The organism is Myxococcus guangdongensis (genome assembly GCF_024198255.1).
Classification (GTDB): domain Bacteria; phylum Myxococcota; class Myxococcia; order Myxococcales; family Myxococcaceae; genus Myxococcus; species Myxococcus guangdongensis.
On sequence record NZ_JAJVKW010000001.1, the window covers coordinates 685,057 to 742,727 of the forward strand.

General features: G+C 69.0%; 41 protein-coding genes (2 of these 41 only partly in view). 19 read left to right on the forward strand and 22 right to left on the reverse strand.

Annotation, left to right across the window (positions count from 1 at the left end; translation table 11 throughout):
- Positions 1-1,040: the 3' portion of a tetratricopeptide repeat protein gene (locus tag LXT21_RS02810; RefSeq protein WP_254036522.1), read on the forward strand. It extends 835 nt beyond the left edge of the window; 1,040 of the gene's 1,875 nt are visible here — the last part of the coding sequence; the start codon falls outside the window, past its left edge; the stop codon is at positions 1,038-1,040.
- A gap of 95 nt (positions 1,041-1,135) precedes the next feature.
- Complete coding sequence (locus LXT21_RS02815; protein ID WP_254036523.1) at positions 1,136-1,990, forward strand: RCC1 domain-containing protein; 855 nt, start codon at positions 1,136-1,138, stop codon at positions 1,988-1,990.
- Positions 1,991-2,071: 81 nt separating this feature from the next.
- On the opposite strand, the gene LXT21_RS02820 is transcribed toward LXT21_RS02815, so the two are convergent.
- Genes LXT21_RS02820 through LXT21_RS02830 form a run of 3 tightly spaced genes read right to left on the reverse strand, consistent with a single transcriptional unit; the run spans position 2,072 to position 5,459 of the window.
- Positions 2,072-3,916 (reverse strand): Ig-like domain repeat protein, encoded by a 1,845-nt coding sequence (locus tag LXT21_RS02820; protein WP_254036524.1) that lies wholly within the window; start codon positions 3,914-3,916, stop codon positions 2,072-2,074.
- Positions 3,917-3,924: 8 nt separating this feature from the next.
- Positions 3,925-4,854, reverse strand: a complete 930-nt coding sequence (locus LXT21_RS02825; protein WP_254036525.1) for a right-handed parallel beta-helix repeat-containing protein — start codon at positions 4,852-4,854, stop codon at positions 3,925-3,927.
- 53 nt (positions 4,855-4,907) lie between these two features.
- Positions 4,908-5,459 carry a hypothetical protein gene (locus LXT21_RS02830; RefSeq protein WP_254036526.1) on the reverse strand — a complete coding sequence of 184 codons (552 nt, stop codon included), beginning with the start codon at positions 5,457-5,459 and terminating at the stop codon, positions 4,908-4,910.
- Between the two features lie 140 nt (positions 5,460-5,599).
- On the opposite strand from LXT21_RS02830, the gene LXT21_RS02835 reads away from it, so the two are divergent.
- From LXT21_RS02835 to LXT21_RS02855, 5 genes are all read left to right on the forward strand, one after another.
- A complete protein-coding gene (locus LXT21_RS02835; protein WP_254036527.1) occupies positions 5,600-6,226 on the forward strand; it encodes a hypothetical protein in 627 nt (208 codons plus the stop codon).
- Positions 6,223-7,734: an ankyrin repeat domain-containing protein gene (locus LXT21_RS02840; protein ID WP_254036528.1), complete on the forward strand. Its 1,512-nt coding sequence runs from the start codon at positions 6,223-6,225 to the stop codon at positions 7,732-7,734. The genes LXT21_RS02835 and LXT21_RS02840 overlap by 4 nt, the downstream gene beginning before the upstream one ends.
- A 50-nt stretch (positions 7,735-7,784) precedes the next feature.
- Positions 7,785-11,714: a G8 domain-containing protein gene (locus LXT21_RS02845; protein WP_254036529.1), complete on the forward strand. Its 3,930-nt coding sequence runs from the start codon at positions 7,785-7,787 to the stop codon at positions 11,712-11,714.
- Positions 11,715-12,100: 386 nt separating this feature from the next.
- Positions 12,101-12,760 (forward strand): pentapeptide repeat-containing protein, encoded by a 660-nt coding sequence (locus LXT21_RS02850; RefSeq protein ID WP_254036530.1) that lies wholly within the window; start codon positions 12,101-12,103, stop codon positions 12,758-12,760.
- A 58-nt stretch (positions 12,761-12,818) separates the two neighbouring features.
- Complete coding sequence (locus LXT21_RS02855; RefSeq protein WP_254036531.1) at positions 12,819-13,463, forward strand: hypothetical protein; 645 nt, start codon at positions 12,819-12,821, stop codon at positions 13,461-13,463.
- Between the two features lie 70 nt (positions 13,464-13,533).
- Here LXT21_RS02855 and LXT21_RS02860 read toward each other — a convergent pair whose 3' ends face one another.
- A complete protein-coding gene (locus LXT21_RS02860) occupies positions 13,534-15,099 on the reverse strand; it encodes a DUF5722 domain-containing protein (RefSeq protein WP_254036532.1) in 1,566 nt (521 codons plus the stop codon).
- A 260-nt stretch (positions 15,100-15,359) separates the two neighbouring features.
- Positions 15,360-16,271: a nucleoside hydrolase gene (locus LXT21_RS02865; protein ID WP_254036533.1), complete on the reverse strand. Its 912-nt coding sequence runs from the start codon at positions 16,269-16,271 to the stop codon at positions 15,360-15,362.
- Positions 16,272-16,739: 468 nt separating this feature from the next.
- Between LXT21_RS02865 and LXT21_RS02870 the strand changes: the two genes are divergently transcribed.
- Complete coding sequence (locus tag LXT21_RS02870) at positions 16,740-17,069, forward strand: hypothetical protein (protein WP_254036534.1); 330 nt, start codon at positions 16,740-16,742, stop codon at positions 17,067-17,069.
- A gap of 168 nt (positions 17,070-17,237) precedes the next feature.
- On the opposite strand, the gene LXT21_RS02875 is transcribed toward LXT21_RS02870, so the two are convergent.
- Complete coding sequence (locus LXT21_RS02875) at positions 17,238-18,434, reverse strand: serine hydrolase domain-containing protein (protein ID WP_254036535.1); 1,197 nt, start codon at positions 18,432-18,434, stop codon at positions 17,238-17,240.
- A gap of 202 nt (positions 18,435-18,636) precedes the next feature.
- Between LXT21_RS02875 and LXT21_RS02880 the strand changes: the two genes are divergently transcribed.
- Positions 18,637-20,103, forward strand: a complete 1,467-nt coding sequence (locus LXT21_RS02880; protein WP_254036536.1) for an FG-GAP repeat domain-containing protein — start codon at positions 18,637-18,639, stop codon at positions 20,101-20,103.
- A gap of 148 nt (positions 20,104-20,251) precedes the next feature.
- On the forward strand, positions 20,252-21,835 hold the full coding sequence (locus tag LXT21_RS02885) for a hypothetical protein (RefSeq protein ID WP_254036537.1): 1,584 nt from the start codon (positions 20,252-20,254) through the stop codon (positions 21,833-21,835).
- Positions 21,836-21,911: 76 nt separating this feature from the next.
- Here the strand turns inward: LXT21_RS02885 and LXT21_RS02890 are convergent, their stop codons facing one another.
- Positions 21,912-22,985, reverse strand: coding sequence for a type IV pilus twitching motility protein PilT (locus tag LXT21_RS02890; protein WP_254036924.1), 1,074 nt, complete (start codon positions 22,983-22,985; stop codon positions 21,912-21,914).
- Positions 22,986-23,112: 127 nt separating this feature from the next.
- Complete coding sequence (locus LXT21_RS02895; RefSeq protein ID WP_254036538.1) at positions 23,113-23,745, reverse strand: hypothetical protein; 633 nt, start codon at positions 23,743-23,745, stop codon at positions 23,113-23,115.
- 123 nt (positions 23,746-23,868) lie between these two features.
- Between LXT21_RS02895 and LXT21_RS02900 the strand changes: the two genes are divergently transcribed.
- Positions 23,869-25,620, forward strand: coding sequence for an NBR1-Ig-like domain-containing protein (locus LXT21_RS02900; protein WP_254036539.1), 1,752 nt, complete (start codon positions 23,869-23,871; stop codon positions 25,618-25,620).
- Positions 25,621-25,639: 19 nt separating this feature from the next.
- Here LXT21_RS02900 and LXT21_RS02905 read toward each other — a convergent pair whose 3' ends face one another.
- Entirely contained in the window at positions 25,640-26,374 is a 735-nt protein-coding gene (locus LXT21_RS02905) for a PaxA (protein WP_254036540.1), read from the reverse strand.
- A 200-nt stretch (positions 26,375-26,574) separates the two neighbouring features.
- On the opposite strand from LXT21_RS02905, the gene LXT21_RS02910 reads away from it, so the two are divergent.
- The 3 genes from LXT21_RS02910 to LXT21_RS02920 all read left to right on the forward strand — a co-directional run bounded on the left by LXT21_RS02910 (position 26,575) and on the right by LXT21_RS02920 (position 32,260).
- Positions 26,575-27,516 (forward strand): hypothetical protein, encoded by a 942-nt coding sequence (locus LXT21_RS02910; RefSeq protein WP_254036541.1) that lies wholly within the window; start codon positions 26,575-26,577, stop codon positions 27,514-27,516.
- Positions 27,517-27,545: 29 nt separating this feature from the next.
- A complete protein-coding gene (locus LXT21_RS02915) occupies positions 27,546-30,350 on the forward strand; it encodes a TonB-dependent receptor (RefSeq protein WP_254036542.1) in 2,805 nt (934 codons plus the stop codon).
- A gap of 86 nt (positions 30,351-30,436) precedes the next feature.
- A complete protein-coding gene (locus tag LXT21_RS02920) occupies positions 30,437-32,260 on the forward strand; it encodes a bifunctional metallophosphatase/5'-nucleotidase (RefSeq protein ID WP_254036543.1) in 1,824 nt (607 codons plus the stop codon).
- A 124-nt stretch (positions 32,261-32,384) separates the two neighbouring features.
- Here the strand turns inward: LXT21_RS02920 and LXT21_RS02925 are convergent, their stop codons facing one another.
- From LXT21_RS02925 to LXT21_RS02935, 3 genes are all read right to left on the reverse strand, one after another.
- Complete coding sequence (locus LXT21_RS02925; RefSeq protein ID WP_254036544.1) at positions 32,385-33,566, reverse strand: type III secretion system effector protein; 1,182 nt, start codon at positions 33,564-33,566, stop codon at positions 32,385-32,387.
- Positions 33,567-33,884: 318 nt separating this feature from the next.
- Entirely contained in the window at positions 33,885-34,685 is an 801-nt protein-coding gene (locus LXT21_RS02930) for a hypothetical protein (protein WP_254036545.1), read from the reverse strand.
- Between the two features lie 332 nt (positions 34,686-35,017).
- On the reverse strand, positions 35,018-35,383 hold the full coding sequence (locus LXT21_RS02935) for a hypothetical protein (protein ID WP_254036546.1): 366 nt from the start codon (positions 35,381-35,383) through the stop codon (positions 35,018-35,020).
- 269 nt (positions 35,384-35,652) lie between these two features.
- Here LXT21_RS02935 and LXT21_RS02940 point away from each other — a divergent pair, with 269 nt between their 5' ends.
- Positions 35,653-36,777: a hypothetical protein gene (locus LXT21_RS02940; RefSeq protein WP_254036547.1), complete on the forward strand. Its 1,125-nt coding sequence runs from the start codon at positions 35,653-35,655 to the stop codon at positions 36,775-36,777.
- A 63-nt stretch (positions 36,778-36,840) separates the two neighbouring features.
- On the opposite strand, the gene LXT21_RS02945 is transcribed toward LXT21_RS02940, so the two are convergent.
- The 5 genes from LXT21_RS02945 to LXT21_RS02965 all read right to left on the reverse strand — a co-directional run bounded on the left by LXT21_RS02945 (position 36,841) and on the right by LXT21_RS02965 (position 42,940).
- Positions 36,841-38,418, reverse strand: coding sequence for a DUF1501 domain-containing protein (locus tag LXT21_RS02945; protein ID WP_254036548.1), 1,578 nt, complete (start codon positions 38,416-38,418; stop codon positions 36,841-36,843).
- A 12-nt stretch (positions 38,419-38,430) separates the two neighbouring features.
- Positions 38,431-39,477 carry a hypothetical protein gene (locus LXT21_RS02950; protein ID WP_254036549.1) on the reverse strand — a complete coding sequence of 349 codons (1,047 nt, stop codon included), beginning with the start codon at positions 39,475-39,477 and terminating at the stop codon, positions 38,431-38,433.
- On the reverse strand, positions 39,477-41,315 hold the full coding sequence (locus LXT21_RS02955) for a DUF1549 domain-containing protein (RefSeq protein WP_254036550.1): 1,839 nt from the start codon (positions 41,313-41,315) through the stop codon (positions 39,477-39,479). Before LXT21_RS02955 ends, LXT21_RS02950 begins: the two co-directional genes overlap by 1 nt.
- A gap of 290 nt (positions 41,316-41,605) precedes the next feature.
- The gene (locus LXT21_RS02960) at positions 41,606-42,100 is read right to left on the reverse strand and encodes a hypothetical protein (protein ID WP_254036551.1); all 495 of its coding nucleotides are present in this window, start codon (positions 42,098-42,100) and stop codon (positions 41,606-41,608) included.
- Positions 42,101-42,268: 168 nt separating this feature from the next.
- Positions 42,269-42,940: a hypothetical protein gene (locus tag LXT21_RS02965; protein ID WP_254036552.1), complete on the reverse strand. Its 672-nt coding sequence runs from the start codon at positions 42,938-42,940 to the stop codon at positions 42,269-42,271.
- A 281-nt stretch (positions 42,941-43,221) separates the two neighbouring features.
- Between LXT21_RS02965 and LXT21_RS02970 the strand changes: the two genes are divergently transcribed.
- Positions 43,222-44,019, forward strand: coding sequence for a helix-turn-helix transcriptional regulator (locus LXT21_RS02970; RefSeq protein ID WP_254036553.1), 798 nt, complete (start codon positions 43,222-43,224; stop codon positions 44,017-44,019).
- Between the two features lie 15 nt (positions 44,020-44,034).
- On the opposite strand, the gene LXT21_RS02975 is transcribed toward LXT21_RS02970, so the two are convergent.
- The gene (locus tag LXT21_RS02975) at positions 44,035-44,367 is read right to left on the reverse strand and encodes a hypothetical protein (RefSeq protein ID WP_254036554.1); all 333 of its coding nucleotides are present in this window, start codon (positions 44,365-44,367) and stop codon (positions 44,035-44,037) included.
- 74 nt (positions 44,368-44,441) lie between these two features.
- Positions 44,442-44,789, reverse strand: coding sequence for a hypothetical protein (locus tag LXT21_RS02980; RefSeq protein ID WP_254036555.1), 348 nt, complete (start codon positions 44,787-44,789; stop codon positions 44,442-44,444).
- Positions 44,790-45,007: 218 nt separating this feature from the next.
- Here LXT21_RS02980 and LXT21_RS02985 point away from each other — a divergent pair, with 218 nt between their 5' ends.
- The gene (locus LXT21_RS02985; protein ID WP_254036556.1) at positions 45,008-46,681 is read left to right on the forward strand and encodes a serine hydrolase domain-containing protein; all 1,674 of its coding nucleotides are present in this window, start codon (positions 45,008-45,010) and stop codon (positions 46,679-46,681) included.
- Between the two features lie 18 nt (positions 46,682-46,699).
- Here LXT21_RS02985 and LXT21_RS02990 read toward each other — a convergent pair whose 3' ends face one another.
- Positions 46,700-46,981 (reverse strand): hypothetical protein, encoded by a 282-nt coding sequence (locus tag LXT21_RS02990; protein WP_254036557.1) that lies wholly within the window; start codon positions 46,979-46,981, stop codon positions 46,700-46,702.
- Between the two features lie 183 nt (positions 46,982-47,164).
- On the opposite strand from LXT21_RS02990, the gene LXT21_RS02995 reads away from it, so the two are divergent.
- The gene (locus tag LXT21_RS02995) at positions 47,165-48,706 is read left to right on the forward strand and encodes a gliding motility protein (protein WP_254036558.1); all 1,542 of its coding nucleotides are present in this window, start codon (positions 47,165-47,167) and stop codon (positions 48,704-48,706) included.
- A gap of 127 nt (positions 48,707-48,833) precedes the next feature.
- Entirely contained in the window at positions 48,834-53,930 is a 5,097-nt protein-coding gene (locus tag LXT21_RS03000) for a CARDB domain-containing protein (protein WP_254036559.1), read from the forward strand.
- Between the two features lie 62 nt (positions 53,931-53,992).
- On the opposite strand, the gene LXT21_RS03005 is transcribed toward LXT21_RS03000, so the two are convergent.
- Positions 53,993-56,563: an RCC1 domain-containing protein gene (locus LXT21_RS03005; protein WP_254036560.1), complete on the reverse strand. Its 2,571-nt coding sequence runs from the start codon at positions 56,561-56,563 to the stop codon at positions 53,993-53,995.
- Between the two features lie 328 nt (positions 56,564-56,891).
- On the reverse strand, positions 56,892-57,671 hold the 3' portion of the coding sequence (locus LXT21_RS03010; RefSeq protein ID WP_254036561.1) for a hypothetical protein. Its footprint extends 129 nt past the window's final position; only the last 780 of its 909 coding nucleotides appear in the window; the start codon falls outside the window, past its right edge; it ends in the stop codon at positions 56,892-56,894.

The following is a 57,671-nucleotide window of genomic DNA, read 5'->3' on the forward strand; positions in this document are numbered from 1 at the left end:
GGGAGGGCCCCCAGAAGGAGGCCATCGTCGACTGGCTCGCGAAGGTCCGCGAGGGCACCGCGCCACTCCTCCAACAGCCCCCCAAGGCGAGCGCCCTGAGCGCCGATGACCGACGCCGGCTCGACACCATCCTCGCCCTGGAAAGAGAGGGGCGCGTCGAGGTCGCGGCGCAGCAGATGGAGTCCCTGGCGCCCTTCCATCCGGAGCACGCCCACATCCAATCACTGGCCTGCTACCTGGGCACCCGGGCCGCGCCCACGCTGCCCGCGACGCGGGCGCAGTGCACGGCCGCCGCGGAGAAGTTCTCCAAGGACCCCTCCGCCCTGCTCCAGCTCGCCGCCCTGGACGTCCAGCAAGGCCGGCACCTGGAGGCGCAGGGACACCTGGTGCGGGCTCGGCAGCGGATGGAGGCGGCCCCCGGGACATCATCGGAGGTCTGGGGAGACCTGGCGGCGCTCTTCAAGCAGACCTCCTCGCTCACCTGGACCGAGCAGGCCCTCCAGAAGACGGGCGACGGACAACGAACCCGGGCCGTGCGGACCTGGACCGTGCAGACCCGGAGGTGGATGGCCCTGCCGGTGGAGCCCGCCGCGAGCGGCGTCGCGGTGGAGCGGGAGGGCGAGCTCATCCGCGCGGCGAAGGACGTGGAGGCGGCCCTGGACAAGGGCCCCGCGGCGAAGGCGCAGACGCGACTGGCGTGGCTGAAGCGGGAGTTCCCACGCGCGGCCGTGCAGCACGTGCTCGACTGCGAGCTCCACCTGCGCTCCGGCAGGCTGGGGCCCGCGAAGACGGCGTGTCGGAAGGCGGTGGCCGCGTCCGACGAGGCGGTGCAGGCGCACTTCATCCTGGGCTGGATGGCCTCCACGTCCGGCACGCGCGCGGAGGCGCGAACCCACCTGGAGCGCGTGGTGACGCTGGAGCCCCTGCACACCGAGGCGTGGCGGCTGCTGGCGGAGCAGTACCGCGCCGCCGGCATGCAGGAGGAATTGAAGACGCTCCAGGGCCGCTATCGCGAGCAGTTCGCCCAGGAGCTGCGCTGAGCGGCACGCCGTTCTGACAGACACGGGGTCCCCTCTTGCTCCCGAGCCCCCGACGGTGCTTCGGTTGAAGGGCCGCACCCAGAGGGGGAGCCCCCATGAATCGAGTGTCACGACGTCTGACTGGCGCCGTCCGTGGATTGTCTCTGCTGTGTCTTTGCCTGACAGGACTGGGAGGCACGGCGCTGGCCGCACGGCCCCTCGCGAAGCAGGCGCGGCTGGCCGAGGGCGGCTCGCGTCAGGGCTGGGTCCTGGCCGGACGCAATCACAGCCTGGCCCTCCGGCCGGATGGCACGGTGTGGGCCTGGGGAGACAACACCCACGGCCAGCTGGGCCACGGCGCCCCTTGGGACAGCCCGCGTCCCGTCCGCGTGTGGAAGCTGTCGAGCATCGGCGCGCTGGGCGTGGGTGAGAACCACTCGCTGGCGCTGAAGGCGGACGGGACGGTGTGGACCTGGGGCCAGAACAACCAGGGACAGCTGGGGGACGGGAGCGTGACGACACGCCCGGTGCCTCTCGTGGTGCCGGAGCTGACGAACGTCGTGGCCATCGCGGCCGGCTTCTCCCACTCACTGGCGCTGAAGGCGGATGGGACGGTGTGGGCCTGGGGCCTCAACGCCGCGGGCCAGCTGGGTGATGGGACGAACACGCGACGGCTCGTCCCCGTCCAGGTCCAGGGCCTGTCGGGCGTGGTGGCCATCGCCGCGGGCAACGTGCACTCGCTGGCGCTCACGGCCGATGGCCGGCTGGGCAATGGCGCGGAGGCCATGAGCCTCGTGCCGGTGGCCTGGAGTGCTCCCACGGGAAGTCCCGTCGTCTCCATCTCCGCCGGCACGGACCACTCCGTCGCCACGCGCGCGGACGGCTCCGTGCTGAGCTGGGGCAGCTCCGCCCTGGGCCAGCTGTGTCAGGGCGGCTCGGCCCATCGGGCGCCACCGGCGCCCATCTGGTAGGCGGCGCCTGTCACGCAGTGCCCTCGTGACGACACGGGAGAGCGCCTCCACCCGCCTCGTGCACGAGGGCACGCGCCGACGTCAGCCGGGCCTCGGCGCGCTCCTGCGTCGAAGGCCCAGCCCCAACACCAGCAACATCAACAGCGCGCTCCCGGGACCACCGGACTGCCCGCAGCCGCAGCCCTCGCCGTCGTCCGAGCTGCCTGGGGACTTCGCCGGCAGCACCTCCAGCGTCACCGGCGCCGCGTCGACTCCGCCGAAGCGCGCGTCACCGCTGTAGGCCGCGCTCAGGGTGTACGTGCCCGGAGCGAGCTTCGACAGCGAGAGCGTCGCCTCGCGCGACTTCACCGTGACGACCTCCAGCACCTGGGTGCCGCTGTAGAAGGTCACCGTCCCCGAGGGCTCGCCCTGCCCGCCCACCACGCGCGCGGTGAGTGACACCGCGTCCCCCGCATGCATGGGGTTGGCCGAGGCCCCGAGCTGGAGCGAGGCCTGCTGGAAGTCGGCGGCGCGCGCGATGTCCAGGGTGTAGCTCCGGCTCGCCGAGCAGCGCCCTCCATCCGTCGCCGTCAGCGTGAAGGCGAAGGCACCGGGTTGGGTGGGCATGCCCACGAGGACGCCGTCACGAAGCTCGAGTCCGCGCGGCAGCTTTCCCGCGATGGCGAAGGTGGACACCCCCGTCCCGCCCTCGTGCACGAACGGCGTCTGGGAATAGGCCTGCCCCGTGGTGCCCGCCGCCAGGGTCGTGGGCCCCAACGACATCGCCGGACACGCCACGGACAGCGTGAGCTCGCGTGACGCCGTACAGCCATTGCCGTCCGTCGCCGTCACCGTGAACGAATACTCACCCCCCTCCTCGGGAGTGCCGGAGAGGACCCCGCCCTCCAGGCGGAAGCCTCGAGGCAGCGCGCTCGACACCGACGTCGTGACAGTGCCCAGGGCGCCCAGCACGGAGAGCTCCACCGGCGCGAAGAGCGCGCCTCGCGCCAGCCCCGGCAGCGCCACGTCCTCGAGCGACACGGCGCCCGCAGGACACGCCGACGAGGAGCCCCCCTCCATCCGGTTGTCGCCGAAGGACAGCACGGTGCCGGTGCCGACGAGCCGCGTGGTCGCGAGCCCATTCGCATCCACCGCCGTCTTCGACAGGCGCACCAGCGTCTGGCTCCCCGTCCCCACGGAGGCCGCGTGCAGCCCCACGCCATTGTGCGTGAGCCGGGCCCGCTCCACGTTGAGCCGCGCCGTCCCGCCCTGCTCCGTGCGCGCCCAGATGCCGGCCTCGGTATTGCCGGACGCCGTGAGCGCGTTCACCGTCGCCACCGCCCCCGCGCCGAGCCACAGCCCTCGTCGGTTGCCCGTCAGCGCGCTGTGCGAGACGAAGGCCGACGCGACGCCGGACGCCGAGCCCACCCGGACCCCGGCTTCACCGTTCCCCGTCACCACGACATCCTCCAGGAACAGCTGTCCTCCCGCCGCGGGCGTGAAGCGCACGCCGTCCAGTTGGAAGCCCTGAATCTGGGTGTGCTCGACCTGCAGCGCCTTGCCGCTGGTGAACACGATGCCCGTGGTCCCCGGCGTCGTCCCGCTGCCCGACAGGGAGAGGCGGCGCAGCACCACCACGTCCTGGGAGCCGGCGCTGACGTGGATGCCCGAGCCGCCCAGCGCGAGCACCTTGCCGCCCACGCCGCCGTCAATCGTGATGGACTTGGTGAGCGTCACCGGACCGAAGTTGCCAGGGTCCAGCACGTCGATGGCGCCGCCCGCGGCCGTCTTGCTGACCGCCCCCGCGAAGGTCTTGCACGGCGCGGTGCGGGAACAGGGGTTCGCGTCATCCCCCGTGCCGGACACCCAGGTGCGGGTCGCCTGGGCCAGCGCGGGGGAGGCGGCGCAGAGCGCGGCCAGGAGGAGGCAACGAAAGAAAGCCACCATCGCGCGGCTCAGTTCTGGGGGAGCGTGGAGGTGGGAGCGCCATCCGAGCCGTTGCCCGCGGCGACCCGGTTGTTGCCGAAGGAGACGACCGTCCCCTCCATCCCCAGGCCCGTGTTGTGGCCCACCAGCGAATCGGAGAGACGCACCAGGGCCGGGGCCTCCGCCTTGATGCCGGAGCCGTTCTGCGCCACCACGGACCGCTCCAGCACCACCTGCGCCCCACCCACCGCCAGGAGGCCCTGCGCCGAGTGGTGCACCAGCGTCGTGTCGCTCACCGTGACCTTCGCGTTGTTCAGCGCGTGCAGGCCGATGACACCGGAGGAGAGCTGGCTGTTCACGATGACCGCCGAGCCGCTCTCCAGCAGGATGCTGCCCGCCAGCTCCGCCGGGGTCGCGGGCGTCTTCGCCGACGCGCCCTGGACGGACACGTCCCTCACCACGAGCTGCACGGCGCCCGCGCCCGGCAGGACGTGGATGCCCGAGCCGGTGAACCCCAGAATCGCGCCCCCCTCCACCTGCACCCTGGCCGCCGCCACGATGCGGATGCCATCCAGTCCCGTGCCGCCCCCATGGAGGGTGAGGTTGCGCAGCACGACGGTGGCGCCCGGCGCGTTCACCACGACGCCATTCGTCGCCGAGAACAGGATGCCGCCCGCGTTGAGCCCGCCGTCAATCGTGATGGCCTTGCTGATGTTCACCGTGCCGAAGCCGCCCGGGTCCAGCACGTCGATGGCGCCCCCGGCGGCCGTCTTGGAGATGGCCCCCGCGAAGGTCTTGCACGCCGCGGTGCGCGAACAGGGATTCACGTCATCCCCCACGCCCGACACCCAGGTGCGCGTCGCCTGGGCCCAGGCGGAGGACCCCAGCAGCAGGCACACCAGCGCGGGGAGCGAGAACAGACCGGACACACGACGACGAACAGAGCCAGGACGGGACATGGTGACTGCCTGAACGCCCCCGCCGGATTTGCTTCGCCCGAAAGGCGTCCTCGCTACCTCGGCGCCTCGGTGGGTGACTCGCCGAAGGTCCGCCCCGTCTGGTCCCCCAACCAGAACCCGCGGTACTCGAGACCGAACTGGACGCCGCCCGAGTCGAGGAACACCGCGACCTTCCTGCCCTCGGTGTCACGGGCCTCGAAGTCGGCGTAGTGGCTCTCGAGCCCCGCGCCCGCCTTCACCCGCTGCGACCTCGCGCCGCTGAGCGGCACCTCCAGCCTGCCGTCCACCTCGGTGACGACGGGCCCGTTCGCGTCGAAGAACACATACAGCGGACCGCTGAAGCCCTTGGGCACGATGAAGTGCACGGGCTTCGCGGTGCGCGCGGCCCACCAGGAGGCGGTGAGGTCATCGAACACCACGGCGAACAGCCCCACTCCGCCCACCAGCACCAACACCAACCCCAGCCCGACCGACGCGGCCATCGACAGGTTGAAGAGCTTCTTGATGAGCAGGGCGGCGCCCATCCCGACAGCGCCCCCCACGACCACCAGGAACAACATGCCCAGCATCACGCCGAAGGCCATCCCACTGTCCGGACCGTTCACGTCGCACGACTCCTCGCCCCCTCGGGCTGCAATGGGCGCGAGGTTATACGGAATCCGTGACACCTGGGATGACACGCCCCGGCAGGCGCTGCGTCGGTGGTGACTATCCAAGAGCCTCTGTCTTTGGGTTGAATGGCCGGATGGCCCCAGGCGCACCCCATCCGCCGTCCGACTCCCGGAGGCGGGGCGTCGCGAAGAACCTGCTCCTCGTCATCGCCTGTCTGCTCGTGGGCGGCGCGGCGGCCGTCGTCGTGTCGCGCCAGGACCCGCCGCCCCCGGATGACCTCCCCATCCCCGCGGTGGCCGTGCCGAAAATCGAAGCGAAGGCCGAGGTGAAGACCTCGGCCCGCGTCACGCCGCCGCTCACCGGCCCCAAGCGCGACCCTCGCATCCCCCAGCGGATGCCACCGGGCCCCGAGATGCGGCGCTCCACCCAGGACGTCTGGTGCGAGGGCCTGTCGGTGGAGCGCTGCGATGACTTCCCCCAGGACTGTGAGCTCGCGACCTATTGCGACGGCGTGAGGTTCTGCAGGACCCAGCCCCTGTATCCCAACGAGGCGAAGTGCGCGGAGGAGGGCATCTACGGCGCCAGCGTGGCGTGCTGCCCTGGCCTCGTGCCGCGCTGCGGGACCCCGGAGCACTACGTCGGCCCCAAGTGCAACCCCATCCAGGGAACCACCGAGGAGCCGGCCTGCGTGCGCTGCGGTGATGGCGTGTGCGGGAGGTTCGAACAAGTCTGCAACTGCCCAGAGGACTGCGCCCGATGACCTTCGTCCCCGTGCAACGGCTCGCGCCCGTGACGCTCCTCGTGCTCCTGCTCGGAGGCTCCGCCGACGCGCGCCCCAAGTACCTGTCCCGGGCCCGCGTCACGGAGGACACGCCGGTGATGCAGGCCGCGCTCGACGGGGATGTGGCGCGGATGAAGGACCTGCTCGACCACAAGTCCGCGGTCAACATCACGGGCGACAGCTTGAATGGCTATTCCTCCATGACGCCGCTGATGGTGTCGGGCGAGAAGGATGACGTCACCGTCCTCCGGATGCTGCTGAAGGCGGGGGCGGACCCGCGGCTGCGAGTCCCCCGACACAACAACAGCGCCTGGCCTCCCTTCGGCTGGTCCGCGCGGTGCTTCGCGCGCTCCACGGGCGCGGCTCGCGCGGAGAAGCTGCTGGTGAAGGCGGGCTCGCCCGGTGACGAGGCGTGCCTGCTGGAAGCGGACTTCCTGGCGGCGGTGAGCAAGAAGAAGGTTCAGAAGGCCCAACAACTGGGCCAACGCGCGAAGGGGCGCATCCAGCAGCGCGTGCTCGCGGACGCACTGGACCTCGCCGCCGAGCAGAAGAACGTGCCCATGGTTCGCGCCGTCGAGGCGGCGGGGCTGTCCCCCCGGGGCGGCATCCACCTCAACATGGCCGTCCCCGCCGGCACCGACGTGTCGATGCGCCCCGGCTCGCGCATCACCATCAGCCCCCTGCCCGCCGTGGAGGTGGCGTTCCGCGAGGACAACGAGAAGGCCCTGCTCGCCCTGGTGAAGAAGGGCGCGGAGCCGCCGCCGCTCTCCCAGCTCGTCGAGAAGCGGATGCGCCTGGTGGTCAAGCACCTGCTGAAGAAGGGGGCCAACCCCAATGAGAAGCAGCCGCTGGGAGACACGGCCCTCGTCAAGGCCGTGCAAGCGCGGGATTGGGACCTCACCGAGGCGCTGCTCGCGGCCGGCGCGGACGTCAACCTCACGGGGGCCAGTTCGTCGACGCCCCTGCTGACGTCGATGCAGGGGACGGAGCCCGTGGACACGGCGCTCGTGCGGCGGCTCGTGGAGGCGGGGGCGGACATCGACAAGAGCGACAGCACCCGGACGCCCTTGAAGCACGCGGCGGGCGTCTGCCTGCCGGACATCGTCTCCCTGCTCCTCCAGCGAGGGGCACGGTGGAGCCTGCCCCCGAGCGGCGGCACGGGGCTCTACGAAGAAGCGCTGCGGCCTCGCGCCCCCTGCACCGAGGAGGACACCCTCCGCGTCGTCCAGGCCCTGCGCGCAGGCGGCGTCCTCATCCACGCGCAGGAGCTGATGGACCCGGGGCACTTCCACGAGCGCGCGCGGCAGTCCTCCTCGTTGGGCGCCGAGCTCTTCGCCGCGGGGCTGGTGCCCGAGCGCAAGCGGCCGAAGTCCCGCTACCCGGAGGGCAGCCCCCTGCGGGAGATGGAGAACCTCGGGAGGGCCGTGCGGACCACAACGCCTCTCATCGAATGGGAACTCTACAATCCCTGGCTCTGGGGAACGTGAGGCCGGTGTGCGATTGACGCTCCCTGGCAATGGGCGACATAGAGTCGCGCATGCCGACCAACCCGAATAAACTCATCTCGCTGCTTATCCTGGCGGTGGCCTGCGTGTCCGCGCAGGCGCTCGCCGCGACGCTGGGCTCCGCGTCCTCCACCGCCTTCACCTTCCCCAACGGGACGTTCGAGGTCCCCGCGCTCGCGGCGTCGCCGGGCTATCAGTACGCCCCCGCGGGTTCGGGCTGGACGTTCGTCAACGGCGCGGGCCTCACGCGCAACGGCACGGCCTTCACGTCGGGCAACCCGAGCGCGCCGCAGGGCGCCCAGGTGATGTTGTTGCAGGGCGTGGCCTCGGCCTCGCGGACCCTCGACGTCCCCGCGGGCTACTACGTCTTCAGCTTCGCGACCGCGCAGCGCGGCAACGTCCCCGGAACGCAGCAGCGGGTGGAGCTGCGAATCGACGGGGCCACGGTGCTGGGCGTCACGCCCTCGGGCAGCGCCTACCAACGCCTCACCACGGGCCCGGTGCTGCTGGGCTCGGGGGCGCACACCGTGGAGCTGCACGGCACCAATCCCCTGGGCACCGACAACACCGCCTTCGTGGACGACCTCACGGCGACGCGCGTGCGGGACATCGGCATCAGCGGCTTCGAGTCCCCCGCCCTGCCCGCCTCGCCCGGCTACGCGTACACCCCCACGGGCGGCCCGTGGTCCTTCAACCCGGGCGCGGGACTGGGCCGCAACGGCAGCGCCTTCACCGTCGCCAATCCCAACGCACCCGAAGGCGTCCAGGTCCTCTTCCTCCAGGGCCCCTCCTCCGCGTCGACCTCCGTCAGCATCCCCATCGCGGGCCACTATCGCTTCCGCGTCAGGGCCGCGGCGCGCGCCAACAGCCCCACCCTGCCCCCCGCGAAGCACCTCCGCGTCAGCGTGGCCGGCACGGAGGTCGGCGAGTTCCGCCTCACGGGCACGCAGTACGTCGAGCAGATCTCCCTGCCCATCTACCTGGCCGCGGGGACCAGCGTGGTGAGCCTCGCGGGCGTGGACACGGCGGGAGGAGACCACACGGCGCTGGTGGATGACCTGCGGATGGAGCTCGTCCACGACTGGAGGGACCCGCAGGTCTGGGGCGGCGCGGTGCCCGGACCGAACGACATCGCCACCGTGGGGGCCGGCAGCGCCGTGTGCCTCCGGGGCGCCATCAGCACGACGGCCATCAGCGTGGGCGGGGAGCTGCTCGGCGTCCAGAACCAGGGCTTCGACGTCACCACGCGCTACGTGATGGTGATGGGCACCGGCGCCAGGCTCGAGGTGGGGCAGGAGCTGACGCCCTTCCCGAACGCGGGCGTGTTCACGCTCGTCGGCGCGCCGGACGGCTCCGACGTCATGGGCATGGGCAACAAGTTCCTGGGCGCCATGAACTCCGGCGTCATCCGGCTCCACGGCGAGGAGCGCGTGAGCTGGTCCCAGCTCGGCGCGAACGCGGCCGCGGGGAGCACCTCCCTCCTCCTCAAGGAGGCGGTGGACTGGCGCGTGGGAGACGCCGTGGTCGTGGTCTCCAGCCACCTGAATCCGAACGAGGCGGAGAAGCGGACCCTCATCGGTCTGTCGGAGGGGAACACCCGGGTGGCGCTGTCGAGCCCGCTCACCTTCGCGCATTCCGGCGCGGTGAAGACCCATGCCCAGGGCTCGCGCACGTGGACGGCGGACCTGCGCGCGCAGGTGGGCCTGCTCACCCACAACCTCAAGATCCAGGGTGACGGAGCCTCCTCGTCCACGAGCCACGGGGGCCATGTCATGGTCATGACCGACGCGGCCGCGTACATCAGCGGCGTCGAGCTGTACAACATGGGCCAGAAGAAGCTGCTCGGCCGCTATCCGTTCCACTGGCACATGCTCGGAGCGGCGGGCGCGGGGCAGTACTTCAAGAACTCCAGCATCCACCAGTCCTACAACCGGGCCATCACCATCCACGGCACGGAGAGCACGCGGGTGGAGAACAACTTCTTCTACGACCACGTCGGACACGGCGTGTTCCTGGAGGACGGCAGCGAGCGCTTCAACGTCATCAAGAAGAACGTGACGCTGCTCACCCGGCGCCCCGCGCCCGGCGACCAGTTGACGCCCTCCGACAACGAGCTCATCCAGCTCCAGAACCGCACGCCGGCCAGCTATTGGATCACCAACCCGCAGAACACGTTCGAGGACAACGTCGCCGCGGGGACCGAGGGCACGGGGTTCTGGTTCGCCTTCCCCAAGAAGCCCATGGGGCAGTCCGCGACCGATGGGCGCTTCAGCAACCTGGAGCCCTGGCGGCTGCCGATGATTTCCTTCAAGGGCAACAGCGCGCACAGCACCGGGTCCGGGTTCGACATCTTCGACGGGCTGTCCGCCGCCCACTCCATCCAACCGAACCTCGGCTGGGATGACCCGGCGCTCCACCTCATCGAGGACAGCACCTGGTACGCGAACGAGCTGGGCATCTACACCGGCATCGGCGTGGGCGGCCCGTCCGACAACCTGGTCTTCCGCAACAACCTCTTCATCGACAACCACACCGCGGCGATGATGGCCAGCTACAGCATCATCGACCAGAGCCTGTTCGTGGCGAACTCGGGCGAGTCGCTCTACACCGGAGCGCAGCACGCCTACCGGGTCTACGACGGCGCGGGACAGGTCCGGGACTCGCACTTCGTCGGTTGGAACGCGGCCAACGCCAACCTCCTCATCAACACCGGCGCCGCCGTCAAGCACCCCAACCACCTGTTCACCGGGAACACGGTGTCGCCGGCGGGGACGCCGCGCATCAGCCTGGCCAACTACGACTTGCCGCCCAAGGCGAACACCGACGCCAACGACAACGAGCACCCGCGCTTCTGGTCCATCGTGCTGCGCGACGTCACGGGCGGCCTCAGCGGCAAGCCGAACACCACCCTCATCTCCAGCCATCCCTTCCTGCGGGTGGGTGACGAGTTCCGTCCCGCGAACTGGGAGAACGCGTACCGCAGCGACCACCGCTTCGTCCTGTCGCGGCTGACCTACGCGGTGCCCTTCGAGCAGACGCCCGATGTCACCGTCACCCGGGAGAAGCCGGGGACGCCCACCGCGTCCGTCTATTACATCCACGGCTATCGGGAGTGGCACCAGCTCCCGTTCCTGGTGAACGAGGGCTTCGAGTACACGTATGCCTATGCGTCCCTGCCCTCCGTGAGGACGGTGGCGATGAACCTGGAGGACGCGAGCGTGGGCGACCACTACGTCGCCCGGTTCAAGGACTTCGGGAGGCTGGGAGGCCTGAGCCTCGCGTCGTCGCAAGGGGGCTTCACCTCGCGCACCTCGCTGGCCAACCTGCGGGCCTCGGCCACCTCGGGGTACTTCGTGCAGCCGGGCGGAGACCTGTACATCAAGGCGGTGGCCACCGGGAGGGCGCAGAACTTCGTCATCAACTGGAGCACAGACTTCGCGGTGCCGCCGCTCGACACGGACGGGGACCAGATGACGGACCTTGCCGAAATCGTCGCGGGTCGCCACCCGTTCGACGCGGGGGACCTGGGCGCGGAGTTCAACGCGGCGGGGGACCTCGAGGGCTGGAGCACGTCCGCGAGCATCGCGGGGCTCGCCGTCACCGGGGGCGTGCTGACCGGGACGTCCTCGGGCAACGGTGACGCGCAGGTGGTGAACGCGGCCCATGACTTCCGCGCGAATCGCGTGGCGAAGCTCCAGGTGCGGATGCGCGCGTCACAGGCCACCACGCTCGAGCTCTTCTTCGCCACGGCCACCCTGCCCGGCTTCTCCGGCACGCGCTCGACGAGCACAACCTACACCGGCAACGGCGCCTACCAGACGCTCACCTTCGAGGTGGCGGGCCATGTCGACTGGGCTGGCACCATCACGGACTTGCGCCTGGACCCGGTGAGCGGCGTGGGAATCCAGTTCGACATCGACTGGATTCGCGCCGTACCCGCTCCCGCCGTCACGCGGGACTGAGCCGGATGGAGTGGCCCGGGACGACTTTCTTCGTTCCGCGCCACGAAATCGGACGTGGGGTGCGCCCCGGGAAGGGCCTTGTCGCGCACGGGAAGACGCCGCCGTGCGACGAGAAGTCCCGGGATGCACCGCCGGCCACCCCGCTTTGGCGTGGACCGACAGCGTGGCCGCCAGGAGGCTCTCTCCGGCTGATTCTCGCGGGGTGTCTGGCCATGTCGCGCGTCACGCATGCGCGGTGGGAACGGTGTCATCAATCCAGTCGTCGCCCTCGGTGGGAGCGGGCATGATGAACGAACGCCCCGCCCGGCTCGTCGCGGAGGTGCTCCGCATGTGAGCGGGGCACGCTCCTGGCTCGCGTGTGGCGGCGGGTCGAGGAGACACGACACATGACGACGGAGCGTGGGATGGACCCGGGGGTGGTGGAGCGGCTCGCGCGCGAGGAGTCGTTCGCGAACGAGACCTTCGTGGGGCTCGACCTCCAGGGCGTGGTGCTCGCCGACAAGGAGTTCTATCGGTGCACGTTCGAGAACTGCCATCTCCAGGAGAGCCGGTGGAAGGGCGCGCGGCTGGAGGACTGCGTCGTCCGTGGCAGCAACCTCACGCGGGCGCAGCTGTCCTCCACCGCGCTCCGGGACGTGCGCTTCGAGGGCTCGAAGCTGATGGGCATCGACTGGAGCAACCTCGCGTCGAACCCCGAGCTGCGCTTCGTGGAGTGTGGCCTGTCGTATTGCTCGTTCGTCGGGCTGAGTCTGCGGAAGACCGAAGTCCTGCGCTGCATGGCGCGGGAGTCGAACTTCTATGATTTGGACCTGACGGACTCGGACTTCACGGGCACGGACTTGAGTGGCAGCAACTTCCGGGGCTGCATGCTCACGCGCGTGGACTTCCGGGACACGGTGGGCACGTTCCTCGACCCGCAGCACAACAAGCTCAAGGACGTGAGGGTTCCGGTGGAGACGGCGGTCGCGCTCGCCCGGAACCTGGGCATGTTGGTGGCGGGCTTCCACGACGAGGCCCCGAAGCGCGCGCCGAGGAAGGGCCGGTAGGGGCAGGCCCCCGCCGCGACGGTTCTTGCTGGGGTTGGCGAATACGGGCGGAGAGAGGATGCTCTCGGGAATGACCGGGATTCAGATTGGCATCTTCTCCAGCGTCTTCGGAGTCGGCCTCGGGTTCGCGAGCCTCATCGGTTACGTCCGCTGGAAGCGCTGGAACCAGCAACTCCAGACCTGGGAGGGCTTCGCAAAGACTCGCGGCTGGTCCTTCATGGCGAGGTCCGGGTTCATGTACTCCGCGGGGACGATGGAGATGAAGGGTCGCTACGCCGGGCGGTCCATCACGGTGGAGACCGAGCATCGGGGCTTTGGGAGGTATTTCCACATCGTCACCATCGTCCGGCACGGGCTGGGCAACGGCTTTCCGCGCGAGGTGGCCATCCGGCCCGAGACGCTGGACGATACGGTCCTCAGGCTGTTCGGCACGAAGGACGAGGACATTGGAGATGCCAGCCTTGATAACGCGTTGGACCTGAGGAACGTCACGCCCAAGGCCCGCGCCATCCTCCTCAGCCCGGGGATGCGACAGCCCTTGCTGGACCTGGCCCGTGCCTTCGAGACCTTCTCCATCGAGAACGGCGTCCTGACGGTGACAGTGGTCGCCGTTCCGCGCACCCCCCTCGAGATGTATGAACTGCTCAAGCCCGTGCGCGAGCTGGTCGACGCCGCGCGGGACACGCTCGGCGATACCGGCTGACGGGCAGGGAACACCGGGCTGGTGGGACAGCGCGGGCACGGGGCGAGCGGGAGCCCCCCGCCCCGCGGACTCACGGGAAGGCGTAGCCCAGCAGTTGCTCGGTGATCTGCCCCTCGCAGTTGGACGCGGGGGAGATGAAGTGGTCCTGCCCCGTCCCGATGCGGCAGCGGTAGAGCGGCACGGAGCCCGCCACCTGGCTGGTGTGGATGTAGCCCACCGGTCCCAGCGAACGCAGGCCCTCGCAGCCCACCTCCCCGCTGATGAGGTTGTGGTTGCCCACCTGGCACTCGTAGAGCAGGCGGGTGCCCGCCACGGGGTCTCGCCACAGGCGCCATGACGCCTCCACGGTGAAGCCCGGCGGAAGCAGCCGCGACGACGCCCAGTGTCCCCGGGACGGGTGGTTGCCCCGGCGCAGCCGCGTGTACGGCAGCGTCTCGAAGCCGCAGGACAGCTGTGGCGGGTTCAAGTCATTGCGGTTGGCCAGGGCCCAGGTGGCCCACGCGGGCTTCGCGGAGCCGTCGAGGCGCATCAGCCCGAGCGCCAATCCGCCCTCTCCGGCGTTGTCCTGCATGCGGTGGTAGATGTAGCTCTCGATGCCGGGCGTCCCCAGCACGTTGCGGAAGGTGTCGCACACGGCCGTCGCCTGCGCGGCCTCCGACGACGGCGAGGCGGAGCTGATGCCGCTCTCCGTGAGCTGGACCTCCCAGGCATGGGGGCGGTTGGGGAACGTCTGGCGCAGCCACCCCAGCAGCACGCCCAGGTTGCCGTACGTCACGCGGGGATAGTCGAGCGGGGAGAACTCCGGCCGGCGCAGGTCGGGGGCGTATGGGTGGTACGCCACGCGCCAGGAGCGCGACCCCACGCGCGCCGCGAAGCCGGTCAGGAAGGTCACCCCGGACAAGAGCGGGCTGGAGGCGGCGGGCGCGTCGAACTCCGGCCCGAAGTGGTGCTCCAGCGAGATGAGCACCTTCGCGGACGGCTGCCACGTCATGACCTGGTCATAGGCCGCGTTGTAGTTGGCGGCGTAGGTGTCCAGCCACGCGGCGGTATCGCAGGCCCCGGCGCCCTGCCCGCAGCCGATGTCGAACCAGTCGTTGGCGTTGACCTCGTTGTGGATGACGAAGTCCGCGATGCGGCCGTTGCCGTTCAGGCCGTCGTAGCGCCGGGCCAGCATGCCCGCGAAGCGGCCGTAGTCCGCCGCGTTGTTGGGCGCGCAGAAGATGTCGAAGCCCGGCGCCGCGGGCGTACAGGTGCGCCCCACCCGGGCCCAGGCAGGCACGCCGTACACCACCGCCGTCACCACCACGCCTCGCGCGGACCACTCGCGGATGGCGGCGTCCACCGGGGCGGGCACCTGGAAACAGTGGGCGTTGTACTCCACCTCACCCGCCGCGCAGGGAGGGGCCTTCAGCGAGGGCTCCCACTGGGCCCACACCAGGTTCATGGCCACGCCGCCGGTGTTGTTGCCGGCGAGTTCGTCGTAGCTCGGCCAGAAGTCGGGCTGGATGCCCTTGATGCGGTAGCCGCTCCGCGTGGGATAGGGCAGGTCCGCCGCCGCCACGGACGGCAGCCCCACCACCACGGCCAGCGCGAGCGCACACAGCCCGCCGCTCCATCGATTCAATGCCAGATGCATGTCGGACGCTCCGTGAATGACGAGGCCCGGGAGGGAACCGCTCCCTCACCACCGGCCCGCCACCCATGGATATACATCCAACCCCATCCGGCCCGATGAACGCACACATTCTCAGGCACGACATCCCCCCAGGCCCGGGACGAGCTGCCTTGGCTGGAATGTTACACGGCGCCTCCCCGGGCCAACCTCGCACATGACGGATGACGAACGCGCGCGGGACCCAGGAGATGTCTGGGTTTGAGGGTGGCGAAGCACGAGCGTCAGCAGGGAGCGGGCCCAGGGCCGTGAGGGTGGCCGATTCCCACGAAGGTCCGGAAGAAGCGCTCGGGGTCCATGGCCACCGAGATGAACGTCCGGGTTCCTTGTGCCAGCTCGGAGCCCCACTCCCCACGCTCGCGCACCACGTCCACCTCTGCCCAGGTGACGATTCCCGGGTCGATGGCCGCGCATGCGGCAAGCGGGTCGTGCAGGAGCTTGCCTTCGGGCCGGTGCGCCAGGTAGCGCTCCATGGCCTCGAAGATGAGCGCCAGCCCGGGCGTCGCGGAGGCGTGGGGCCTCATGCGCTCGTGGAAGGCGCCGTCGTAGGCCAGTCCATGGGTGACGTTCTTGGACACCAGCTCGCGGCGCCCCACCCGGTCCGAGGACAGGGCCAGCAGCGCGCCCTTGGGGTCTCCGTTGAAGTTGAAGGTCGGGCAGGTGCGCAGGCCCGCGAACTTGGGCAGCCGATGCTCCGGAGGCACCACGTTGTCGCCCGCGAAGCCGCCCTGCGCCACCCACCGGTGCAGGTGGACGTCCGGGTGGTGCTCCAGGAGCAGCCGCAGGTTCTGGAGCGGCGCGCCCGTCAACAGCGTCGCCTGGGGAAACCGTCTGAGCGTGCGTGCCAGCACCTCGTGCGCCAGGGCATCCGGCGCGGCGGGAGGCAGGGGGCCCAGCCACTTCGTGTGGAAGGAGGAGAGGCTCTCCTTCTCCGACGCCGGATTGCGCGCGCCCACCGGCACGTCACTCCGGCCAGCACGCGCGAGCAGGTGTCTCACCATTCCCACCTGGGCGAGCGTGCCCGGCGTCACGGTCACCGCCCTCAGGGTGACGGCGGGGTGCGTGGCCAACAGGCAGAGGGTGAGCGCGTCGTCGGGGTCGCTCGTCTCCATGTCGAAAAGGATGTCCAAGGCCATGAGTGACTCCGGGGGGTGTGGCCTCCTCGTCAAATCACGTCAGTGACGGGAGGTGGGGACGACGGATGAGAGGTTCACCCGTGCGTCCCGCCTGACGCCCTGCGTGACGAAGTCCTGAACGGCTCGGGCAAGATTCGCGGCGAGCAGCCCCAACAGGGCCCGACGGAGGGCTGCTCATGGGCCTGGGCGAGCAGGTCCTCTCGCTCCACCCGGTTGCGATGTTCAGGGACGCCATCGTCGCCATCCGATTGGCAGTGGGGTCCCCGCATGCAGCCCCGCAGACAGCGGGGCCCGCCTGGGTTCCCTGGCGCATACCACCAGAATGCCACAGCCCGACTGTCTGATGTCTGCCGTTCGGGCCGACTCGTTTGTGTTCATCGATTTCGTCTCTTAGGCATGGCGTGCCGGATTTGTCTGAAGGTCTGGCGGCGCCCGCGGGCGTCCTCACGTCCAAAGAAAGGCATGACCATGAAGAAGCTCATCCTGGGAATGTTCCTGGCAACGCTGCCGCTCGTCGGCTGCGGCACCGAGGAGGCGAACCTCCCGGAGACCGGGCAGGTGATGACCACCGAGGATGGCCGCGAGCTGGTCATCGAGCAGCGGTCGGCCGAGCCGGGAGAGGAGGCTCCGGACGTCGATGCCGCGAACGTGAGCGTGGCCGAGGACAGTCTCGCCTGTTGGGTGGTGCTCAATTATTGCCGGCACCCGGATACGGGACGGCCTCATTGCACCGCCACCGGCTGCACGGTCGCCGAGGCCATCAAGCATTGTCAGGCGCTCATCAAGAAGACCTGCTGAGCCTTCACCGCGGGCCACGCGCAGGACCTCTCGGCCTCGGCCGGGAGGTCCGGGCGTCCCCTTCACGTACGCCAAGACCCGCCACCTGCCTCCACACCTCACGCAGGCGAACACGTCGAAGTCGAACATCCTCCTGAGCCCTGGAGTGCAGGGACAGCCTCCGGGGACTCAGGGGCGTCCCGCGCGCTCCAGGAGCGGCTCGAGCACCGCGGCCAGGTCTCCCATCACGTTGATGTTCCCCGTGACGTAGCGACGTGTCTCGGGGAGGTAGAGCATGAAGCTCTGGTAGCCCGCGGTGGTGCCCAGGTGGCCAAGGGCGATGACGCCCCGGGACTCGAGCCGCATCACGCCGAGCCCGTAGCCCACCAGCCGTGACTCGGGCTCGGGCGCGAACTGGAACGCGAGCATGGACTCCAGCGTCTGCTCGCGCTCGAAGAGGGCCCCCGTGCGCAGCTTCTTCCAGAAGGTGAGGAGGTCGGAGACGGTGGTCTCCAGCGCATGGCCACCGGAGGCGCCGGCCATGGACGGGTCGACGACGGTCAGGTCGGCCATCTCCTCCTCGATGGGGACATAACCACGTGCACAGGGCGCGGGGCAGGACAGGTCTCCCGGCTCGGGCAGGCGGGTGTGCGTGAGGCCCGCGCGCTCGATGACGCGCTCACGGACCACCTCACGCCAGCCGCGCCCCTCCACGGCGGAGAGGATTTCGCCGAGGAGCACGTAGTTGGTGTTCGAGTAGCCATACTGGGAGCCGGGAGGAAATCCCGAAGGCTGTGCGCCGGAGAGACCGAGAATCTCCTCGAGCGACCAGACGTGCTCCGGGTCCATGACGATGGCCATGTTCGTCTCGTCAGTGACCCACTCCGGGATGCCCGAGCGGTGCGCGAGCAGCATGGCCACGGTGATGGAGGACGCGTTCGCGATGCGCTCCGTCACGCTCGCGGGCAGCTGCTCCGTCAACGTGTCCCCCAGGGTGAGCCTGCCCTGTTCGACGGACTGGAGCACTGCGGTGGCGACGAAGGTCTTCATGATGCTGCCCGCGCGGAAGCGGTGCTGCGCGGACATGGGCTGGTGGCCGGGGACATCACTGACACCGGCGGCGCCCAACCAAGTCGAGCCTTCGTCGGAGGCGACGGCCAACGAGATGCCAGGCGTCAGCCCCTGGGCGACGGAGTCCTCCATGAGGACCTGGAGGTCGGCGTGCAGCGTCGAGGGCTCCTCGTCGTCATTGCAAGCCGTGACGGCGCTGGTCAGCGAGAAGAGCAGGAAGAAGGAGAGCGAAGAGAACCGTGGCCGCGAACAGGCCCCGTGGTGCGCCAGTGAGGCACCACGGGGGACGTCCGTACTCCGGGAGTGGATGTTCATGCACAAGGAACACCGCGCCCCACCGACAGTGTCACCCCTCACGTGTAACCGGACTCGCCACAGTCCGAACACACCGTGTGTCCCGGAAGGTGACAACACAGCGGGTCCGCGCTTCGCATCCCGAGTGCACATGCAATGGCATACCGGGTGCTTGGTGCCGCGAGCCCCGCGCCCGCGCGGGACTTTCCCCCGAGGCTCCCCCATGAAACGGTTTGCCACTCCGCTGCTCCGGCTGTGCACGCTCGTGTTCGCGCTGACGCTCGCGCTCCCCGGTATCTCACAAGCCGCGCTGGTGTCGTTCTGCTCGGACACACTCGGCCAGCCCGGTTCGAATGTCATCTCCTACAAGGGAACGTACTCGGGTGGGCTGGCCAGCGGTCTCTACAAAATCACCGTGTCACAGTCCGGTACCTTCACCCTGCTGAACCTCCTGGGCACGTGGGATGGGTACATCGTCGGCGCGTACCAGAACATCACCGGCCCGGGGAGCATCGGCCTCAGTGGAATCATCCCCTCGGGCACCCCGCCCGGACTGACGGCCACCGTGACGTACTCCATCCACAACACCCTGGGCCAGTTGGTGGACCAGAGCTCGACCCGGGTCATCGCCGGCGGACAGAGCCCCGGCTGGACCTGGGCCTGGACGGCGCCGTGGGGCCAGGGCGGCGTCGAGACCTATGCGAAGCATTATGTCGGTGACTTCGATGGCGACGGCGCCGAGGACATCCTCGGCGTGGCCACCAATGGCTGGATGACGATGTTCCACTTCCGCAATGGCACCTGGCAGTGGGGCTGGAGCAACAACGGATCTCCCAGCGCCGGCGGCGGCATCTACGACTATCGCAACAACCTGGTCATCGGCGACTTCGACGGGGACGGCAAGGACGAGGCGCTGGGCGTCACCTCCTGGGTGACGCTGTTCCACTTCGACAACGGCACCTGGAACTGGGGCTGGAGCAACTACGGCAGCACGTCCGACCAGCTCCACGCCCACTCCACCGGCGGCGGCTACCTGCTCTCCGGCAACTTCGACCTGGCGGCTCCCGCCCAGAAGGATGAGCTCGTCGGCGTGAGCGCGAGCGGGTGGATCACCCTCTTCCGCCTCAACGCGGCGGGCACCGGCTGGGATTGGCTGTGGAGCACCCACGGCAACACGGCGCATGGCCTGTACGGCTACCGCCACAACCTGCGCAACGGCGGCGACACCAACGGTGACGGCAAGGAGGAGCTGCTGGGGCTCTCCAGCTGGGCGACGAACTTCTCCTACGTGAACGGCGACTTCGCCTGGGGCTGGAGCACCTACGGCGCCAACCACATCGGCGGCTTCGGGTACCCGCTGGGCGCCAGTGACGCGCTGCTGACGGGCAACATCGACGCGGATGCCAAGGACGAGTGGTTCTTCATCCAGAGCGGCCCGTCCGCCTCCTGGGCCGCCACCGAGGACTGGACCGGCGGCAACTTCGGCTGGAACTGGTCCAACCACAACACCAGCCCCGTGGCGGACTTCATCGGTGACTGGCCGCTCGCGAACTACGGCGGGAGTGATGCCAGCTACCTGCTGGTCCGTGCCGTCGCCGGACAGCCCAAGTACCTGGTCGCGCGCCGCACCCTCTGCGGCCAGCCGAACATGAAGATGTACCGGGTGTCGAACCTGGCGGCCAACTACTGAGCCTGACGCGGGGCTCCAAGGCCTCCTCCGCGTCATGGAGGAGGCCGGCGTCGCGCGAGCGCCGGTGAGGGGAATTCCGGGCGAGTTCCGTTCCAGGCCAAGGGACGAGCCCATTCCGGGCGCCTTCCCCCAGAAGGAGCTTCCGTCCATGTCGCCGATTCCATCCCGGCGTCTCGCGCTCGTGTGTCTTTCATTGGTGGCCGCCACCGCCTGCATGACCGGCCCGCACAACGGCACCACCACCGGGGACCCGGTGATTGGCGAGACCTTCCTGTTCGAGGGCTACTACCCCGAACCGAACATCCCCATCTCGCTCCAGGTCATGAACAATCCAGGCCTGGACCCGACCCTGGACTCCAACTGGTCCCAGTTCGCCACGGCCACCACGGTCACCACCCCCACCCCGTTCAACAGCACGGATCCGCTCTTCCACTGGAGCGTCACCGCAGCGCCGGTGCCGCACATCGGCTTCTCGCTGCGCTGGTCCACCGGCGGCCTGGTGAAGGTGCGCGCGGTGGCCAAGGACCCGGACGGCGACACGACGCTCTACACCTTCGACGACATCACCTACCCGGGCTGCTTCGCCGACAACGTCAACCAGCCCTGGAACGTGCTCGGCACCGAGTGCCAGGGCGTGGGCCTCAACCGCTCCGCCCTGGTCTCCACCCGCAACAGCCCCGTCGACGCGGCCCCGGGCGCGCGGACGGTGTTCCTGGGCAAGAAGCAGAGCAATCTCCCCAGCCAGGCCGCGGAGGAGGCGGAGACGCTGCAGTACTACGCGCAGATCCAGGCACCCGCGACGCTCGCCGCCTTCCGCACGAAGTTCGGCTTCCCCAACAGCGAGGTGACCGCGACCTACTACAACGACGGTGACCTGGGCATCGGCCGGGAGATGCACTGCCGCTCCTTCACCGTGCCGTCGCAGCCCAACGGCGTCGCCTGCTACGTGAGCAACTACGCCGACCAGCTCAACGGCGTGCCCGTCTTCGGCGGCAGCTCCGCCATCGCGCTCGCGGACGCGGTGAGCCGGACGAACGAGTTCGCCACCGTGGCCATGGTCTTCACCCCGCCCGCGAACACCGCCAACAGCGTCCAGTTCATGGTGTACGACGCCCAGGGGGCGCTGGCCCCCAAGGCGCAGCTCGACAACGCGGCCGACAACACCTTCGTGCCCGGCAACTGCCTGACGTGTCATGGCATCCGGGCGACGTACAACCCGGCCACCAACTCCGTGTCCGGCCAGGCGAAGTTCCTGCCCTTCGACGTCTTCAGCTTCAGGTACTCCAACGCCCCGGGCTTCACCTACGCCGAGCAGGCCAACGCGCTGCGCTCCCTCAACGACCTCATCACCCGGACCTCGCCCACGGCGGCCATCACCGACTTCATCACCGGCCTGTACGCGCCCAAGGCGGTGAGCGACGTGACGGCGATGGCCAACGACACCTACGTGCCCACCCAGTGGAAGCAGACCAAGCAGAAGGGCCTGTCGCTCTACAACGGCGTCGTGAAGCCCTACTGCCGCACCTGCCACATGTCCGCGGGGGACGGCAGCGCGTTCCTCGACCAGACCACCTTCGAGGCCTACGCGCCCATCATCAAGACGGAGGTCTGCGGCTCGGGCACCACCCGCACCATGCCCCAGGCGGAGCACGTGATGCGCAAGTTCTGGAAGAGCGGCGCGCGCGCCTACCTGGACCTGGGCCTGGACCTGCAATCCCACTGCAGGCCGTAGCGCCAGGACGGCGGCCTCCTCGGGGAGTCGCCTCCCGCGGAGGCCGCCTGACCTGGCCCCCACGGGCGCACGGCCTTCAATCGAACTCGAGCGCCCGCTGGAAGTCGGCGGGGTTGGAGGCCGCGCTCTGCGCCACCTCCAGGGTGATGATGCCCTCGCGGTACAGCTGCGTCAGGTGCTGGTCGAAGGACTGCATGCCGAACATGTCCCGGCCCTTCTCGATGACGTCCTTGAGCTCGCTGGCGCGGTCATCCCGGATGTACTGCTCCACCGTCTTGGTCTGCACCATGATTTCCAGCGCCACCGTGCGCCCCTTGCCGCTGGCGCGGGGCAACAGCCGCTGGGAGATGGTCCCCTTGAGGCAGTCCGCCAGGCGCATGCGCACCATGGTCTGCTCCTCGGCGGGGAACACCGACACCAGGCGGTTGATGGTGCGCGAGGCGTCGGTGGTGTGCACCGTGGAGAGCACCAGGTGGCCCGTCTCCGAGGCCTTCAGCGCGATGTCGATGGTCTCCGTGTCGCGCATCTCGCCCACCAGGATGACGTCCGGGTCCTGGCGCAGCGCCGCGCGCAGGGCGATGGCGAAGCCCTTGGTGTCCGGGCCAATCTCCCGCTGGGAGATGGAGGACTTGATGTTCTTGTAGATGAACTCGATGGGGTCCTCGATGGTGAGGACGTGCAGGTTCTCCGTGCGGTTGATGTGGTCGATCATCGACGCCAGCGTGGAGCTCTTGCCCGAGCCCGTCGCGCCCGTCACCAGCACCAGCCCGCGCTCGTTGCCGGCGATCTTCTTGAGCACCTGGGGCAGGCCCAGCCCGTCGATGGTGGGAATCTCATCCGGGATGATGCGCAGGATGCACGCCAGCGAGCCGCGCTGCCGGTAGATGTTGACGCGGAAGCGCGCCACGCCCGGCAGGCTGTACGACGCGTCGCACTCCTGCAGCTGGTCGATCTGCGGCTTGATGGCCGGGTCGGAGATGACGTGGATGGCCACCTGACGCGTGTGGTCCGCGTGGAGCTTCTCCATCTTCAAGGGCCGCAGCAGGCCATTCACCCGGTAGATGGGCGGGTCCCCAGGCCTGAAGTGGATGTCCGATGCGCCGTTCTGTACGCCGACCGCCAGGAGCTTGTTCAGTGTTGCCAGGTCCAGGTGAAGACCTCTCGGATGTGGAAGGCTTTGACTCTAGGCCAACACGCAAACCCTGCCCACGGTGGGCAGCGGTGCGCGCCAGACGCCCTTGTCACCGCTGACCCGCCTGGGTTCCAGACGGCACCCGTCAGAGTTTGCGCTCCTCGAAGCCCTGCTTGCGCAGCTTCGCGATGAGCGCGTCCGCCGCGGCGCGGGCTTTCTTCGCGTCCTTGAACTCGGTGCGCTGGCCACGCCCCGGCTCGCCCAGACTTCCCTGGCGCACCCACAACTCGCGGCCCACCACCGTCACGCCCCGGAAGTCCGTCTCCGCGTCCACGAAGAGCCGCTCCTCGTCGGGGCGCGCGGCCCGCGTCGCCTTCGCTCGCGACAGCGGACGGATGGACGAGACGGGCTTGACGGCCCACACCTGGTAGCGGACGCGAACCTCCGGCTTCGGGCCGTACTGGAACAGCACGCGCCAGCGGCCACCACCCGTGGACTCGAAGACGGCCTCACCCCAGCCCTTGAGCCCGGTGGTGGGGGACCTGGGCAGGAACGGCTCCAGCGTCTTCAGGAAGACCAGATAGTCGTTCTCCTGCTTCGCATGGCCAATCAGCCGCGTCCCCTCCGGCAACGACAGGTCCAGGTCTCCCCAGGCCGTGCGCCGCACCAGGGCGAGGTCCAGGAACACGTTGTTGCCCAGCAGGGGCGCGCACTTCCTCCAGAACTCCGCGGAGACGCGCACGTTGCGAGCGCCGACGAGCGTGGTCGATTCACCCATCCCAGCTGCGTAGCACGGCGCCGGTTGATGAACACAGGACATCCCTCTTTCGGGGAGGACTTCAAGGCGCCACCCTTCCCGAATGATTGCCCAGACACGCCTCCGTGCCCTGGAGTCTTTCGCATGCCCAGCCGTCAACGCCTCACGTCACCTGCCCTCGTGGCGGGGCTGCTCCTGTGGAACGCCACACCCGCCCTCGCCCAATCCCTGCACTCCGAGCGCGGAGGGCTCCAGTCCAGTCCGCTCGCCCACCGCCCCTCCCGCACCGCGGCGACGCTGGACCCGCTGCGCTCGCTGGCCCTGTCCGACCACGCCACCGTGTCTTCCTTCACCGCGCGCCGGGTGTTCGAGCAGCTCGTGCGTCAGGCCGGCGGCACGGGCCTCACCGCGGACCCGCTCTTCCGCCAGCTCTGGGACACACAGAACCCCGCGCCGGGCCAGCCGGACCTGCCCGGAGGTCCGCACTGTTCCGACGATGGGAACACCGTCAACGGAGCACCCTATGTCTGTCGAACCCTCGAGGGCGCCGAGGCGAGCCCCTCGACGGCCGCGCTCGACCGGTATGTGCTGGTGGGCCTCTTCAACCGCTTCGACCTGGCCCCGGTGGACGGCGCCCACTGCGGCGAGTACCGCATGTCCTTCGCCCGCTTCGTCCCGGCCCCGCAGGTGCGCGCCCGCAACCGCTTCATCCTGGAGGGCGTGCTCCCCAATCCCTCCCCCGCGCTGGGGCTGGAGGGGTGCCGTCCGGTGGCCCAGGCGTGGGCCACGCTCTCCACCCTGGAGGACCCCACCGAGCGGCGGGCGCTGCTGGACGCGCTCTTCTTCGAGGGCCTGGCCCCGGGCATTCCGCCCGTCATCCACATCCACCACTACGGGGACAACCCCGCGGGCGTCGGGCAGGTCCGCGTCAACATGTTCATGCAGCAGGGCATCGGCGCGCCCAACCCGTGGATGCTGCGCGAGTTCAAGCTGAAGCGCCGGTGTGACTCCACGGGCTGCTCCTTGCGCTTCCTCCCCACCACCGTGAAGTCGACGCCCCGGGGCGACTTCTTCAACCTCCAGAACCCCGGCCCCCTCGCGGTGGCCTTCCGGGACTATTTCGTCACGCAGGTGGAGGGCCTCGCGGTGGATGACTTCAACCGCTTCAACTACGTCGTCCCGGACGTCTACAACGCCGCGCAGAGCAGCTCGATGCCGTCGATGGGCAGCGTGGACGACTTCCTCGCCGAGTTCGACAAGACCGCCGCGCCCAACGCCTTCACCGACGCGCTCCAGGCCGAGCTCCAGCGAATCGGCAGCCCGCTGACGCCCCGTCAGCTCGTGGCGCGCGCCCAGGCGCTCTCCTGCGGCGGCTGCCACGACCTCAGCCGGGGCACCGACCTGGGGGGAGCCCCGGGCGTCTTCCCCCTCGACTTCATGCGCTTCGTCCAGACGCAGGACATCCTGTCACCGCAGCCGACGCCGGGGCCGGGCTCCCACTACCCCTTGTCCGCATCGCTGACGACGGCCTTCCTCCCCTTCCGCCAGCAGCTGCTCGGCGCCTTCCTGGACACGCCGGCCCTGGATGCACGCGTCGTCACCCCCGAGCGGGGACACGAGGTCCAGGCGGGCCAACCGTTCCAGGGGACGGTGACGCTCGAGAACACCGGCACCCTGGCCTGGCGCGACAGCACGGGCCTGCGAGCCGTCTCGCTCGACCAGACCGGGGATTTGAGATGGGCCCCCGGTGAAGCCATCCACCTGGGACAACAGAAGACGTTCGTCTTCACGCACACCGCGCCGACGACGCCGGGGCGCACCACCTACCGGTGGCGACTGCAGCGCGACGACCAGGCCTTCGGCCCGGAGCTGTCCTTCACCGTCGACGTCCCATGAGCCCCGGGCGGGCCCACGCCTACTGGATGGTGATGGGGATGTTGTAGAGGAAGCACACGGGGACCTTCTGGGGCTTGTACTCCCACCCCACCTTGAGTCCCTGGATGATGTCCTCATCCGCGCCGGGCACGGACTTCACTGGCGTGACCTCATACACGCTGCCGTTGGTGGCGACGCAGACCTTGTAGATGCCCTGCATCGTCTGCCCCCGGTGGCTCTGCTTGAAGACCTCCGACAGGCGGGGCGCCGTCTGGCGCACCACGTCCCGCTGGATGACGAAGGGCGGGACGTTCTTGGGCTTCACCGGCTCGGCCGGCCCCGTGCCTCCCACGGTGCCGCCGACGACGCCGCCCACCACCCCGCCCACCACGCCTCCGGCGACGCCGCCCTCCACCCCACCCTCCACGCCGCCTTCCTCCGGCGCCGAGGGCTCCGGCTCCGGCTCGGGTTCCGGCTCGAGGGGCTTCTGCTCGACAACTGGTTTGACCTCAACCGGTTGACGCAGCTCCGTCTTGGGCTTCTTCACCTCGGTCCGGGGCGTCGTCTTGCGCGCCGCGGGAGGTGGAGGAGGCGGCGGAGGCGGCGGGGGGGCCTTGACGAGGTTGAGCACCACGTCGATGGGCTCCTCCGTCTCGAGGACCATGGGCTTCACGAACAACACCAGCGCCGCCACGACGCCGACGTGGACCGCGACGGAGAAGGCGGCGAAGCCGAGGATGCGTGAGGAATGGGGGTCGGTCTGCTGCGCGAACATGCCGGAGCACGCCATACCACAAGCCCGATGAGACTCGTCGGGATGTAATCGTGCTGCATCAGCAGAACCGTGTGAGTGTCATGCAGACGGCACGCAACTGATACCTCTCGACGTGCCACTCGTGCTAGAGCGCCGCCACCTCGTCCCCATCCCCAGAGGTATTTTCCGTGCAGACAAAAATGAAGTGCGCACTCGGGCTCGTGGCAGCCCTGAGTGTGTCCTGTGGAGAGTCGACCGATGAGGTCGGCGACCGTTACCAGGGCGTCATCGACGCCTCGACGCTCGACACCAAGTTCCGGCCGACCAGCGGCAACTACCGGCCCACGACGGCCCGGGTGCGGGGCACCAGCGTGCCCTTCTACAACCTGGGACAGGTCGCCACCGAGCGCAAGGACGACCGGGGCGTCATCACCACCGCGGGCGTCCCCGTGGACGCGGAGGGCCGGCCGTTCCTGCCCGCCGCCCGCGCGGTGAACACGTCCTATGAGTTCGCCGAGGGCTGCGCCACCGGCAAGGCGGACTTCGACATCCGCACCGACAACTATCCGGAGACGGTGCAGTGGCCCGTCTTCACGAACCTGCCGCTGACCGTCACGGGCAACACGACGCCGCCGGTGCTCCCGCTGGTGAAGGTGACGCGCTGGAACGGCACGTCCTCCGAGCAGTGCAACTCCATCAAGGACGCCGCCTCCCTCACCAAGGGGAGCTTCGGCGGTGGCGCGGGCGACACGACGATTGCCCTGCGCGCCATCATCGACGTGTCCGCCATCCTCAACCCGCTGCGCACCGGCTCCGCCTACACCTCGCAGGGCGGCTGGTACCGCGGCCTGCAGCTGGCGTTCCTGGACGGCGGCGAAGTCCCCGTGGATGACCAGGGCAACCTGAAGGTGATGGACGGCGTGCTGGTCAGCCCGCCCACGGGCGCGCCCACCACGGAGACGCCCGTGTACCTGTTCTCCGCCATCCCCGGCGAGGAGGGCTGGTCCCCGGTGGTGCGCCTGCGCACCTTCACGGCGACCACCGCGAAGCCCGCCTCCAGCTACACCGGCCTGTGCACGGACGTGTGCGCGGAGACCGAGCTGAACATCAGCACCCTCAACCGGTACGCCGGCGTGCTCTTCGTCGTCGGGAGCTCCCTGTGAGCGCCCCTTCCCCTGTCCCGAGCCCTTCCATGAAGACGCCTGTTTGTCGTGGCGGTGGCGCGCTCGCGCTGCTGCTGCTCGCGCTGGTCGCGAGCCTCCCCCTCCCCGCGCTCGCCGCCGGCCAGAACTACGGCCGCATGGCCGGCTACGTCTATGACCCGACGGGTGCGCCGCTCGCCGAGGTGCCCCTCACGGTGACGGGCCCCGCGCTGCAGCAGCCCCAGTCGCGCACCAGCGGCGAGGACGGCCGCTTCGAGTTCGACACCCTGCCCCCCGGCGAGGGCTACGTCCTCGAGGTGAACGTCCCGGGCTTCGCCCCCATCAAGAAGGCGGGCATCACCGTCCTCCTGGGCCAGGCCACGCAGGTGGACGTGAAGCTGGAGGTGTTCACCGAGCAGACGGCGGTGGCCACCTACGAAATCGTCGAGAAGGTCAACCCCATCATGAACCCGGACTCCGCGCAGACGGGCGCGGTGCTCAACGCGGAGAAGGCGGCCACCTCGCCCGTCTTCACCCAGGTGCAGGCCATGCCGCAGCTGGTCGCCGGCGTGGGCAACGGCAACGCGCCCAGCCTGCGCGCCGGTCTGTCGCGCTACGGCAAGTTCTACATCGACGGCATGGACACGTCCGACGTGGTGGACGGCAGCATCAGCTCGCCGATGAGCTTCTACGCGGTGGAGAACTTCGAGGTCATCACCGGCGGTCTGGACGCGCAGTACAACTCGCTGGGCCTCATCGAGAACGTCGTCAGCAAGAGCGGCTCCAACAAGTTCACCTACGACGTGACGATGATTCTGTCGCCGGCGTGGGCCAACGCGAAGTACCGGGGCGCGGCCAACCAGAGCCCCAACGTGGCCAACTACACCCAGAACGAGGTGGCGCTGTCGGAGACGGCCTTCTACAGCCCGCTGGTCGGCGTGGGCGGCCCCATCATCAAGGACAAGCTGTGGTTCTACGTCTCCGGTCAGTGGAACTTCTCCAAGCGCGACACGCCGCTGGGTGAGGAGAGCCGCACGTCCGACACCCAGACGCGCCTGGCCCGCCTGAAGCTCACCTGGCAGCCCACGACCAAGGACCGCGTGTCCCTGGCGTTCAACTACGACAACAACACCATCACCAACCAGGTCTCCTCCACGTTCGCGACGCCGGACGCGGAGACGCAGATCGACCGCGGCGGCTTCTTCGCCATCGTCAACTACGACCGGACCATCTCCGACAACATCCTCTTCCAGCTGCAGACGGGCGCCACCTACAAGGACATCTGGCAGGGCCCGATGAACGAGGACTCGGACGACATCGCCCACATCTACAACAGCGTCACGTACCGCAACGCCGGCGCGCTGCGCAACGAGGTGGGCAACCTGGTGACCGAGAAGCGCATGCGCTACCAGTTCGACCCGACGCTGCTCTTCAAGGTGAAGAACCACCAGATGAAGGCCGGCTTCCAGTTGAGCTACCTGAGCGGCAAGAAGACGGCGCAGGTGATTGGCAACCAGCGCTTCAACGACCGCAACGGCGAGTGCAACCCGGACGATCCGGAGACGTTCGCGTTCTGCAACGAGCGCATCGACTTCTACAACACCGACGGCGTGCGGGGCGCGCTGACCACCGAGGCCGGGACGCTCATCTCCGGCGCCTTCCTCCAGGACCGCTGGAACGTCAACCGCTACCTGACGCTGGTCGCGGGTCTGCGCGCGGACGTGGGCCGGCTGTACGGCGACAACAACCAGTTCATCACCAACCTGGTGGGCATCGGCCCGCGTCTGTCCGCGACGGTGGACCCGTTCGGCAACCGCACCACGCTCATCAAGGCGCACTACGGCCGCTCCAACGAAGTGGGCGACGTGTTCATCGCGCAGCACGCCAACCCGGAGCTGCTCCAGGTGCGCTCCACGTTCGCCGGTGGCGCCTTCGCGGACTGCGCGCCGGACACCGTGGGCAACCCGCAGTGCAGCGTGGCGGGCGGGGCCTCGGGCCGCTTCTTCGACAAGTCCAACCACACGCCGCCGCACGTGGACGAGCTGTCGCTCGGCCTGCACCACGCCATCACCGAGGGCGCGGTCATCGGCCTGGACATGACCTACCGCAAGTACTCCAACATGTGGGTGGACGAGGAGATCAACCGCATCTGGGATCCGTCCGGCACGCGCGTGGCCGGCTACGTGGACGGCATCAACCACACGGTGGTGAAGATCCACAACCCGGACGACGCGTGGCGTGACTACCGCGGCCTGGACGTGTGGGCGCAGGGCCGCACGGGCCCGTGGGACCTGCTGGCCAGCTACACCCTGGCGTTCAGCAACGGCACGGTGGGTGATTACTTCGACGGCTACGGCGCCAACCCGCGCTTCAAGCACTTCTTCGAGGGTCCGTCCCCCGAGGACATCCGCCACACGCTCAAGGGCGCCATCGGGTACACCACCCGGTTCGGCCTCGACTTCGGCGTGCGCTTCAACTACCGCACGGGCGCGCCCATGTGGATGTTCCAGGAAGGCACCGTGGACCGTCAGCGCGTGGCGCGCTCGGACCGCGGCACCGGCCACTCGTACAACACCAACACGGGCATCCCGGACTTCAATGACCCGGCGGCCATCTCCGAGCTGCGTCAGCCCAGCCAGTTCCTGTTCGACGTCCAGGCCCGGTACGACCTGAACCGCATCGTCCAGACGAAGGAGACGAAGATGGAGCTCACGCTCATCTTCTTCAACGTCCTCAACAACAGCGACGTGACGTTCGTCCAGGAGCAGTGGCGCGCCACCAACAACCGGTTCGGCACCGCCACGAGCCGCCGCAGCCCGATGCAGGCCGAGCTGCTGCTGCGCGTGCGCAACTAGCCACATCGCCTCACCACGGGGCCCTCGCTTCCATCCTGGGAGGCGAGGGCCCTTGAATCAGGCGGGGCCGCGTTCTAGAGGGGCGTGTGACTTCCGCCCTCCGTCCGCTCCGCCTCGGGCTCCTGTCGGCCCTCGTCGTCTCCTGCGCCTCGCATCCTCCCGCGCCGGAGGCTCCCCCCACGGCACCCGCCGCCGTCCAGGCCGCGCCCGAGCCGGTGCGCCTGAGCGTGGTGGGGACCAATGACTTGCATGGCTGGGTGATGCCGTCGCGCGGGAATCTGGCGGACGGCACGGCCGTGGAGCAGGGAGGGCTCGCCACGTTCGCGGGCTACCTGTCCATCTTGCGCGCGGAGAACCCGGACGGGGTGCTGCTGTTGGACGGAGGCGACCTGTTCCAGGGCACGCTCGCCTCCAACCTGACCGAGGGCGCGGTGGTCATCGACGCGATGAACACGCTCGGATACGTGGCCTCCGCGCTGGGCAACCACGAGTTCGACTACGGCCCGGTGGGGCCGCGCTCGGTGGCGATGGAGGGGGATGACCCGTTCGGCGCGCTCAAGGCGCGCATCACCCAGGCGCGCTTCCCGATTCTCGGGGTGAACGTCACCGACGCGCAGACGGGCGTGAGCCCCACGTGGCTGGGGAACACGGGCACGCTGCTGGTGGAGCGGCGCGGGGTGAAGGTGGGCATCGTGGGGATTGCGACGCCGCACACGCCGGAGGTCACCAACCCCGTGAACGTGGCGAGCCTGCGCTTCGCGCCGCTGGCGTCCTCGGCGCTCGCCGCGGCCACCGACCTGCGCGCGCGGGGTGCGGAGGTGGTCATCGCGATCGCCCACGCGGGCGCGGTGTGCAAGCGGCACGACGACCCTCGGGACATCTCGTCGTGTGACAGGGGCGACAGCGAAATCATCGAGATGCTGGAGGCCCTGCCGGAGGGCACGCTGGACGCGGTGGTGGCCGGGCACACGCATCAGCCGGTGGGGCACTTCGTCCGGGGCACGCCGGTCATCGAGACGTCGGGCCGGGGCCGGGCGTTCGGGTTGGTGGAGCTGTTCGTGGACCCGACGACGCGCAAGGTGCTGCCCGAGCGCACGACGATGCAGGGCTCCATCCCGGTGTGCGAGCGGGTGGAGGCGACCTTGGGGACGTGTGACGAGCGCAAGCTGAAGGACCGCAACAAGGTGGAGCTGGTGGCGGCGACGTTCCGCGGGCAGCCGGTGGTGGCGGACGCGGCGCTGGGGACGCAGCTGGCCGGGGCGCTCGCGAAGGTGGAGGAGATGCAGAAGCGCCCGCTGGGCATCCGCGTGCCGCAGAAGCTGACGCGCGACTACGACGCGGAGAGCCCGCTGGGCAACGTGCTGGCGGACGCGCTGAACCAGCTGGGCATGACGGGCATCGCCGTCATCAACAGCGGCGGGCTGCGCGCGGACCTGCCCGCGGGAGAGCTGACGTACGGAGCCATCTTCGAGGTGCTCCCGTTCGACAACACGCTCTCGGTCGTCACCCTCACGGGGGCGCAGCTGACGAAGCTCCTGGAGGGGGCCTACTCGCGCAAGGGCGGGACGCTCCAGGTGGCGGGGCTGAAGGTGCACCTGGAGCAGTGCAACGGCGTGACGCGGATGGTCTCCGTCACGAAGGCGAACGGGAAGCCCATCGAGCCCAACAAGCTCTTCCAGGTGGCCATGCCGGACTTCCTCGCGCGGGGGGGCAGCGGGATGGACGAGGTGCTCAAGACGCTGCCTCCCGGGAGCGTCAATCTGGGCGAGAGCCAGGCGCTGACGCTGCGTGACGCGCTCGTGGCGCACTGGAGGCTGAGGGGCAAGCCGCTGGCGGCGCCGACGCCCGGACGCATCCTGCGCCAGAGCGCGGCAGCGGACTGCGCCGTGAAGGCCTCGGACCGGAACTGAGGTCGTGAGGCAGGGCGCCGCGACGTCAGCGGCGCCTCAGCGCCTTCGCTCGTGCGGCGTCACGACGGGACGGGGCACTGGTTGTCATAGACAGTGACCGGTGCCTCGGAATCCGCGCTGCAGCTCACCCGAACTTCAGCGCGCGAGACTCATCGACGCGGTCCTGCGGGTTCTGGTGCAGGTAGCGCAGGAGGTGGTGGCTGAACTCGCCCGAGTGTCCGAAACGCACGCCCAGGCGGTGCTCCGCGCGCAGCGTGTTCTCCGAGAGGTCCGTCCCACGGATGGTCTCGTACTCCTCCCGGTTGTTGTAGTCGCACAGGGGGAACTGGCCGCGGGACGTTCCATGCGCGTTGTGCAGGGCGTGGATGAGTTCGTGGGCGATGGTCAGGAACAGCGGCGTCGCCAGGGGATTCTTCAGTCCATCGAACGCGACGAAGGACGCATCCGAGATTCGTGGGTCGATGGCGATGAGGGAGCCGCTGCCGGAGTCCGGGAGCTTCGGGAGCTCACTTCCGGTGATGATGTCGATGTTGGCCTTCGCGCTGCCCATGGCCTGGGCCATGCCCTGAATCGTCCCCGCTTCCGAGAACACCCCTGTCACCGCGGGGCCCAGGTCGCCGCTGGACATGTCATCCGGGACGACCATGCCACACCGCCTGTTGAGCTCTCGAATCCCGTGACGAAGGGATTGCGCCGACAGGACGGTGGACTGCGTCCGCGGGATGATCTTCACCTTCTTGCCCAGCGCCAGCAGTTGGCTGACGAGGCTGCGGCCCCCCGCGGTGGACAACATGCGCGCGAAGGCCGCCAGGACCGTCACCCGGAATCCCTCGACGCGCTCGGGGTTCCGACGAATCGGATAGGCGACGACATGGTCGGTGTCGAGGACCTCGATGGCCCCGTTGCCCCCCTTGAGCGCCCGCCACGCCAGGCCGGTCACCATGTCGTCTGCATCCATGGCGTAGACCTGAGGCTCCGGCATCACCTCCTGGATGACCGCCGTGTGCTCGGACTGGATGACCTGCAGGAACATGAGCAGGTTGATGAACACCGCGTGCCCGACGTCCCCGGTGCGGGCCAGTTGGGGATTCGCGGTGAGGAAATCGTAGACGCTGTGCTCGACGAGGCAGAGCGACGACTGCCGCTGGCGGTAACGCTCGCCTCGAATCTCCAGATAGTCCGCCCAGAAGCTCTCGATGGTCCCGAACAAGTCCAGGCGCGCAACCGAGCCATCCATGCGATTGCGAATCGCGCGCGTCAGCGCGATGACCTGGGCCTTCGTCGGGAGATTCTGGAGCAAGGGCATGCTGACTCTCCTGGTTTCCTGGAGTAACTGCAAACACCAGACCAGGGTACGCTCGCACGAAGCCAGACATACGCTCTCCCCTCCGGGCTCGCGGTGCGCGTCACCGCGGGACGCGTGTGCGTCCGGGGAGGAAGCGCGCCCAGAAAGCCGCTGCGGGCCCGCGACACCTCCTGGCTTTCACCCAGACACCCTACGCGGGCGCGCCCGGCGAGTTCCCGTGGACTCATCGACCGGCTGAGTCATTTCATCGGAGCAGTCGCCTGGCGGACGGGACGACCGAAACGGCCGCCCCTCCGCCTCGTCGTCAGAGACGAGACCTCACGCCGAAACGCTCCGGGAGTCCGGAGGCAGCGTGGGCTCCAGGACCACGAGCCCATAGCGGCTCGCGCCCTCGTTCCCCGAGGCGAACTCACTCTGCCGCTGCACGCAATCACTGACCTGCTGGGCGGCATCCGGACCGGTGAAAGTCTGGGTGTAGGTGCCTCCCGGCGGCGACGACATGCCCGCCACGACCCAGTTCCCGGGCGCGGACTGGTGGATGCGGTACTCCTCTTCCGAGATGCGCTCCACGATGACCCAGTGCCCTATCGCGGAGTCCGGATTGCCCGCGCTGTCCAGGGGGCGCATGACGACGGCGCGCGACTCTCCCACGGGCATGTCCGCCAGCGAGGTCAACGTCGGCGGAGGGTCCGGAAGCGGGGCCGCCTCGGAGGTGAACGTCTCCACCGCATTGAAGGACAGCGACTCCCCGGTGGATGACACCGGCAGACTCACCGCGAGGCCCTCCTCCGAAACCTGCTGCCCCACGACCTGTGCCCAGACCGTGTTTGAGGAGTTCTTCAGGTAATCCGCCGCCGCGCCATCCCGCGTCGCCTGCGAGGACCAACCCGGCACAACAGCCCCCAGGAAGTCCCATGCGAAGGTGGCGCACCAGTTGGCGGCGGCGTCATCTCGCACCTGCTTCGCGTCCGGTTCGAAGAGGTAGACCGAGCCGGCCTGGTGCGTCACCGCCCCCAGCCACTCGTATTGCGTGTACGGGATGTTGACGGAGTTCCACTCCTTCCCTTCGTTCAGGAAGGCCTGCCCCGCCTCCGGGTCCCAGGTCGGGCGCGTCGGCACGGGGGTGGGAGTCTCATCGCGGATGAACTGCGACGTGACGACACGCGGACGCCCCCCATCGAGCAGGTGGGAACGCCCCCTGTCCCGAGCATCCGGACCTTCGACGAATTGATCCACTGGCCTTCGCGCCACTTCGACCTTCGCCAAGGCCTCGGGCGTCACCGCGGCCCGAGCTCCCTGCGTCGGACGGTGGACCCGTGCCGTCTGCGGCGACTTCACTCGCCAATCGCTCATATCCCCCTCGACTTTCCCGGCCCCCAAGGCCGGACCACTGGAATCCCTACAGACGGCACATCAGCCCTTTCAAAACACCCCTGGCCCCGCAGATGTCATCAGCAGTTCCGCGTGCACAGGGTCGGATTGGGCACAGGGCGCACCGTGGCGCTGCTCCCGCACATGTACTTCTCAGCGCTGCAATTCCACTCATACCACTGGACGGTACCGCCAGAGGGTGGAGTGTACTTGTACTGCTTGCAGTCCCAGTACTTCCACCGGAACCTCGTCGTGCCGCAATCCGGGTCAGAGTACCCACCCTGCCCCCACTGCTGGCAGGCGTTCTGCTCCGTACCAGCCTGACACACACGCTGCTCCACGCTGTCCAGGTCACCCTCCAACTCCGGCTCGACGCCTCCGCCGCAGGCGCTCATGCCGGCGACCACTGCTCCCAGGAACAGCGACCGCACAAAGTGCTTCGACATGGTCGGACTCCTTTGGTTGTCTATCCGCCCCCAGCCAAGGGATGTTGGACGCGGCGGAGCGAAGCGTGGCCAGCAGGTGCGTGCCTTATGGCAGACGGGCTGTTTCGTTTCGAATTAAGCGCAATTAACCTCGATTAACGCAGCCCATGGAGCGCTCGAGGGAACTCACCCCGGCCCCGAAGTGCTCCGCGGGGACGCACAGAACCCGGCGAAGGCTTTTCGCGTCCCCCGTTCAGGTGGCTGCAACCCCGAACGAGGAGTCCCCCGACATGTCGAAACACCCCGCCCCGCGCGCTCGGACCGTGCTGTCCTCCGCGCTCTCTGCCCTCCTGCTCGCCGCCTGTGGTCCCCAGGGTACCGAGGCGCCTCCCGCCGAGGCCCCCGCGCCCGAGGCCACCGAGCAGGGCACCGTCCTGCACGAGCTCAAGCTGAGCAACACCCGCAGCGTGCGCTTCATCGAGTCCGCCCCGGGCGACGTCTTCGTCGCCGAGTCGGGCCACATGGACCTCGACGCCGCCCACCTCCAGGAGGCCATGAAGACGGAGTCCACCCAGGGCAAGACGCTGGCGGACGTCTACCTCGCCCTCGTGCCCGGAGCGACCCGCGAGGACGTCCCCGCCGCCCTCGTCGCCGCCCAGGGCCGCGTCGCCATGGCGCGCCACCTCCAGGAGCGCGAGGCCGCCCGGAGCGAGGGCCGCGCCGCCCTGAACGCCCCGCTCGCCGAGGGCCCCTCCGCCCTGAACACCGAGCGCGGCCCCTCCGCCGCCAGCCTCAACGACACCTGGGACTGGGTGGGTGACAAGAATTGGTTCCAGTCCAACTTCTGTGCCACCACCGCCACCCAGAGCCGCACCTGTATCATGGACTACTGGTACGGCTCCTACAGCGGCGTGAAGGACAACACCGTCTACTTCCGCGCCGTGGGCCTCGCGGCCGGCTTCGACTCCACCGCGTACTTCTATACGCAGTACAAGTCCTGCGGCTTCTGGCCCTGGGATGGCTGTGAATGGAAGGTGAACTACAGCACCACCCTCCAGGCCCGCCACTACATGATGGTCACCTGGGACACGGGCCCGCGCTCGCGCTGGGCCGGCATCGACCAGAGCTCGGACCGCGTGTACCTCAGCACCATCTGGAGCACGTCGTCCTCCAACCCGCCGCCCGCGCAGGAGCCGTGCACCGTCTACGCCCGCGCCCACGCCACCACCTGCTACAACCTGGACGGCACCCCCTCCTCCATCTCCAACACGCTGTGCGCGGACGCCTGCGCGGGCTCGTACTCCACCGCGTCGCAGTGGGCCACCCAGGCCCTCGGCACCCAGACGTGCCTGGGCGCCTACGCCGGCTGCTGCCTCTACTACGTCGACCAGAACTTCAACCGCTGCGGCGGGTGACCCGTCGCGATGAAGCCCAGGCCCCCAACCCGGGTGCCTGGGCTCCTGGCAGCGGCCAACGCCCTACCCCTTGCGCAGCCCCACCACCTCGCCGTAACCGCCGGGGATGAAGAACTGGTGCGTCTCCATGCCCATGATGCGCAGGGCCGTGGTGACGACGTCCGCGGAGCGGGGCACGCGCTTCTGCGTCTGTCCCGTCTCCTCGATGATGTCCACCGGGACGCCGAGGCCGCGCGTCGTGTACGTGCCCACCTGCCGGTTGTGGGCCACGTTGCCGCCGGCGAACACCACCGAGGTGTACGGGTGGTGGTCGTCCGGCAGGTTGTAGCTGCCGTCATTCGAGCGGGACGCCCAACTCCGCCCGAACTCGCTCATCACCAGCACCAGCGTGTCGTCGAGCAGCGTCTTGCCCGGCTTGCCCGGCGCGGCAGTCGCCTTCATCTCCCCCAGGAAGCGCGCCACGCAGTCCATCAACCCCCGGCCGTGCGCGCAGCTGTAGGCGTGCCCGCCGCCGTTGTGCGTGTCGAAGTCGAGCCGCAGCGACACGTGCACCGACGTGGCCAGGTCCGCCTTGAGCAGGCGCAGCGCCATGTCCATCCGCGGGTCCAACCCCACCAGGTGGAAGTTCGCGTTGCCGAACGTGTACGTGAAGGACTCGTTCAGGTAGCTCGACAGGTACGCGGGCCGGTTCGTCTTCAGCGTGTCGATGCCCTTGGTCTTCTCCAGCACCGACACCACGTCCGTCGCCAAGACGCGCGAGACGCTCGCCAGCGAGCCGTGCAGGCCCTCCAGGTAGTTGTCCACCTTCGCCGTCGAGCGCCCCAGCCGGGGCTGCGCCTGGCCCAACGAGTAGCGCTCCACCGTGGTCGTCTTCAGCATGGCCCCGGTGGGCTCGCCCTTCGCGTTGAGCTCCGGCCCCTCGGTGCGCGCCTCCAGCCCGTTCCACCAGGCGTTGTCGGCCGCCTTGCCGGAGAGCATCGGCTTGAGCGCGTCGATGGACGGCACCCCCACGGGCCCCGCGTGGGAGGGCAGGCCCATGCCGGACGGCATGCCCCGCTCACCCGACACCACCACGAACGGCAGCGGCCGGCTCTCCCGGTGCCGCTCGTACAGGTGGTTGGCGATGACCGAGTGCACCGCCGGCGCCCGGTAGTCCGCGCCCGCCACGCCGCACATCGCGGAGATGAAGGCGCTCGCGTGGTCATTGGTGCCCTGGTCGATGCCGTGCAGCACGCTCAACTGCTCGTGCAGCGCATAGTGCTGATAGCCATACATCAGCGGGCTGAAGGAGCCGCGGGCCGCGGGGTTCGCCGGGTCCCACGACTGCCAGGTCCGCAGCGGCTTGTACGGGCCGTTGGGGGCCGCCAGGTTCACCACCTTGCTGGCATCGAAGAAGACGGGCTCGCTGCTGAAGCCCGCGGGCGGCGGGACGCAGAGCGGAATCTCCGCGTCCTCCATCGGCGTGAAGTAGTACGCCGGACGAAAGCCGCCCGGGACATAGAGCACCACGAGCCGGGAGGGGACGTCCGCGTCCGCGGCGTGCGCGGTGCCGGAGCCCAGCAGCCCCGCCTTCTCCAGGAGCGCCAGCTGGCTTGCGCCCAGGGCCCACTTGAGCAACGTGCGTCGAGAGGTGTTGAGCATGGGGTCCTCGGCTCAGTAGGTGATCCACAGCGGGTGACGGATGAGCGCCGCGCAGGTGCCCACCCAGGCCAGGCGCGTGTTCTGCGCCTCCAGCGGGAGGTAGACCTGCTCGAACAGCTGCTTCAGTTCCGCGTCCGTGGGCGGCTGCCCGAGCATGCGGAGGTAGAGGTTGCGCAGGTTCTTCTGCACCGCGTCCGGGCTCTTCGCGGAGGTGTCCGCGAGCGTCGCGTAGCGCAGCACCGCCTTGTTGTTCTGCTTGTCGACCGCGCGCCCGCACCAGGCCTGGGACATCTGCACCAGCGCCTGTCCGGCGGAGGGGCCGAACGTCGGGTTCTTCTTGCGGTACTCCAGGGAGTTGCCGCCGCCCAGGGCCTCGTACCGCTCGACGGAGCGGGGGTCGGAGACGTACTCGCCGGAGATGCCGGGGGACCAGTCCCCGGGCCACACGAAGAACTTGTTCCAGTTCACCACGTAGGCCCGGTTGCGCCAGTCGGGGTTGCTGGTGCTCACGAAGTCCTCGAGCGTCAGCCCCAGCTGGTCCATCAGGCTCACCACCATCTCGTCCGCGGCCAGCCGGCGGACCTTGAACTCCGCGGGGGACGGCGTGTCCAGCGGCTCGGGCGGCGCCTTCAGGTCGCGAATCCAGTCCTCCACCTGGGCAATCGTCATGGTGACGCGGCCGCTCGCGACCAGCTGCTCGTAGGGCTGGCCCGGCGGCATCTGCGCGTAGCTGCCGGGGGCGTTGCCCTTGAGCATCTTGATGAGGAGGCTGCCCTCCGGGTCGCCCCGCTTGACGAACCGCTCGTCGTAGACGAGCCCGCTCTCGAACGCGGCGAGCGAGGCGAAGAAGGGCTTGTTGCCGTTGACGTGGCAGCCCTCGCACGCGGGCGCGAGCGCCAGGCGGACCGCGTCGTTGTCGCTCGACGCGGCACACGTGCCTCCGCCATCCGGCTCATCCCCGCTGCCCTGCCGGTACGCGCTGTCACCGAAGCAGGCGCCCAGGTTGAGCGCGAGCACCGCCAGCGCGGCGGCACACACGAAAGAAGTCGGCGTGCGCATCACAGGCCCCTCCGCAGCTCGGACTGCTCGAACAGGTAGCGGATGAAGGGGCGCAGCTTGCGCTCCCCCGCGACGAACTCGCGCGCGAGCTTGTCGATGAAGCCCTTCTCCGTGGCCGGGTTCAGCTCCCGGCCGATGAACATCGCGTAGAGCTTGCGCGCCGCGCAGCGGTCGAACTCACCCGAGCGCACCAGCAGCTTGCCGAAGCCCAGGGGGCCCATGGTGCCGTCGCCGTGCTCGCCCAACAGCGTGTACGACTCCGGCATCGTGTCCAGCAGCACCGCCTCCGGGTTCGCCTTGAGCTCTTCGGGCGTGACGGGCGTGAGCACCGTGTTGGGCTGGAAGGCGTTCCTCCACCGCAGGCCCGGCGCGTTGCCGGTGTGCGGGTACTGGCCGGACAGCCACTCGGCGGTGACGCGCTGGTTGCCCATGCCGCCGATGAAGGGCCAGGGGACGTAGTAGCTGGGGAACGGCGTGAAGTCCCAGCGCTTGAAGGCGATGGCCGCGGGGTCCAGCGTCTTGTGGCAGTGCAGGCACGTGCCGCCCGTGGCCGGGTCGATTTCGAGCGGCGGGAAGTGCACGTCCGCGGGAGGCGGCGAGAAGTTCTGGCAGGCGAAGATCTCCAGGAAGCGCGCCGCCCGGACCCGCTCGCGCGGGAACGAGGACATGGAGCCCATCATCGTGAGCACGCCCGCGGCGGGCAGCCCCAGGGGCGCCTCCTTCGTCGTGCGCGGGTCGAAGCGGTAGGTGCGCTCCATGCTCCCGGAGCGCGACTTGTCGGGCGTGAGCGCGAGGTGGAAGGGCTCGAGGTTCTCCACCACGAACTCCCGCCACGCCTGGGGGTCATTCGGCGTGGGGTGCATCGGGTCGCGGGGCTCGTTGCCCACGTCCGGGCGCCACCAGGTGGTGTTCTGGTCCACCACGGTGTTGCCCATCTGCCGGCCGAAGCGGACGTACAGCGCCCTGAGCCAGTTGGTGCCGACGGTGTAATTGCCGACGACCAGGTCCGACAGCGGGCGGTCATGCCACGCCAGGTGCGCGAACAGGCGCGCGGGCTCCTCGTAGGGGTGGCGGCGCTGACCGCTCAGGCCCGAGGTGCCCGTGGACCCCAGGCCCGCGAGCGGCGAACACCAGATGAGGTTCGGCCCGCAGCCACAGCCCCGGTTCAGCGCCGGGTCGTAATAGCCGCCATAGGCGACGCCGCAGTCCAGGACCTTGCCGGTGCGGGTGTCGGTGACGGTCTTGGTGTCCCCGCCCGCCTTGCCCAGCACCTGGACGGTGGTGCCCGGAGCCCACCAGGGCTCGACGGTGTTCACCTCCGGGACGGCGGGATTGCCGGCGCCGTCCTTGTCCTGGCACTGCTGATTGGGGCTGCCGGTCTCGAACTCGTTGACCGCGTAGTACGCGCCCGGGTGCAGGCTGTTGTCCTCACAGCGGTGCAGGTGCCCGGACATGTCGCCCTGGTAGGCGTCCCCGTTGGCGCCGGTGGTGTAGGCGCCCACGGAAATCCACTCGTGCCCGAAGCGCACCATGCGCTCGTAGAACTTCGGGGAGGCGAGCACCTCGTCGAGCGTGGAGCGCAAGAGCGTCGCGCGGGCCGCGGGCGTCGACGCCGCCTCCATGGCTTCGTACTGCTCCAGGGAGGGAGTCGTCCCGGTGAGGCCGAGCACGATGCGCCGCAGCACGCGCGTGTCGCTCATCTGGTCCTCGGGCGGGTCCTCCGGCGCCGTCGGCTCGGGTTCACATTGCTGGGCATGCGCGTCGGGCACGACGAGCCCGGACATCGCGAACAGCACGCCCGCGAGGGCCGCGCTCTTCAGGTGCAAGTGCCAGTGCATGCGTGCGACAGTAGCATCGAATATCGCGGCGACACACCGGATAACCTGTCTGTCATTCAGCGAGAATGAGGGGTGGACTCCCCTCCACACCTGATTGTCTTTCAGGTCTCACGCGGACGTGACGCGGGGCCCGACTGAGGTGGACTCCCCACCACACCCGGGGCCCCGGGCCCGCGCCTCGGAGTGCGCCAAGGTGTGCCCTCAAGCACCGCGACAGGGACGGGACGCGGCCCGCGGGAGGAGCCGCGCCGTCACCCAAGCCCATGCCCCGCCCCAGCCGGGCGGGGTGCTCACTGACAGTTCGGCGGCCCCATGCAGGAGAACGTCAACGACACCCGCGCCGAGGCGGACACTTGCGCCGGGATACAATCGACCTGGGCCTCCACCGTGTTGCAGACACCCCGGGGACACGCCAGGGCGGCGGCCTCGTGGGCATCCTGGCTCGCATAGGCGTAGGCCCCGCTGCATCGCGGATGGACGCCGTACCCGGTGACGGTGAACCGCTGGGGCTGGCACGTGCAGGCGGTGGTGGAGGGACAGTAGGTCCGCGTCCCATCACATTGCACCCAGCCTCCATTGTCCGCCCCCGAGGTGCAGACACCGCTCGCGGAGCCGCAGGACACCGAGGTGCCCGTGCACTGCTGCGTCACCTGACAGGACACCGCCGCCTCGCTGCTCTCCAGCGTGAGGTCGTCGTCCACCGACGATTCACCGCCACAAGCCGTCAACGTCGTCACCACCAGGAACGCCACACGAACCCAACGCACATCGAATCGCATTCGCATGCAGGAACCCCTCGCCATCATCGAACGGTCAATGACACACACCTGCGACTCCGCGCGAGCAGGCGCGTGTCGGAGGTGGAGGGAGTCTGCACGCCCACACGGGAGAGGAGCAATCCCACATCCATGGGATTGTTCCTCCCTCGCTGGACGCGCTGACGGGGTGCCCGCTCAGTACATCTTCAAGTCATACGTCGGGGTGGGACGCCAGTCGGAGCCCGCGGGGACGGTGCGCGTGTCGGTGACCTTCACGGCGTAGACCCCTGGCGCCACGTTGACCGAGGTCCGGTACATCCAGCAGGCGGTCGTGAAATCGGAGCAGACCACGGTCTGGGTGCTGGTCAGCAGGGCCCCCAGGGTGCGGGTGGCGAAGTCATACGCATGGACGTCCACGCGGAGCTGTCCGAAGTTGCGCAGGTTGTAGACCTCCACCGTCATCAACTGATGGATGTTCGTGGCGCCGAGCACCCAGTCCACGTCCCCCGCCCGGTGGAACGTGTGTCCGAGCTGGGGCGTTCCCACGTAGGACGAGGCCGAGGTGTGGGAGTTGTCGCTCTCGTACGCATCCGGCGGCGCGAGCCGGCAGTCAGCGGGCGGGCTGAATCCGCCGGTGTTGACGCAGACGTTGTTCGAGCAAGCGCAGCCCGTCGTGCAGTCCGCCCCCGTATTGCAGGCGCGCACTGGCGCCACGTCGCAGTACCCCGCCGGCGGAGGCGGACCGAAGCCGCCCCCCACGCAGACGCCGTTGGTGCAGACGCAGCTCGAGCGGCAGTCGAGCGACGTCGAACAGGCGCGCAGCTCCGACGACTGCTCCTCCACGTCTTCCAACGGGCCCGCGGTCACGGGAGCGTCCTCGACGCTCCCACATGCCGCGACAAACACAGCCATGACACAAAGGCACCAACGAACGAGCTGCATGAGTCTCTCCTGGGTGGATGCGACAAGGAATGGAGACCCGCGAGACGACTTGTCAGCGCAAGGCCCCATCCCGCGATGGGCTTTGACGAATGTCGAGAAACCAAGAGGCAGGCCCCGTCCTTCGGGAATCCAGCGCCTTGGTTCACCCAGGATAGGTGTTGCCGATGAGATGACCATTCCCCTGAACAGGGGATAGCCTCGGGCCCATGTCGGACCTCGTCACCTGGAGCGACGCCCGCAACGCCTTCCGCCTGCTCGATGAGCTCGGGCAGTTGAGTCACGACACGCTGGCGTGGAGGCGTCACCTGGTCGCCGGGATGAGCGCGCTCGTGGGCGCCCAGGTCGGCATGGCGGCCGAGACTCCGGAAGATGGACTGCTGGACGCGTCGCGGCACCAGGGCAGCGTGGACCTGGGCTGGGCCACCGCGTCCGACCGACAGGTCTGGATGCAGGTGTGTGAGCGTCACGATGCCGCGATGGACCCTTCCGACGCGAGAATCGCCCAGCTCGGCGAGGGCACCTTCACGGCGCCGCGGCAGGAGCTCGCGAGCGACCGCAGCTGGTACGGCTCCACCATCTTCAACGAGCACTACCGCCCCGCCCGGCTCAATCACTATCTGCTGTCGGCGCTCCACGTCCCCGAGCACCGGGCGATGCACTTCGTCTTCCTGTTCCGAGAGGCCTCATCCGGCCCGTTCGACGCGCGAGAACGCCAGCTCATCCACCTGCTCCACGGCGAGCTGGGGCTCCTGTGGCAAAGCGCCCAGGCCCTGCGGCTCCCCCGGCGGCTCCAACACGTCCTCGCGCTGTTCCAGGCGGGCCATGGCGAGAAGGAGGTGGCCCAGCATCTGGGGCTCAGCCCCGCGACGGTGCACGACTACAGCAAGGCCCTCCACAAGCGGCTGGGCGCACGCAGCCGCACCGAGCTGCTCGCGAAGGCCCGTGCCCTGCCCCGGGCTCCCCGCTTGCTGCTCCAGGAAGAGGACCTCCCCACTCCACGGTGAGCCAGGGGCGGCCCCTCACTGCGCGGCCATCTCCTTTGCCACCAGGGGCGGCACGCCGTAGCGATAGTCGAAGTGGTACGTGCCCTCCGCATCGAGGCGGAAGAGGAGCCAGGTCCACGCCTCGCGCTGCCCCGCCGGCGGGTGCTCCTGCAAGGTGTGCAGCGCCTCCAGCGCCTCCAGCGTCAGGTCCACATCGGACCGCTGCTCGTGCAGGAAGCCATTGGCGATGTATTTCTCAGACGTGTCCCCACCCCACGCGTAGCGCTCGTAGTGCACCTCGACGCGCTCCCAGGGCTCGGGGACGGACTCCAACAGCGCTTCGATGAACTGCTCCTGCAACTCCAGCATGCCCGCTCCTGTCGCCCACGCACGGTAGGGTCCGTGCTCGACGATAGTCGGTGGGCGGGAGCCGGGGCGTACCGTCAGGAGCCGCTGCAGCGAATCTGGAGCGGGTGGCTCTCCAGCACCAGGCACTCGCCGGAGCTGCAGGTGAACAGGTCGCAGATGGCCGGGGACTGGACGCAGCGGATCTCACGGCCCGCGCCCAGGTCGAACCAGGCACAGGAGTAACCCTCCGGACAGGTGAGCTCGACGCCTTCGCACTCAGGCCCCAGGGCCTGGTCGCCCTTCAAGGACAAGGGGGCGTGGGAGGACGGGGGCGGCTCTCCCTCGGGCCCCCGACAGCCGGCCAGGAGCACCACCGCCACGAGCCACGTCCATCCCTGAGCAGCCCTGCCCGACACCTTCGAGAGCCTCTTGCGCGACGTCATGCGCGTCGCGAAAGCAAGACAGACGCCAGCAAGGCGCCTGCGGCCCGTGAGGCGCCCCCGCGTCTGGAGCGCAACACGAACGTCACGCCGCCCCGCATCCGGCCACTCGGAAATCCACGCGCCCCCATCACCCCCTCTCAGTTTTCCGTGGCCCCCACGACGTCGAGGGCGCGCCCCCCGCGTCCCCACCGGAGCGGCCCTCCCTCTATGATTCCTTGATGCGTCGCCTCCTGCTCCTCTCGCTCAGCGGCCTGCTGGCCTGCGCCCACACCGCCCCCGTGAACACCACGCCGTCCGAACCCGCAGGGGGCGCTCGACGGACGAGCGCCGACGAGCCGACTCAGCGCCCCGAGCACAAGGTCTCCGGGCCCCGGGCGAAGATTGCCCCGGCGCCACCACCCGAGGTCACCTACGCCATCAACCAGGCCTGGAAGGAGTCCTCCACCGGCGCCCACGCCCAGGCCGTGGAACGACTGAAGCAGACCTGGGCGCAGGGACACCGGTTCCCGGAGGTCGCGTGGTACGCCGCGCTCGAAGCGGCCCGCGCCGGAGACACGGGCGCGTCCTTCACCTGGGTGGAGCTCGCGGTGCGGCACGGCTTCACGGACCCCGGAGGGATGCTCAAGGCCCGGTCGCTGGAGCCCGTGCGCGCGCGGCCCGGCTACGACGCGCTGGTGGCGCAGGCCCGGAAGAACGCACGCGAGGCGCGCTCGGAAGCCGGCGTGGGCTCGGGGCTGGAGACGGTTTCCGCGCGCGAGGCCGGGCTGTCCGAGCCCGCGCTCGAGGCCCTGGTGAAGGCCGCGGAGGAGACCGGGAGCGCGGCGCTGGTGGTGATGCACCAGGACCGGCTCGTGGGCGAGTGGTACTTCGGCGGCGACAGCCACCTCATCGAGAGCATGTCCGCCACCAAGAGCGTGGTGTCGATGGCCATCGGCATGCTGCTCGAGGAGGGGAAGATTGCCTCCATCGACCTGCCCGTCTCCACCTGGTTCCCCGAGTGGAAGGACGGGCGCAAGGGACAGGTGACGCTGCGCCACCTGCTCAGCCACACCTCGGGGCTCGACACCGGGAGTTCGTCGACCCGCCTCTACGACGCGAAGGACCTCGTGCGCCACGCGCTGGACTCGGAAGTGGTGGCCCCACCCGGTAGCCGATTCCAATACAACAACAACGCCGTCAACCTGTTGCCCGGCATCATCGAGCGCGCCTCGGGCCAGAAGGCCGACGCCTACGTGAAGCGCCGGCTCATCCAGCCGCTGGGCATCCGGGACTTCCGCTGGGACAAGGACCCCTCCGGCAATCCGGTGGGCATGGCCGGCTTCCAGATACATCCGCTGGACTTCGCCCGGCTGGGACAGGTCATGCTCCAGCAGGGCGTCTACCGAGACCAGACGTTCATGAGCCGCGACTGGGTCCGCAAGTCCACCGCGGCGACCCACCCCGACGCCCCCACCAGCGGGCTGCTCTGGTGGCGCCTTTACGAGAAGCCACCGACGATGACGCTGGTGCAGCCCATGCTGGACGAAGCCCACGCGAAGGGCTTTCCGAAGACGAAGCTCAAGCGGCTCCAGGACATGGTGGACAAGCCCATGCCCCAGGACGAACTCGGCGCCGCGCTCATCGAGCGCCTGGGGAGCCCCGAGGAGCTCACCGCCTTCGAGTCGAAGGTGCGGAACGCCCGCTACGCGCTGAAACAGGAGGGGGAGGTCATGGGCTTCGCCGCCATGGGGTCCGGCGGCCAGAAGCTGCTCATCTTCCCCAAGCACCAGCTGGTGGTGGTGCGCATGGCGGACCTGGACGAGCGGGTGAGCCCCGGGACGATGGCCTTCTCGCACATCGTCCCGCTCGTGCTCGACCTGGTGCGGCCCGCCCCCGGAGCCTCGCGGCCCTGAGGGCGGAGCCGTGCCCGCTCATTCACAGAGGAAGGCGTACTCGTCAGCGTACTGCGTCACCACACCGGACTGGGTGATGTAGCCCAGGCAGTCCCCGTGCACCGCGCCCGCCCATCGCGTCCTCGCGGCGTCGTAGTAGTACGTCCGGTGGAAGCCCGTGCGCCCCCCACCAGGCTGCTCGGAGCGCTGCTCCACCGTGGCCGTGGTCTCAGGAGCAACACCCTCCTCCGTCTCGGCCGGTCCACCACAAGCGCCGAGCAGCAACGCGGAGAATCCAATCACCCAACGAGACAGCGTCATCCGGGGCCCCTTGTCGTGAGAACTGTTTCGAAGTTGCAGTGGCAACGATATCGAGTCCAGGTCCGCCCCGTCTACCCGGAGAGGCCCGTGAAACACGGGTGAACCGTGGCCGAGTGGACTGTCGCGGGCGAGGGCCCGGCCTACACTGGGGCCACTCCACCCTGTCCTCGGATTCGCTCGCACATGAAGCCCACCGTCGGAGACATCTTCGTCGTCTACACCCCTCGGCTCGCGGCCTACACCGCGATGCAAGTCACGGCGTTGAAGCAGGAGGGGAAGAACGAACTGGCCTGTGTGCTGTCCCTGGATTGGGTGGGGCCCGAGCTCCCGGACGCAGCGGCGGTGGCGGGGATGAAGCCCATCGTCTTCAACTTCTTCTTCTGGAAGGAGCACCACGTCCATGTCTGGGTGCCCATCGACGTGCCGCATGGCTACGTCCACGTGGGCCACCGGCCGCCGCTCCTCACCGAGAAGAGCGTCAGCTACAGCAACTGGCCCTCGGGGAGCACCCACTTCAGCCAGCGCCGCTGGGAGACCATTCCCCAGGCCACCCGGGACCTCTTCAAGCAGACCGTCGCCCTGGAGGACCGCAGCCAGCTGGTGACGCTGGGGGGACTGGAGCTGCGCCGCACGACCCAGCGGCTGGACACGGACCGGCTCCGGGCCGTCTCCGACCTGGCGGTGTTCGAGGCGCTGCCCATCCTGACGTCGGTCAACGCGGATGCACCTGTCACCGGGCTGTTCGAGTTCATCCGGCGCATGCCCTTCGTCTACGAGTCCCACGTGACGAACCACGGCCAACGCGTGGTGGATGTGCGCGGAGCGCGGCTGACGCGACTGGGGCTCGACGTCACGGGCGTGCAGGAGGTGTTCCTCAATGACGAGCTGGAGACGCTGTCGCTGCTCGGGGAAGCCTCGCCCGAGCTGAGGATTCACGCCGAGGCGGATGGGCGCTGGCTCCACCTGCACACGAAGGACACCGCCTGGAGCTGGTCTGGACTGGACGCCCTGGATGAGCTGCACGTGTACGCCTTCCGGGAGCTGGACGCCGCGACCCTCGTCCGCCGCTTCCCCAAGCTGACGGAGCTGCGGGCCACGGGCGCTCCGGGCAACCTGCGCAACACGGCGGAGCTGGGCGCGCTCACCGGGCTTTGCGTGCTCATGTTCAACGAGGTGTTCGGCATGTCACCCGAGGAGTTCCCCGGGCCGGAGCGCTTCCCCGACCTGGGGCAGCTGTGGCTCACGAGCCTCCCCGCGGACGTCGCCGCCAGCGTGAAGAAGGCGTACAAGGCCGCGGCCCAGCGGGGCGTGGATGTGTCGGTGCGACAGCCGCGCAAGCCCGAGTGGCTGGCGGAGAACCTGGACAACCCCTTCCGCACCTGGGACGGCGAGGACAACATCCCGCCGGCCAAGGCGAAGAAGGCGGCGGCGCTGTATCGACAGGCGCGCTCGGCCGCGCTCGCCGCCACCACCGGGCACGGTGGCTCACCCTCCGCGCTCGTGTCCGCGCTCACCCCCGTCGTCAAGGACTACACCGAGGGCTTCAACAAGCTGGATGCCCGCCACGCCTTCATCTTCACCGTGGAGCGCGAGCACATCTACGACGCGCTGATGGGCATCTTCGACGCCGTGGACGAGAAGCTGCGCGCCGCGGGCAACGCCTCCGTCGTCCCGCTGGACCGCGACGCGCTCGTGACGGTGATGGACTCGATTCGCGACTTCTAGCGGGTCCTGGCACCCAACCCGTTCTTCATGATTTTCTGTCTTTTCACCTTAGACGCCGCGCACGTAATGGGAGGCACGCCCTGGAGGTCCTCGGGGCACCCCATCCGTCGCGGCAAAGGGAGACGACATGAAGAGGGCAGCATGGAGAACGACAGCCAGCAGCGGTCTGCTGATGCTGGGATTGATTGTCACAGGGAGCACCGGCTGTTCCGGCGGTGACGGGACGTCACCAGCGACCCACCTGGGCGCCAAGACGAGCGCGCTGGCGGATGGACCGGACCTGGTCATCACCGACATCGTGGTGCCGCCGAGCTTCCGCGCCAGCAACTATCCCTACTCGCAGGCGCCGAAGGCGAAGGTCACCGTCTGCAACCAGGGCACCGCCTCCAGCGACTCCACGGAGGTGACGTTCTACGTGTCCATGGATGACGTGCTGACGCCCATGGGGCCCAGCGCGCCGCCCCTTCCCGTCACGGACCAGGCGAGGGTGGGCAACGCCTGGGTGCCGAACCTGTACCCCAGCCAGTGCGCCACCTTCACCACGGACCTCTGGCCCCACCTGCCTCCGGACGCGAACGGTCTGCAGGGGGCCTACTACTTCGGCGCCATCGTCGATGAATACGAGAGCGTCTCGGAGACGCGCGAGGACAACAACGCGTTCATCCACGGCCTCGTCGGCGTCGGCGACAAGCCGGACCTCGTCATCACCGACATGAAGGTGCCGCCCAGCCTCCGCACGGGCTGGTCTCCTTCTGCGCAGCCCCAGACGGGCACCGTGACGGTGTGCAACCAGGGCACGACGGACAGCACGTCGACGATGGTGCGGCTGTACCTGTCCATGGACGATGAGCTGACGTCCATGGGCCCCAACGCGCCGCCCAATCCGCCCATGGACCAGTCTCCGCTGGGCTTCGTCCCCGTGCCTCCGCTCTACCCCGGGCGCTGCGCCACGGTGTCCACCCAGCTCACGCCCCACCTGCCTCCGGACGCACAGGGAAACAACGGGGCCTACTACGTGGGCGGCATCGTCGACGAAGACGTGAACGTCCAGGAGCTGCGCGAGGACAACAACACCTTCATCCACGGCCTCGTCGGCGTCGGCAACGGGTCCGACCTGGTCATCACCGACATGGTGGTGCCGCCCAGCCTGCACAACAGCGGATACCCTTGGTCGCAGCAGCCGAAGGCCTCCGTGACGGTGTGCAACCAGGGCACGCAGTCCAGCGGTTCGACGCAGGTCCATCTCTATCTCTCCATGGACGACGTGCTGACCGCCATGGGGCCCAACGCCCCGCCGCAGCCCGTCACGGACCAGGCGCCGCTCGGACAGGCCTCCGTGCCCTCGCTCTTCGCCGGCCAGTGCATCACCGTTTCCACGAACCTCACGCCCGCACTGCCTCCGGCGGCCCAGGGCGTCGAGGGCGCGTACTACGTCGGCGCCATCGTCGATGAGCAGGACAGCGAACTGGAGCTGCGCGAGGACAACAACGCCTTCATCCACGGCCTCATCGGCTTCGGGTTCCAGGCGGACCTCGTCATCACGGGGATGGAGGTGCCGCCCAGCCTGCGCGGCAACAGCTATCCCTCCTCGCAGACGCCGAAGGCCAAGGTCACCGTCTGCAACCAGGGCACCTCCAATAGCAGCTCGACGGAGGTCCGATTCTACATCTCCATGGACGACACGCTGACCGCCATGGGCCCCACCATGCCGCCCTACCCCGTCACCGACCAGATGTACGCGGGCACCGCCTGGGTGCCGAACCTCTACCCCACCCAGTGCATCACCGTCTCCTCGGACATCTGGGCCAGCCGGCCCCCGGACGCGCAGGGCAACGACAGCGCGTTCTACTTCGGCGCCATCGTCGACGAGTACGAGAACGTCCAGGAGCTGCGCGACGACAACAACACCTTCATCCACGGCCTCGTCGGCATCGGCGACAAGCCGGACCTCGTCATCACCGACATGAACGTGCCGACCAGCCTCCGCACCGGCGGGTCTCCTTCTGCGCAGCCCCAGACGGGCACCGTGACGGTGTGCAACCAGGGCACGATGGACAGCACGTCGACGATGGTGCGGCTGTACCTGTCCATGGACGATGAGCTGACGGCCATGGGCCCCAACGCCCCGCCCTATCCGCCCATGGACCAGTCCCCGCTCGGCTTCGTCTTCGTCCCCCCGCTCTACCCCGGGCGCTGCACCACGGTGTCCACCCAGCTCACGCCCCACCTGCCCCCGGATGCCTACTACACGGACAGAGCCTTCTACGTCGGCGGCATCGTCGACGAAGACGTGAACGTCCAGGAGCTGCGCGAGGACAACAACACCTTCATCCACGGCCTCGTCGGCGTCGGCAACGGGTCCGACCTGGTCATCACCGGCATGAACGTGCCGCCCAGCCTCGGCAGCAGCTACTCGTCCCCGCAACCCCGGACGGGCACGGTGACGGTGTGCAACCAGGGCACCCAGGACAGCGGGTCGACGCAGGTGCGGCTGTACCTGTCCATGGACGACACGCTGACGGCGATGGGCCCCAACCCGCCGCCCTATCCCCCGATGGACCAGTCCCCGCTGGGATTCGCCACGGTGCCTCCGCTCTACGCCGGACGCTGCGTCACCGTCTCCACCCCGCTCGCGTCCACCCTGCCTCCGTTGGCCCAGGGCCGCGAGGGCGCGTACTACGTCGGCGCCATCGTCGATGAGCAGGACAGCGAGCTGGAGCTGCGCGAGGACAACAACGCCTTCATCCACGGCCTCATCGGCTTCGGCGACAGGGCCGACCTGGTCATCACTGGCATGGAAGTGCCGCCCAGCCTGCGCGGCAACAGCTACCCCTCCTCGCAGACGCCGAAGGCCAAGGTCACCGTCTGCAACCAGGGCACCTCCAATAGCAGCTCGACGGAGGTCCGATTCTACATCTCCATGGACGACACGCTGACCGCCATGGGCCCCACCATGCCGCCCTACCCCGTCACCGACCAGATGTACGCGGGCACCGCCTGGGTGCCGAACCTCTACCCCACCCAGTGCATCACCGTCTCCTCGGACATCTGGGCCAGCCGGCCCCCGGACGCGCAGGGCAACGACAGCGCGTTCTACTTCGGCGCCATCGTCGACGAGTACGAGAACGTCCAGGAGCTGCGCGACGACAACAACACCTTCATCCACGGCCTCGTCGGCATCGGCGACAAGCCGGACCTCGTCATCACCGGCATGAACGTGCCGCCCAGCTTCCGCACCGGCGGGTCTCCTTCTGCGCAGCCCCTGACGGGCTTGGTGACGGTGTGCAACCAGGGCACGACGGACAGCACGTCGACGATGGTGCGGCTGTACCTGTCCATGGATGACGAGCTGACGTCCATGGGTCCCAACGCGCCGCCCTATCCGCCCATGGACCAGTCCCCGCTCGGCTTCGTCTTCGTCCCCCCGCTCTACCCCGGGCGCTGCACCACGGTGTCCACCCAGCTCACGCCCCACCTGCCCCCGGATGCCTCCAACACCGAGGGTGCCTACTACGTGGGCGGCATCGTCGATGAGGACGTGAACGTCCAGGAGCTGCGCGAGGACAACAACACGTTCATCCATGGCCTCGTCGGTGTCGGAAACAAGGCGGACCTGGTCATCACGGGCATGGTGGTGCCGCCGAGCCTCCGGAGCGGCCCTTCTTCGTCCGTGTCAGCCTCGGTGACGGTGTGCAATCAGGGCACGCAGGACAGCGGGTCGACGCAGGTCCAGCTCTACCTCTCCGTGGATGACGAGCTGACGGCGATGGGCCCCAACGCGCCGCCCTATCCGCTCATGGACCAGTCCCCGCTCGGACAGGCCCCCGTGCCCCCGCTCTTCGCCGGGCGCTGTGCCACCGTGAGCGTCACGCTCTCCTCCGTGCTGCCTCCGTCCGCCAACAGCATCGAGGGCGCGTACTACATCGGCGGCATCGTCGATGAGCAGGGCAGCGAGCAGGAGCTGCGCGAGGACAACAACGCCTTCATCCACGGCCTCATCGGTGTCGGCAGCAGGCCCGACCTGGTCATCACCGGCATGGTGGTGCCGCCGAGCCTGCGCACCAATACCTCGCCGGCTCCGACGGCCTCGGTGACGGTCTGCAACCAGGGCACCGTCACCAGCAATTCGACGGAGGTCCGGTTCTACATCTCCATGGACGACACGCTGACCTCCATGGGGCCCAGCATGCCGCCCTACCCCGTCACCGACCAGATGTACGCGGGCACCGCCTGGGTGCCGAGCCTGGCCTCCGGCCACTGCACCACCGTCTCCACGGACATCTGGCCCAACCGTCCCCCGGACGCGCAGGGCAACGATGGCGCGTTCTACTTCGGCGCCATCGTCGACGAGTACGAGAACGTCCAGGAGCTGCGCGAGGACAACAACACCTTCATCCACGGCCTCGTCGGCATCGGCAGCAAGGCGGACCTCATCATCACCGGCATGAGCGTGCCGCCGAGCTTCCAGTTGGGCGGGTATCCCTCGCAGACCGTGACGGGCACGGTGACGGTGTGCAACCAGGGCACGCAGGACAGCACGTCGACGATGGTGCGGCTGTACCTGTCCATGGACGACGAGCTGACGGCGATGGGCCCCAACATGCCGCCCTATCCCCCCATGGACCAGTCCCCGCTGGGCTTCGTCTTCGTTCCGGACCTGGCGGCAGGTGCCTGCACGACGGTCCCCACCCCGCTCACGCCCCACCTGCCTCCGGACGCCAACAACACCGAGGGTGCCTATTACGTGGGCGCCATCGTCGACGAGGACCTGAACGTCGAGGAGCTGCGCGAGGACAACAACCTCTTCATCAAGGGCCTCGTCGGCGTCGGCAACAAGGCGGACCTGGTGGTCACCGCGCTGACGGGGCCGTCCTTCGTCCGGGTGGGGAACTCCTTCACCGCCACGGTCACGGTGTGCAACCAGGGCACCCAGCCCAGCGACCCGAGCAGCGTGTATCTCTACACCTCGCTCGGCGCCGTGCTCACCGCTGACTCCGTGCAGCCCGCGCCGGACCAGAGCCTCATCGGGGTCGCGAGCCTCAACGCGCTGAATCCGAACAGCTGCAGCACGCAATCGCTGAACGTGTCGGCCACCCTCCCGCCGAGCGCAATGGGGCTGGCGGGTGCCTACCACCTGGGCGCCTACGCGGATGCAGGCGAGTCCCTGGTGGAGCTGCGGGAGGACAACAACACCCGCGTCACCGGACTCATCGTCACCCCGTAGCACGCGGCATCGAAGCACCGCCGGGCATCCCACGACACGGGATGCCCGGCGGGTGGTCTCACTCACGGCTCCTGGCACAAGGGGTCGCCGTTGCACGGGTTCGGATTGGGATTCGTCGGCCCGCCGCAGTACGGGGCAGTGTAGCCATCACAGTTGTTGTCGATGGTGTCCAGGCAGGACTCCGGCTGCCCCGGGTTGATGGCCGCATTGCTGTCGTGGCAGTCGATGCCGTTGTTCGTGTAGCCCCCCGGGCGGTTGCACGCGTACTGCCAGTGGCCACCGTGCCCGTAGCCGTCCCCGTCCTGGTCCAGGTACCAGACGGTGGGCTCACCGATGCTCGGGTTGGAGTCATTGCAGTCGCTGGCGTTCACCACGTAACCTGCGGGGCGTGAGCAGGCGAGCGTGGGTGCCTGCCCGTTGCCCCAGCCGTCACCATCCGCGTCGTGGTAGTAGGTGGAGCGCAGCCCTTCATCCGTCTGGAAGTTGCAGTTGTTGTCGATGCCGTCGCACACCTCCGTGCGCCCTGGATGCGCCATGGCGGTGTTGTCGTCGCAGTCACCCGCGTTGGTGACGTAGCCCGCGGGCTGGGTGCAGGCGATGACCGAGATGATGGGATGGCCATAGCCGTCGCCATCCAGGTCGCGGTAGTAGTTCCGCCCCGTCGTCACGCTGGCCCGGGTGTCGTCGCAGTCGCTCGCGTCGGCCACGTAGCCGGAGGGGCGCGAGCAAGCCCGGGTCCAGTTGTTGGGGTTCCCATACCCGTCGCCGTCCGCGTCGCGGTACCAGGTGGACCCCACACCTTCGTCCGTCTGGCCGTTGCAGTTGTTGTCGAGGCCGTCGCACACCTCCGTCCGATAGGGATGGACCTGGGCGGAGTTGTCGTTGCAGTCATTGCCATCGCTCACGTAGCCCGCGGGGCGGGTGCAGGCGTACTGCGAGGGGCTGCTGCGTCCGAAGCCGTCACCGTCCTGGTCGAGGTACCAGAGCGAGGGCTCACCGATGCCCGGATTGGAGTCATCGCAGTCACTGCTATCGCTCACATATCCCGCGGGCTGGACACCCGAGCGGACGTAGACACTCGGGTTGCCGTACCCGTCCCCGTCCTGGTCGCGGTACCAGTACGCGCACCCGTTCTCGTCCGTCGCGCCATTGCAGTTGTTGTCGACGCCGTCACACACCTCCACGGCCGAGGGCGAGATGGCCGCGCGGCTGTCGTCGCAATCCAGCGCGACGTCCACGTAGCCGGGGAGCCGCTCCGCGCAGTCCTGCTGGACCTGGTTCGGGTTGCCGAAGCCGTCCCCGTCCGCGTCCAGGTAGAAGCGCCGCAGCGGCAGGACTCGCTGCACATGGGTGGACTGAGGTGGTGACAGACTCCCCGTGCCGAGCTGCCCCTGGCCGTTGTCCCCCCAGGACCAGACGACGGGACAGCCCGCGTACTCCCACATCCCCAGGCGCGCCGCCAGGCCGTGGCGAGCGCCTCCCGCCACCTGCTCCACGTGCTCCACGTAACGGTAGACCGCGGAGGAGGAGTCCCACCGGAAGGCGCTGACGGGCTCGGTCTTCATCGTCAGGCTGAGGTCGCCCAGTTGGCCGTGGCTGTTGGCGCCCCAGGCAACCAGTTCCCCGTGGGGGGCGCCTCGGATGAACAGTGAGAAGTCGTCTCCCGCGGCGATGCCACCTCCCGCGTGCGTCCAGTTCCCCACGGGCCACGGGCCGCGCACGAACTGACGCGCCAGCGGCGGCTGTTGCACCACGTAGCCACGCCCCGCCTGCCCCGACGTGTTCAACCCCCAGCTCCACGCGTTGCCGTTCCACTCGTTGTCGTAGATGAGTGAGTGCGCCTCTCCCGCCGCCACGGCCTTCGCGATGGCGATGTCGCGGATGAGCGTGGGGACCAGGACCGGCGTCGCGCTCTCCTGGCCCGTGCCCACCTGCGCCGCGTCATTGCGTCCCCAGGCCCAGACGCGCCCGGTGCGCGTCAGGGCCAGCACGTGGTGGCCACCCGCCGCGACGGAGGCAATCCGGTACACGTCCTGTGGGTCCACCGGCCCTCCGGCCGCCGGCAGGTACGGGTCGTTCGCCGCGAGCTGTGGGAGCACCACCTTGACGGGCGTGGGGTGCGCCTGCGTGTCCGAGGTGCGCTGTCCCAGCTCACCATCCACGTTCTGCCCCCAGGCCCACAGCGCGCCCTGCTCGTCCACCGCGAGCGAATAGTCAGCCCGCGCGGCGATGGCGACGAAGCGCCCGGTCAACGGCACCTGGAACGGCGTCAGCACCGGAGCGCCCGTCTGCGCGCTGCCCACCTGTCCCCGGTTGTTGCGTCCCCAGGCCCAGACCCGGCCCGACTCATCCAATGCCAACGAGTGACCCGCCCCCGCCGCGACGTCGCGCACCAACGTCGGGAGCGCCAGGGGCAGCGGCGTGGGCTGCGGCGCGGCGCTGGACTGGCCGCGCCCCAACTGCCCCTCCGCGTTCTGTCCCCACGCCCACACCACGCCGTCATCCCGCAGCGCGAGCGAGTGGTACGCCCCCGCCGCGACCCGCGCCACCGACTGCCCGCCCGCGAGCGACCCGCGCTGGGTCCGCGACTCCGACTCCGACGCGTCGACGGGCAGCGTCTCGCCACAACCCATCCCCAATGCCAACAAGGCCGCCCGACACCAGCGGAACCCTGGGAGTCCTACTGCCACTGTCTGCCTTTTCAAGGGAGCCACTCCTGACACACCTCGGCCCTCCTCCCGAGACCGGGGTATCCGTGGGAGAATCAAGACATGGGAGGGCCCGCCCGTGAGCACGGGTGTTCCGGAGCCGACGCGACGGGTTGCGTGCTTTTCTCTTTCAAAACAAGAAATAACGCAACTCAGGCATCAACCATGAACCACGGGTGAGCCGTGACACCCGAGCCAGGTATCAGCCCCCGCAGTTCCGAATGACCCGGTGTGGGAGGAGCGCCGAGGCGCGCTACTGGGCCGCGAGGACCTCCTGCGGGATGGGCTCCAGCGGCACCATGACGAAGCGCTGCGCGGAGTCCACGGAGACCACGCCCTTGGCGACGGTGGCCATCTCACCCGCGACGCGGCGCCAGCGGCCCTGCTCGACGAGGAACTCGCCGCGCCCCACATACGACATCTCCATGGTGGCGGGGAGGGGTCTGGCCAGCGCGGGGTTCTCGTAGCGGCCAGCGTGGCGCTCCGCGACGGTGAAGTCGATGACGGCCACCGTGGTGCCCTCGGCCTCGCGCTCCAGGGACACCAGCTCCACGCGGTTGATGGTGTCGCTCTCGCCGTTCCAATGCTTCCCCATGTCGACCAGGTCCGCGCTGTGGGTCCACACGTCGCCCACGGCCACCGGGCGCGAGGGCAGCTCCACCATGAAGGCCACCAGGTTGCGGTGCTCGCGCTTCAAGTCGCTGGTGACCAACCCCGAGGGCGTGAGGGTGGCCCGAAGCTGCACGCGACCCTCCATGGCCTTCATCTGTCGGGCCAACTCCTGGGACTCCTTCGACGCGCGCTTCGTCTTGGGAATCTCCATCTTCGTCACCACCACCCGCGCGGCCACGTCGCCCGAGGGCTTCGGGGACAGCACGAGCGCCATGGCGGACTGGGTCGGCTGCGCCATCTCGAAGAGCTTCTTGCGCTTGCCGGCGGGCTCGCCGCGCAGCCGGACGCTGGAGATGTCCACCTTCAGGGTGCTCGCCTTCGAGGACAGGTTGTCCATCGTGTACGCGTAGCCGAGCGAGGA

What these genes read in the sequence shown, in the direction of transcription:
- LXT21_RS02945 (WP_254036548.1), bottom strand. Translation starts at nt 38,418, where the DNA reads ATGCTCAACACCTCTCGACGCACGTTGCTCAAGTGGGCCCTGGGCGCA.
- LXT21_RS02975 (WP_254036554.1), bottom strand. Translation starts at nt 44,367, where the DNA reads ATGCTGGAGTTGCAGGAGCAGTTCATCGAAGCGCTGTTGGAGTCCGTC.
- LXT21_RS02850 (WP_254036530.1), top strand. Translation starts at nt 12,101, where the DNA reads ATGACGACGGAGCGTGGGATGGACCCGGGGGTGGTGGAGCGGCTCGCG.
- LXT21_RS02885 (WP_254036537.1), top strand. Translation starts at nt 20,252, where the DNA reads ATGTCGCCGATTCCATCCCGGCGTCTCGCGCTCGTGTGTCTTTCATTG.
- LXT21_RS02960 (WP_254036551.1), bottom strand. Translation starts at nt 42,100, where the DNA reads ATGCGAATGCGATTCGATGTGCGTTGGGTTCGTGTGGCGTTCCTGGTG.
- LXT21_RS02870 (WP_254036534.1), top strand. Translation starts at nt 16,740, where the DNA reads ATGAAGAAGCTCATCCTGGGAATGTTCCTGGCAACGCTGCCGCTCGTC.
- LXT21_RS02915 (WP_254036542.1), top strand. Translation starts at nt 27,546, where the DNA reads ATGAAGACGCCTGTTTGTCGTGGCGGTGGCGCGCTCGCGCTGCTGCTG.
- LXT21_RS02820 (WP_254036524.1), bottom strand. Translation starts at nt 3,916, where the DNA reads ATGGTGGCTTTCTTTCGTTGCCTCCTCCTGGCCGCGCTCTGCGCCGCC.
- LXT21_RS02905 (WP_254036540.1), bottom strand. Translation starts at nt 26,374, where the DNA reads ATGTTCGCGCAGCAGACCGACCCCCATTCCTCACGCATCCTCGGCTTC.
- LXT21_RS03000 (WP_254036559.1), top strand. Translation starts at nt 48,834, where the DNA reads ATGAAGAGGGCAGCATGGAGAACGACAGCCAGCAGCGGTCTGCTGATG.
- LXT21_RS02855 (WP_254036531.1), top strand. Translation starts at nt 12,819, where the DNA reads ATGCTCTCGGGAATGACCGGGATTCAGATTGGCATCTTCTCCAGCGTC.
- LXT21_RS02970 (WP_254036553.1), top strand. Translation starts at nt 43,222, where the DNA reads ATGTCGGACCTCGTCACCTGGAGCGACGCCCGCAACGCCTTCCGCCTG.
- LXT21_RS02860 (WP_254036532.1), bottom strand. Translation starts at nt 15,099, where the DNA reads ATGCATCTGGCATTGAATCGATGGAGCGGCGGGCTGTGTGCGCTCGCG.
- LXT21_RS02875 (WP_254036535.1), bottom strand. Translation starts at nt 18,434, where the DNA reads ATGAACATCCACTCCCGGAGTACGGACGTCCCCCGTGGTGCCTCACTG.
- LXT21_RS02895 (WP_254036538.1), bottom strand. Translation starts at nt 23,745, where the DNA reads ATGGGTGAATCGACCACGCTCGTCGGCGCTCGCAACGTGCGCGTCTCC.
- LXT21_RS02995 (WP_254036558.1), top strand. Translation starts at nt 47,165, where the DNA reads ATGAAGCCCACCGTCGGAGACATCTTCGTCGTCTACACCCCTCGGCTC.
- LXT21_RS02980 (WP_254036555.1), bottom strand. Translation starts at nt 44,789, where the DNA reads ATGACGTCGCGCAAGAGGCTCTCGAAGGTGTCGGGCAGGGCTGCTCAG.
- LXT21_RS02825 (WP_254036525.1), bottom strand. Translation starts at nt 4,854, where the DNA reads ATGTCCCGTCCTGGCTCTGTTCGTCGTCGTGTGTCCGGTCTGTTCTCG.
- LXT21_RS02955 (WP_254036550.1), bottom strand. Translation starts at nt 41,315, where the DNA reads ATGCACTGGCACTTGCACCTGAAGAGCGCGGCCCTCGCGGGCGTGCTG.
- LXT21_RS02835 (WP_254036527.1), top strand. Translation starts at nt 5,600, where the DNA reads ATGGCCCCAGGCGCACCCCATCCGCCGTCCGACTCCCGGAGGCGGGGC.
- LXT21_RS02925 (WP_254036544.1), bottom strand. Translation starts at nt 33,566, where the DNA reads ATGCCCTTGCTCCAGAATCTCCCGACGAAGGCCCAGGTCATCGCGCTG.
- LXT21_RS02935 (WP_254036546.1), bottom strand. Translation starts at nt 35,383, where the DNA reads ATGTCGAAGCACTTTGTGCGGTCGCTGTTCCTGGGAGCAGTGGTCGCC.
- LXT21_RS03005 (WP_254036560.1), bottom strand. Translation starts at nt 56,563, where the DNA reads ATGGGTTGTGGCGAGACGCTGCCCGTCGACGCGTCGGAGTCGGAGTCG.
- LXT21_RS02840 (WP_254036528.1), top strand. Translation starts at nt 6,223, where the DNA reads ATGACCTTCGTCCCCGTGCAACGGCTCGCGCCCGTGACGCTCCTCGTG.
- LXT21_RS02815 (WP_254036523.1), top strand. Translation starts at nt 1,136, where the DNA reads ATGAATCGAGTGTCACGACGTCTGACTGGCGCCGTCCGTGGATTGTCT.
- LXT21_RS02845 (WP_254036529.1), top strand. Translation starts at nt 7,785, where the DNA reads ATGCCGACCAACCCGAATAAACTCATCTCGCTGCTTATCCTGGCGGTG.
- LXT21_RS02950 (WP_254036549.1), bottom strand. Translation starts at nt 39,477, where the DNA reads ATGCGCACGCCGACTTCTTTCGTGTGTGCCGCCGCGCTGGCGGTGCTC.
- LXT21_RS02990 (WP_254036557.1), bottom strand. Translation starts at nt 46,981, where the DNA reads ATGACGCTGTCTCGTTGGGTGATTGGATTCTCCGCGTTGCTGCTCGGC.
- LXT21_RS02880 (WP_254036536.1), top strand. Translation starts at nt 18,637, where the DNA reads ATGAAACGGTTTGCCACTCCGCTGCTCCGGCTGTGCACGCTCGTGTTC.
- LXT21_RS02985 (WP_254036556.1), top strand. Translation starts at nt 45,008, where the DNA reads ATGCGTCGCCTCCTGCTCCTCTCGCTCAGCGGCCTGCTGGCCTGCGCC.
- LXT21_RS02900 (WP_254036539.1), top strand. Translation starts at nt 23,869, where the DNA reads ATGCCCAGCCGTCAACGCCTCACGTCACCTGCCCTCGTGGCGGGGCTG.
- LXT21_RS02940 (WP_254036547.1), top strand. Translation starts at nt 35,653, where the DNA reads ATGTCGAAACACCCCGCCCCGCGCGCTCGGACCGTGCTGTCCTCCGCG.
- LXT21_RS02865 (WP_254036533.1), bottom strand. Translation starts at nt 16,271, where the DNA reads ATGGCCTTGGACATCCTTTTCGACATGGAGACGAGCGACCCCGACGAC.